General features: G+C 63.8%; 48 protein-coding genes (2 of these 48 running past the window's edge). 24 read left to right on the forward strand and 24 right to left on the reverse strand.

Translation table 11 applies throughout. From position 1 onward, the window contains the following. Positions 1 to 23, reverse strand: the 5' end (the start) of a protein-coding gene (locus ACODR8_RS10625; protein WP_119746334.1) for a YggT family protein. 268 nt of this gene lie to the left of the window's left edge; the window shows 23 of its 291 coding nt (coding positions 1-23); the start codon lies at positions 21 to 23; its stop codon lies off the left edge, out of view. A 100-nt stretch (positions 24 to 123) separates the two neighbouring features. On the opposite strand from ACODR8_RS10625, the gene ACODR8_RS10630 reads away from it, so the two are divergent. After that, complete coding sequence (locus ACODR8_RS10630; RefSeq protein ID WP_489007210.1) at positions 124 to 534, forward strand: hypothetical protein; 411 nt, start codon at positions 124 to 126, stop codon at positions 532 to 534. Here ACODR8_RS10630 and ACODR8_RS10635 read toward each other — a convergent pair. The 8 genes from ACODR8_RS10635 to ACODR8_RS10670 form a co-directional block, all read right to left on the reverse strand. Then, positions 501 to 1,064, reverse strand: coding sequence for a DUF1993 domain-containing protein (locus tag ACODR8_RS10635; protein WP_489007211.1), 564 nt, complete (start codon positions 1,062 to 1,064; stop codon positions 501 to 503). The two genes, ACODR8_RS10630 and ACODR8_RS10635, sit on opposite strands and share 34 nt — an antisense overlap. Before the next feature lie 78 nt (positions 1,065 to 1,142). Continuing rightward, the gene (locus ACODR8_RS10640; protein WP_489007212.1) at positions 1,143 to 1,484 is read right to left on the reverse strand and encodes a hypothetical protein; all 342 of its coding nucleotides are present in this window, start codon (positions 1,482 to 1,484) and stop codon (positions 1,143 to 1,145) included. Positions 1,485 to 1,491: 7 nt separating this feature from the next. Then, entirely contained in the window at positions 1,492 to 2,409 is a 918-nt protein-coding gene (gene argB, locus ACODR8_RS10645; protein ID WP_489007337.1) for an acetylglutamate kinase, read from the reverse strand. A gap of 197 nt (positions 2,410 to 2,606) precedes the next feature. Next, entirely contained in the window at positions 2,607 to 3,284 is a 678-nt protein-coding gene (locus ACODR8_RS10650; RefSeq protein WP_489007213.1) for a queuosine precursor transporter, read from the reverse strand. 160 nt (positions 3,285 to 3,444) lie between these two features. Beyond that, a complete protein-coding gene (locus ACODR8_RS10655; protein WP_489007214.1) occupies positions 3,445 to 4,968 on the reverse strand; it encodes a Ppx/GppA phosphatase family protein in 1,524 nt (507 codons plus the stop codon). A 5-nt stretch (positions 4,969 to 4,973) separates the two neighbouring features. Further along, entirely contained in the window at positions 4,974 to 7,112 is a 2,139-nt protein-coding gene (locus ACODR8_RS10660; RefSeq protein WP_294133313.1) for an RNA degradosome polyphosphate kinase, read from the reverse strand. 5 nt (positions 7,113 to 7,117) lie between these two features. Next, a complete protein-coding gene (locus ACODR8_RS10665) occupies positions 7,118 to 7,756 on the reverse strand; it encodes a P-loop NTPase family protein (protein ID WP_489007215.1) in 639 nt (212 codons plus the stop codon). Further along, positions 7,753 to 9,048 carry a heavy-metal-associated domain-containing protein gene (locus ACODR8_RS10670; RefSeq protein WP_489007216.1) on the reverse strand — a complete coding sequence of 432 codons (1,296 nt, stop codon included), beginning with the start codon at positions 9,046 to 9,048 and terminating at the stop codon, positions 7,753 to 7,755. Before ACODR8_RS10670 ends, ACODR8_RS10665 begins: the two co-directional genes overlap by 4 nt. A 123-nt stretch (positions 9,049 to 9,171) precedes the next feature. Between ACODR8_RS10670 and purM the strand changes: the two genes are divergently transcribed. The 4 genes from purM to nadB all read left to right on the forward strand — a co-directional run bounded on the left by purM (position 9,172) and on the right by nadB (position 14,093). Further along, a complete protein-coding gene (gene purM / locus ACODR8_RS10675) occupies positions 9,172 to 10,266 on the forward strand; it encodes a phosphoribosylformylglycinamidine cyclo-ligase (protein ID WP_489007217.1) in 1,095 nt (364 codons plus the stop codon). Between the two features lie 54 nt (positions 10,267 to 10,320). Next, positions 10,321 to 11,271: a phosphoribosylglycinamide formyltransferase gene (gene purN, locus ACODR8_RS10680; RefSeq protein ID WP_489007338.1), complete on the forward strand. Its 951-nt coding sequence runs from the start codon at positions 10,321 to 10,323 to the stop codon at positions 11,269 to 11,271. Between the two features lie 147 nt (positions 11,272 to 11,418). Continuing rightward, positions 11,419 to 12,348 carry an ABC transporter ATP-binding protein gene (locus tag ACODR8_RS10685; protein WP_489007218.1) on the forward strand — a complete coding sequence of 310 codons (930 nt, stop codon included), beginning with the start codon at positions 11,419 to 11,421 and terminating at the stop codon, positions 12,346 to 12,348. A gap of 140 nt (positions 12,349 to 12,488) precedes the next feature. After that, on the forward strand, positions 12,489 to 14,093 hold the full coding sequence (nadB, locus tag ACODR8_RS10690; RefSeq protein WP_489007219.1) for an L-aspartate oxidase: 1,605 nt from the start codon (positions 12,489 to 12,491) through the stop codon (positions 14,091 to 14,093). A gap of 117 nt (positions 14,094 to 14,210) precedes the next feature. On the opposite strand, the gene ACODR8_RS10695 is transcribed toward nadB, so the two are convergent. Then, the gene (locus ACODR8_RS10695; protein WP_489007220.1) at positions 14,211 to 15,056 is read right to left on the reverse strand and encodes an alpha/beta fold hydrolase; all 846 of its coding nucleotides are present in this window, start codon (positions 15,054 to 15,056) and stop codon (positions 14,211 to 14,213) included. A 169-nt stretch (positions 15,057 to 15,225) separates the two neighbouring features. Between ACODR8_RS10695 and ACODR8_RS10700 the strand changes: the two genes are divergently transcribed. The 4 genes from ACODR8_RS10700 to ACODR8_RS10715 all read left to right on the forward strand — a co-directional run bounded on the left by ACODR8_RS10700 (position 15,226) and on the right by ACODR8_RS10715 (position 20,621). After that, entirely contained in the window at positions 15,226 to 16,359 is a 1,134-nt protein-coding gene (locus tag ACODR8_RS10700) for a serine hydrolase (RefSeq protein ID WP_489007221.1), read from the forward strand. Positions 16,360 to 16,684: 325 nt separating this feature from the next. Further along, complete coding sequence (locus ACODR8_RS10705; protein ID WP_489007222.1) at positions 16,685 to 17,479, forward strand: LytTR family DNA-binding domain-containing protein; 795 nt, start codon at positions 16,685 to 16,687, stop codon at positions 17,477 to 17,479. A gap of 98 nt (positions 17,480 to 17,577) precedes the next feature. After that, positions 17,578 to 20,358, forward strand: coding sequence for a DNA polymerase I (gene polA, locus ACODR8_RS10710; protein ID WP_489007223.1), 2,781 nt, complete (start codon positions 17,578 to 17,580; stop codon positions 20,356 to 20,358). A gap of 17 nt (positions 20,359 to 20,375) precedes the next feature. Beyond that, the gene (locus tag ACODR8_RS10715; protein WP_489007224.1) at positions 20,376 to 20,621 is read left to right on the forward strand and encodes a hypothetical protein; all 246 of its coding nucleotides are present in this window, start codon (positions 20,376 to 20,378) and stop codon (positions 20,619 to 20,621) included. 131 nt (positions 20,622 to 20,752) lie between these two features. On the opposite strand, the gene ACODR8_RS10720 is transcribed toward ACODR8_RS10715, so the two are convergent. Together ACODR8_RS10720 and ACODR8_RS10725 are read right to left on the reverse strand one after the other, a co-directional pair. Beyond that, positions 20,753 to 21,046 carry a TFIIB-type zinc ribbon-containing protein gene (locus ACODR8_RS10720; protein ID WP_489007225.1) on the reverse strand — a complete coding sequence of 98 codons (294 nt, stop codon included), beginning with the start codon at positions 21,044 to 21,046 and terminating at the stop codon, positions 20,753 to 20,755. Positions 21,047 to 21,050: 4 nt separating this feature from the next. Continuing rightward, positions 21,051 to 21,761, reverse strand: a complete 711-nt coding sequence (locus ACODR8_RS10725) for a Bax inhibitor-1/YccA family protein (RefSeq protein ID WP_489007226.1) — start codon at positions 21,759 to 21,761, stop codon at positions 21,051 to 21,053. A gap of 293 nt (positions 21,762 to 22,054) precedes the next feature. Between ACODR8_RS10725 and ACODR8_RS10730 the strand changes: the two genes are divergently transcribed. Then, positions 22,055 to 23,572, forward strand: a complete 1,518-nt coding sequence (locus ACODR8_RS10730; RefSeq protein WP_489007227.1) for a cysteine--tRNA ligase — start codon at positions 22,055 to 22,057, stop codon at positions 23,570 to 23,572. 116 nt (positions 23,573 to 23,688) lie between these two features. Next, the gene (locus ACODR8_RS10735) at positions 23,689 to 26,580 is read left to right on the forward strand and encodes a CHAT domain-containing protein (protein WP_489007339.1); all 2,892 of its coding nucleotides are present in this window, start codon (positions 23,689 to 23,691) and stop codon (positions 26,578 to 26,580) included. On the opposite strand, the gene ACODR8_RS10740 is transcribed toward ACODR8_RS10735, so the two are convergent. The 4 genes from ACODR8_RS10740 to ACODR8_RS10755 all read right to left on the reverse strand — a co-directional run bounded on the left by ACODR8_RS10740 (position 26,581) and on the right by ACODR8_RS10755 (position 32,370). Further along, a complete protein-coding gene (locus ACODR8_RS10740) occupies positions 26,581 to 27,066 on the reverse strand; it encodes a MarR family winged helix-turn-helix transcriptional regulator (RefSeq protein WP_489007228.1) in 486 nt (161 codons plus the stop codon). Next, complete coding sequence (locus ACODR8_RS10745; RefSeq protein ID WP_489007229.1) at positions 27,059 to 28,447, reverse strand: S41 family peptidase; 1,389 nt, start codon at positions 28,445 to 28,447, stop codon at positions 27,059 to 27,061. Before ACODR8_RS10745 ends, ACODR8_RS10740 begins: the two co-directional genes overlap by 8 nt. A gap of 91 nt (positions 28,448 to 28,538) precedes the next feature. Next, the gene (locus tag ACODR8_RS10750) at positions 28,539 to 30,404 is read right to left on the reverse strand and encodes an ABC-F family ATP-binding cassette domain-containing protein (RefSeq protein WP_489007230.1); all 1,866 of its coding nucleotides are present in this window, start codon (positions 30,402 to 30,404) and stop codon (positions 28,539 to 28,541) included. Positions 30,405 to 30,456: 52 nt separating this feature from the next. Further along, positions 30,457 to 32,370, reverse strand: coding sequence for a potassium transporter Kup (locus tag ACODR8_RS10755; RefSeq protein WP_489007340.1), 1,914 nt, complete (start codon positions 32,368 to 32,370; stop codon positions 30,457 to 30,459). 236 nt (positions 32,371 to 32,606) lie between these two features. Here ACODR8_RS10755 and ACODR8_RS10760 point away from each other — a divergent pair, with 236 nt between their 5' ends. Then, the gene (locus tag ACODR8_RS10760) at positions 32,607 to 32,891 is read left to right on the forward strand and encodes a hypothetical protein (RefSeq protein ID WP_489007231.1); all 285 of its coding nucleotides are present in this window, start codon (positions 32,607 to 32,609) and stop codon (positions 32,889 to 32,891) included. A gap of 249 nt (positions 32,892 to 33,140) precedes the next feature. Here the strand turns inward: ACODR8_RS10760 and ACODR8_RS10765 are convergent, their stop codons facing one another. Together ACODR8_RS10765 and ACODR8_RS10770 are read right to left on the reverse strand one after the other, a co-directional pair. Then, positions 33,141 to 33,995 (reverse strand): SMP-30/gluconolactonase/LRE family protein, encoded by an 855-nt coding sequence (locus ACODR8_RS10765; RefSeq protein ID WP_489007232.1) that lies wholly within the window; start codon positions 33,993 to 33,995, stop codon positions 33,141 to 33,143. A 3-nt stretch (positions 33,996 to 33,998) separates the two neighbouring features. Further along, the gene (locus ACODR8_RS10770) at positions 33,999 to 35,147 is read right to left on the reverse strand and encodes an aldose epimerase family protein (RefSeq protein ID WP_489007233.1); all 1,149 of its coding nucleotides are present in this window, start codon (positions 35,145 to 35,147) and stop codon (positions 33,999 to 34,001) included. Positions 35,148 to 35,269: 122 nt separating this feature from the next. Between ACODR8_RS10770 and ACODR8_RS10775 the strand changes: the two genes are divergently transcribed. Then, positions 35,270 to 36,577, forward strand: coding sequence for a sugar MFS transporter (locus tag ACODR8_RS10775; protein ID WP_119746386.1), 1,308 nt, complete (start codon positions 35,270 to 35,272; stop codon positions 36,575 to 36,577). Between the two features lie 92 nt (positions 36,578 to 36,669). Here ACODR8_RS10775 and ACODR8_RS10780 read toward each other — a convergent pair whose 3' ends face one another. Beyond that, complete coding sequence (locus ACODR8_RS10780) at positions 36,670 to 37,434, reverse strand: FadR/GntR family transcriptional regulator (RefSeq protein WP_489007234.1); 765 nt, start codon at positions 37,432 to 37,434, stop codon at positions 36,670 to 36,672. A 205-nt stretch (positions 37,435 to 37,639) separates the two neighbouring features. Here ACODR8_RS10780 and araD1 point away from each other — a divergent pair, with 205 nt between their 5' ends. The 7 genes from araD1 to ACODR8_RS10815 all read left to right on the forward strand — a co-directional run bounded on the left by araD1 (position 37,640) and on the right by ACODR8_RS10815 (position 48,946). Then, on the forward strand, positions 37,640 to 38,632 hold the full coding sequence (araD1, locus tag ACODR8_RS10785; protein ID WP_489007235.1) for an AraD1 family protein: 993 nt from the start codon (positions 37,640 to 37,642) through the stop codon (positions 38,630 to 38,632). Between the two features lie 5 nt (positions 38,633 to 38,637). Next, positions 38,638 to 39,564 carry a Gfo/Idh/MocA family protein gene (locus tag ACODR8_RS10790; RefSeq protein ID WP_294138047.1) on the forward strand — a complete coding sequence of 309 codons (927 nt, stop codon included), beginning with the start codon at positions 38,638 to 38,640 and terminating at the stop codon, positions 39,562 to 39,564. A gap of 19 nt (positions 39,565 to 39,583) precedes the next feature. Continuing rightward, positions 39,584 to 41,146, forward strand: a complete 1,563-nt coding sequence (locus ACODR8_RS10795; RefSeq protein WP_489007236.1) for an alpha-N-arabinofuranosidase — start codon at positions 39,584 to 39,586, stop codon at positions 41,144 to 41,146. Between the two features lie 105 nt (positions 41,147 to 41,251). Then, entirely contained in the window at positions 41,252 to 42,283 is a 1,032-nt protein-coding gene (locus tag ACODR8_RS10800; protein ID WP_489007237.1) for an arabinan endo-1,5-alpha-L-arabinosidase, read from the forward strand. Positions 42,284 to 42,305: 22 nt separating this feature from the next. Then, positions 42,306 to 43,733 carry a family 43 glycosylhydrolase gene (locus ACODR8_RS10805; protein WP_489007238.1) on the forward strand — a complete coding sequence of 476 codons (1,428 nt, stop codon included), beginning with the start codon at positions 42,306 to 42,308 and terminating at the stop codon, positions 43,731 to 43,733. A gap of 257 nt (positions 43,734 to 43,990) precedes the next feature. Then, on the forward strand, positions 43,991 to 46,813 hold the full coding sequence (locus tag ACODR8_RS10810) for a TonB-dependent receptor (protein ID WP_489007239.1): 2,823 nt from the start codon (positions 43,991 to 43,993) through the stop codon (positions 46,811 to 46,813). 108 nt (positions 46,814 to 46,921) lie between these two features. Then, positions 46,922 to 48,946 (forward strand): MGH1-like glycoside hydrolase domain-containing protein, encoded by a 2,025-nt coding sequence (locus tag ACODR8_RS10815; protein ID WP_489007240.1) that lies wholly within the window; start codon positions 46,922 to 46,924, stop codon positions 48,944 to 48,946. Positions 48,947 to 48,949: 3 nt separating this feature from the next. Here the strand turns inward: ACODR8_RS10815 and maiA are convergent, their stop codons facing one another. Genes maiA through phhA form a run of 5 tightly spaced genes read right to left on the reverse strand, consistent with a single transcriptional unit; the run spans position 48,950 to position 54,095 of the window. Beyond that, positions 48,950 to 49,576, reverse strand: a complete 627-nt coding sequence (gene maiA / locus ACODR8_RS10820) for a maleylacetoacetate isomerase (protein WP_489007241.1) — start codon at positions 49,574 to 49,576, stop codon at positions 48,950 to 48,952. A gap of 9 nt (positions 49,577 to 49,585) precedes the next feature. After that, positions 49,586 to 50,887: a fumarylacetoacetase gene (gene fahA, locus ACODR8_RS10825; RefSeq protein WP_489007341.1), complete on the reverse strand. Its 1,302-nt coding sequence runs from the start codon at positions 50,885 to 50,887 to the stop codon at positions 49,586 to 49,588. Further along, positions 50,887 to 52,158 carry a homogentisate 1,2-dioxygenase gene (hmgA, locus tag ACODR8_RS10830; RefSeq protein ID WP_489007242.1) on the reverse strand — a complete coding sequence of 424 codons (1,272 nt, stop codon included), beginning with the start codon at positions 52,156 to 52,158 and terminating at the stop codon, positions 50,887 to 50,889. Before hmgA ends, fahA begins: the two co-directional genes overlap by 1 nt. A 27-nt stretch (positions 52,159 to 52,185) precedes the next feature. Beyond that, positions 52,186 to 53,226 (reverse strand): 4-hydroxyphenylpyruvate dioxygenase, encoded by a 1,041-nt coding sequence (gene hppD, locus ACODR8_RS10835; RefSeq protein ID WP_489007243.1) that lies wholly within the window; start codon positions 53,224 to 53,226, stop codon positions 52,186 to 52,188. Further along, positions 53,223 to 54,095, reverse strand: a complete 873-nt coding sequence (gene phhA, locus ACODR8_RS10840) for a phenylalanine 4-monooxygenase (protein WP_489007244.1) — start codon at positions 54,093 to 54,095, stop codon at positions 53,223 to 53,225. Before phhA ends, hppD begins: the two co-directional genes overlap by 4 nt. A 94-nt stretch (positions 54,096 to 54,189) precedes the next feature. Here phhA and ACODR8_RS10845 point away from each other — a divergent pair, with 94 nt between their 5' ends. From ACODR8_RS10845 to ACODR8_RS10860, 4 genes are all read left to right on the forward strand, one after another. After that, positions 54,190 to 54,666 carry an Lrp/AsnC family transcriptional regulator gene (locus ACODR8_RS10845; protein WP_489007245.1) on the forward strand — a complete coding sequence of 159 codons (477 nt, stop codon included), beginning with the start codon at positions 54,190 to 54,192 and terminating at the stop codon, positions 54,664 to 54,666. Between the two features lie 134 nt (positions 54,667 to 54,800). Further along, positions 54,801 to 55,589 carry an LPS export ABC transporter ATP-binding protein gene (lptB, locus tag ACODR8_RS10850; protein WP_119746411.1) on the forward strand — a complete coding sequence of 263 codons (789 nt, stop codon included), beginning with the start codon at positions 54,801 to 54,803 and terminating at the stop codon, positions 55,587 to 55,589. A 45-nt stretch (positions 55,590 to 55,634) separates the two neighbouring features. Continuing rightward, positions 55,635 to 57,161, forward strand: coding sequence for an RNA polymerase factor sigma-54 (gene rpoN, locus ACODR8_RS10855; RefSeq protein WP_489007342.1), 1,527 nt, complete (start codon positions 55,635 to 55,637; stop codon positions 57,159 to 57,161). 276 nt (positions 57,162 to 57,437) lie between these two features. Then, a protein-coding gene (locus ACODR8_RS10860) for a D-amino-acid transaminase (protein ID WP_489007246.1) crosses the window boundary here: on the forward strand, positions 57,438 to 57,671 show its 5' end (the start). 618 nt of this gene lie beyond the right edge of the window; the window shows 234 of its 852 coding nt (coding positions 1-234); the start codon lies at positions 57,438 to 57,440; its stop codon lies off the right edge, out of view.

Consider the following 57,671-nt stretch of genomic DNA (forward strand, 5'->3'; position numbering starts at 1 on the left):
ATCTGATAAAGCGCGTAGGCCATGAGGTCTCCGAAAAACGTTGCCTCTCTCTACCCCGTCCGATGGCCGGGGGACAAGCATCGCCGCAAGCTTTCGGAAAGCTTTTTCCTGCATAGCGTCTGGATGAGAGGCAGCTACACGATCGAGGCCGAACCGGCCCATGACCTGATCCGCATGACCCTGACGGGCTTTTTCGACACCGAAACGATCCGGGCGTTCGGCGCGGCGCGTTATCCGGTCATCGCCCGGCTTGGCTGCGCGCGCAACCAGCATATCACGCTATGCGACATTTCCGGTTGCAGCCTGCAATCGCAGGAAGCCGTCGCCGCCTTCCAGCAGGTGCTGGGCGAAGGCGACATCAGAAGCCGCAAGCTTGCCATGGTCACCGGCAGTTCCCTGGCCTGGATGCAGGCGCGACGCATCCTCAATCGCGACGAACTGGCCTGCTTCGATACGGAGCCGGAAGCCATGCAATGGCTGCTTGCCCCCGTGATTCCCGATCAGCCCGTCGGCATCGTCCCCGGCCGGATATAGGGGAACATATGCGCGACATAGTCCGCCTTGCCTAATTCCACCCCATTGGCCCGCAGGATCGCATAGGCGGTCATCAGGTGAAAATAAAATTGGGACAGGCTCCAGTCCCGCGCATATTGCTCCGCGGTCAGGTCCAAAATCATCCCGTTGGGCAGCGCATGGGCGATCATCGTGCCAGCAGCAGCATCCAGCGCATCGGGGGCAAGCGCTTCCAGCAACGCCGCGGTTTGCGCGATCCGTAGCTTGGCATCCGCGATCGAACCGGGATGCACCGCCCCATTGCGCCCTTCGTCGAGCAGTTCGCCAAGCGAGGCCGGAAAATCCTCACCCTTTAGCCGATAGACCGCTTCCTGCGCCTGCACGCAGGCAAAGCGGATCTGCGTCGACAAGGGAAACATATCGGGTGCCAACCGCGCAGACAGCAGCGCATCGGCGTCATCGCCCACAGCAACCTGCGCCTTCGCCAGCCAGGCGGACAAACCCTTGAGCATCTGCACGAAAGTCGGGACGAGAAGATGGGTCAGCGACATGGATCGGCTCTCCAAATGGGGGATCGTTGTGACATGTAACATGACGCCGTCAGCGTCAGGGGCGGACTAGACGAACGCTCAGCGCTGCTTCTTGGTCATGGTCGCGGTGAAATCGGGCGCCTTGTTCGCGACCCAGTCGACAAATTTGCGCACGGCCGGGTCGGCCAGCAACCCGTCCACGTCCATCCCGTGGCGCTGCAATTCGGAATTGGTGAAATTCTTGATCAGCATCTGCTGGCAGATGGGATGCATCGGCACGACATCGCGCCCGCCCCGGCTCTTTGGCACAGGATGATGCCAGATGATCGTCTCGCCCGTGGGTCGGCCGCACAGCCAGCAAGGCGGAATCACCGCCGGAGCCTCTTCCTCGTCCGGATGCACGTCATCATGGCGACCATGTTTGGAATGTTTGCGGGCCATATATGCTCTATTTGCGAATCAACGTGCCCGCACCGCGCTTGGTGAAGATTTCCAGCAGCATCGCGTGCGGCACCCGCCCGTCGAGGATAACGGCGGCGTCCACCCCGCCCTCGACCGCCTTCACGCAGGTTTCCAGCTTCGGGATCATGCCGCCGCTGATCGTGCCATCCTGTTGCAGCACCTCGATCGCGGCGGGATCAAGATCGGTCAGCAGATTCTTGTTCTTGTCCAGAACGCCCGCCACATCGGTCAGCAGGAAGAAGCGCGACGCACCCAGTTCCGCGGCGATCGCGCCTGCCATCGTGTCGGCATTGACGTTGTAGGTATGGCCGTCCGCGCCGATGCCCACCGGCGCGATCACGGGAATGATGCCGTCCTGCGTCAGCGTGTCGAGGATGCGCCGGTCGACCTTCACCGGATCGCCGACAAAGCCCAGATCGACATTGCGCTCGATCCCCGAATTGGGGTCCGCCTCGCGCTTGCCCAGCACCTTTTCGCAGATGATGAGGTTGCCATCCTTGCCCGAAATGCCCACCGCCCGGCCGCCAGCCCCGGCGATCCAGCCGACGATTTCCTTGTTGATGGAACCGGCCAGCACCATTTCGGCGATCTTGGCGGTTTCAGCGTCGGTGACGCGCAGCCCACCGATAAATTCCGACTCGACGCCCAGCTTCTTCAGCATCGCGCCGATCTGCGGCCCGCCGCCATGGACGACGACGACATTGATGCCGACCGCCTTCATCAGCACGACATCCTCGGCAAAATCGCGCGCCGCTTCCGGGTCGCCCATCGCATGGCCGCCATATTTCACCACGAACGTCTTGCCCGCATAGCGCTGCATATAGGGCAGCGCCTCGACGAGGGTTTCAGCCTTGGCGAGCAGCGCCGGGACGGGATCATGCGAACTGGTCATGCGCGGGCGCATAGGGGCAAAGCAGCCCTGGAGCAAGAATAGACGCGCCCCGGCCCACGCGAACAGCTCCGCCGCCCCGGCCAACCCCACCATATCCTCAAACACGCAACCGCGCCGCTCTGACGAAATCAATTAGTTTGCTAACTAATCAATATTTTGGAATCCTCTGCATATGTCTGGCTCACTGTCGGACTAGCCGATCCGGCCGCTCAGGACTGCCTGTCCAGCCACCGTCCCAGCCCGACCAGCAGGTAGATGACCGGCGGCACCAGCAGCGCGGACAGCACGACCTTGGCCAGCATCTGCCCCAGCAGCAATTCGCCGATCGGGAACTTCCCATAAAAAGCGATCGTCACGAACAGCAAGGTATCGACGATCTGCGATAGAATGCTCGCGACCGCCGCACGCAGCCATAGCAGGCGCGCGCCCTCGCGACCCCTCAGCATCGCAAACAGTGTCACGTTCAGCGTCTGCGACACGCCATAGGCAATGATCCCGCCCGCCCAGATGCGCGGCGTGCCGCCCATCATCATGGCGAAGGCTTCGGCCTTCTTGGGGTCCATGTCGCCTGCCGCCGGGACCGAGAGGACCAGAATGGACAACAGGATCGAGGCAATGAGCGGCAGCAAACCGATCTGCACCAGCCGATTGGCGACCGCGCGGCCATGGAGTTCGGCCACCGCGCTGGAAATCGTCACCAGCAGCAGGAAGGCGAAAATGCCCGCCTCCACCGCCAACGGACCAAGGCCGAGTGCAGGCCCGATGGCCGACACCGGTCCCAGCGTCACCTGCTTGTTGCCCAGCACGCCTGCGATGCAGACCATGCCACCATAAAAGATCGAAAAGCCAAAAAGCGAGCGGCTGAGCGGCGCGGGAGAAGATGTCATCGCCAGGACTTAGCCAAGATTACGCGGCAGGGGAAGGTGGGCGGTGCGAGCTTCTTGCTTGGTCCGTCATCCCGGCGAAAGCCGGGATCTCCCTTCTTCTGACAGCGCCTGAACCAATAGAGATGCCAGCATCCGCTGGCATGACGAACCTTTGAAGCCCCTACTCCTCACCCCGCACCAGCCGATATTTCACCCCCAGCGTCTGCGCCAGATGCCGCAGCCGCCGTTCGACCACTTCGCCGCCCAGCGCCACATCGTCGCTGTCGAGTTCCAGCAGGAGCAGCCCGTCTCGCAACGCCAGCCGCGTATGGGTCAGCGGCCGCTCGACCCCGCCCGACAGGCGCTGGGCGAGCCGGATCGCCAGCCCCCAGAGCATCGCCCGGCGCAGCGCCTCAGGACTGGCGAGCCGCTCCAGCCCCGGCGCAATCGCCGTGCCGCCGCCAAAATGGCTGAACAGCGCCTGCCCCAGCATCGCCCGCTCGGCCGCGGTGATGCCCACCCAATTGCTGTGCAGCGCAATTTCCATCCCGCGTTCGGCCCGGAAATCGGGATTGGCGCGCCAGCCGACATCGGCCAGCAGGCAGGCGGCGCGGCGGATGCGGCGGGCGGCGGCAGCATCATCGGCGAACAAAGGCGCGATCCAGCGCTCGATCCGGTCGCCATGGCCGCGAAAACGCGACTGCGCCTCCCCCTCCGCCTCGGCCGCGACCAGCAGCGGATCATGGGCGCGAATTTCCGGCGGCAATCCTTCGAACAGCAATCCTTCGCGCAGGCCATAGGCCGACACGACCAGGCGACTCGACCGCAACTGGCGCACCACCACCGACAGCAAGGCCGCCGCATCGGTCAGCGTCGGCACGCGCGATCCGCTCATGCCCGGAATATCTTTCAGCCGCGCCCGATCGACATGGGACACGATGCGGATCAGCTGTTCGGCGCGGGTGGCAGGCATGTCATATTGATGCACCACCGGCAGCGGAAACTGGGTCAGCTGCATGTCGAACCGCGCCAGCGCCCGCCACGACCCGCCGACCATGTAGAAGGGCAGGTCAGGCTCCTGCCGCCAGCCTGCCTTGACCAGCATCTTGGTCACCTGCCGCTCCAGCAGCCTTGGCCCCTTCGCGCGAATCTGTGGCAGGCGCAGCACGCCCAGCGGCAGGGATATGGTGTCATGCACCTGCCCGTCCCTGATCCGCGCCAGTTCCAGGCTGCCACCGCCCAGATCGCCGACAATGCCGTCGGCATGGGGGATGCCCGACAGCACGCCCATCGCCGCGCCCACCGCTTCCTGCCGACCCGACAGCAATTCCACGGTCAGCCCCATGGCGGCGGCACGGGCAATGAATTCCGGTCCGTTGGTCGCCTCCCGCACCGCAGCCGTCGCGACGCAGCGTATGTCGGCAACCTTCATCTGCCGGCACAAATGGGCAAAGCGCTCGGCGGCGCGCAGTCCCCGCTCCATCGCCTCCGGCTCGATCCGCCCGGTCCGCGCCAGCGCCGCGCCCAGCCCGGCCATCACCTTTTCATTGAACAGGATGAAGGGGATGCGGCGCGGCCCGTCATAAACCACCAGACGCACGCTGTTGGAACCGATGTCGATGATCGCGGTGCGACCGGTCGTCGGCTGGGGCGATGTCGCCATATTATGCGCAACATCGCGGACCCGGCTAAGCATCGAATTCATGGGGGTCAGGTCCGCCCGCGCAGGCGCAATGTCGGCACCGCTTCATTGTCCAGCGCCGCGCCGCGCCCCGACAGCGACGGGTTGGTCATGAAATAACGGTGCAGGTTGAACGGCTTGTCGCCCGGATCGAGCCTGGTGTAATGGCCCGTACTGTCCAGCGTCCAGCTTTGTTCGCTATCGATCAGATTGGCGACCATCACCTGGTCCAATATCTGGTCATGCACGGTCGGATTCTCGATCGGCGCCAGAAATTCGACCCGCCGGTCGAAGTTGCGCGGCATCCAGTCGGCCGAGCTGATATAGACTTTCGCGCCATTATTGGGCAGCGCCTTGCCATTGCCGAACACGGTGATGCGGCTATGTTCCAGAAAGCGGCCTACGACGGACTTGACCCGGATATTTTCCGACATGCCCGGTACGCCCGGCCGCAGGCAGCAGATACCCCGCACGATCAGGTCGATCTGCACCCCGGCATTGCTGGCGGCATAGAGTTTTTCGATCAGCGCCGGATCGACCAGGCTGTTCATCTTGGCCCAGATGGTGCCGGGGCGACCGGCGCGGACATGGTCGATTTCCTTGTCCACCATGGCGCACAGATGATCGCGCAGGCTGCGCGGCGACATGACAAGCTTTTCCAGCCCCTGCGGCTCCACATAGCCGGTAATGTAATTGAACAGCGCCGCCGCATCGCGGCTATAGGCCGGGTCCGCAGTGAAGAAGCTGAGGTCCGTATAAATGCGGGCGGTGACCGGGTGATAATTGCCGGTGCCAAAATGGCAGTAGCTGCGGAACTGGTCGCCCTCGCGCCGGATAACCATCGACACCTTCGCGTGGGTTTTCCAGTCGATGAAGCCATAGACGACCTGCACGCCTGCGCGTTCCAGCGCGTCGGCCCACATCAGATTCTGTTCTTCGTCAAACCGCGCCTTCAGCTCGACCACGGCGGTCACCGACTTGCCAGCCTCCGCCGCGTCGATCAGCGCACGGATGATCGCCGACTGCTTGCCCGCGCGATAGAGCGTCTGCTTGATCGCCACGACATCGGGATCGACCGCCGCCTGCTTCAGGAAGGCGACGACGACGTCGAACGCCTCATAGGGGTGATGGACGACAATATCCTTGGCCCGGATCGCGGCGAAACAATCGCCGCCATATTCGCGGATCCGTTCGGGAAAGCGCGGGACATAAGGCTCGAACTTCAGGTCAGGGCGGTCCTCGTCCACGATGCCGGACAGGTCGCCGATGCCGATGAACCCCTCCACCTCGACCACCACCGCTTCATGGCCCTGGAGCATGTCCTGCAACATCTCCTCGACCGGTTCGGGGATGCGCTCCTCTATCTCCATGCGGATGACGCGGCCCCGGCGGCGGCGCTTGATCGCGCTGCGATAGTGGCGGACCAGATCCTCGGCCTCTTCCTCAATCTCGATATCGCTGTCGCGGATGATGCGGAACACGCCGCTTTCGCGCACCTTGTAACCGGGGAAGAGATCGCCCGAAAAACGCCGGATCACCGCCTCCAGCGCCATATAGCGCGCCGGTTCGCCGGGAATACGGACAAAGCGGGCCAGCGAGGCGGGGATCATCACCAACTCGCGGATCGGCTGCTTGTCCGACAGGCGTTGCAGGTCGAACACGATCGACAGGCCTTCATTGGGGATGAAGGGGAAGGGATGCGCGGGATCGAGCGCCTGGGGCGTCAGGATCGGGAAAATCTGATTGAGGAAATGGTCGCGCAGCCAGGCTTCGCTCAGCGGGTCGATCGGGCTGGACGGGCCGACCACCTCGATCCCCACCTGCGCCAGCTCGCCATGGACGATGCCCCACACCTTCTGCTGCGCCAGCATCAGCCGGTCGGTTTCCGCCGCGATGGCGGTCAATTGCTGCCCGGCGGTCAGCCCGTCGGCAGAACACATGTCGACATCCTGCAACTGCTGGCCTTTGAGGCCCGCCACCCGGACGGAGAAGAATTCGTCCAGATTGGCCCCCGAAATCGACAGGAAACGCAGCCGCTCCAGCAAGGGGTGAGCGCGGTTCATCGCCTCTTCCAGCACGCGCTGGTTGAACGCCAGCCAGGACAGCTCGCGGTTGAAATAACGCCCCATGGGCAGGGTCAGGCTGGTCGCGGGATCGGCTTCGGCCACTGGGGTCACTCGCACGGATCGAGGGAAGGGTTGGACGCTATTATAGGCAGAAAGCCAGCGCCTTGCAGGCAGTCTTTTGCCATTGCGACGGAAATCTTACGGCCAGATGACAGCGCCGCCCGGTCGAGCAAGTGCGTCACCGCCGCGATTGCGCCATAGCTGCGCTCGATCCGGCGGAGAAGCCAGTCAGGCAAATCGGCGGCAAAGCGTGCCCCCGCCGCGCCCAGCTGGCGTTCGATCAGCGCGCGCGCCAGCGCCTCGTCCGGCTCTGCGATGGTGACATGCGGCACGGCGGCCAGCCGCGATCGCAGGTCAGGCAGCGCCACGGTCCAGCTGGCGGGCGGCGCATGGCCGATCATCAGCAGGGGTCGATGACTGGTCTGCGCCTCGTTCCAGGCATGGAACAGGCCATGTTCGTCCTGCCCTTGGGCATCGTCGATCACACTCCCGCCGCTCATCTGCGCGAAATGGCGGGCCAGCGTCGATCGGCCCGACAGCGGTGGTCCGGTCAGCACGCTCACCGACAGTGGCCAGTCGCGCCAGCGTTCCAGATGGGCAACGGCCTGGGCATTGGCGTCGCTGACCAGAAAATCCCCGCTACTGGCCGCGCCATGCCACTCGAAAGGCAGGCTGATCTGGCTCATTGCTGCGATGGGGGCGTGGGCTGCGGTGCCTGCCTGCGCGTGATGCGCAGGGTCGTGCCCGACACGGCGACACTATAGCCGCGCGCCTGTAGCCCGTTGCGCAGCATATCGACCGTGCCGTCAAAGCTGACCTGCATCACCGACGTGCCGCCCAGCGCCAGGCTGCTGGTCGAAGCCGACCGCACGCCGGGGATCGCCCGCACCGCCGATTCGCCGGCCCCGATCGATCCGACATCGGGCGTATCGAACTGGATCGCAAAGCTGGTGGTGCCGGTGGTGGCCGTCGCCGTCGGCAGATCGACCGTCTCTACCACCGCATCGGCTGCATTCTCGATCGCCAGCGCATCGGGATCGACCGGCTCCTCGATGATCAGCGACGGGTCGGGCCGCAGGCGGCCGTCATTGAGCGCGCGAATATACAGCTCATCGATCCGCCGCGCCCCCTCGTCCAGCATCTGCGCGATGCCGCTGGCGTTCGACGCGCGCAGCGTCACGCTGCCGATCAGGCTGTTGTCCGGGCCATAGCGCGCGGTGAAGGTGCCGGTCACCGGCCCGCCGGGATAGGCCCGGTCCAGCCGCGCGATCGGGATCACCACGTCCGCTGCGCCATATTGGTCGAGCAACACCCGCCACCACAAGCGCCCGCGCCGCCCGGTCTGTCCGGCGTTCAGCAATATGGGGTCAGCCACCGATCCTGCGACGCGCACATAGTCGATCGCGCTGTCCCCGGTGCGGTATCGCGCCCAGGCCTTCTGCCATTCATTGGTGCGTTCATAGGATACGGCCGATCCGCCATCCCACAACACCGGGATCACCAGCAAGGGCGGCGATCGCATGACATTGCCCGACACGCCCAGCAACTGCCCGGTGCGCGCCCGGTCGAACAATATGCCCAATGTCGCGACATAACGGGTCGGCCCCGCCTGCTCAAAATCAATCTCGATGCCCGACACCATCGCCTCGATCTGCGAATCGGACAGGGCAGGCGCGCCGCCGCCGCCATGAGTGCGCGTCCACAGCATCCGCCACGCCTGCCGCTGCGCCATCCGCCACCCGGCATAGCGCGCGCTGTCGGCATCCTTGGCCACGACGTCGACCTTGACCCCGCGCACCTCGAAATCCCCGCCACTGGCGATCGGCGGCACGCCCCGCTCCCCCTCCATCTGCGCAAACAGCGCGGCGGCAACCAGGCCGATCGCGATGGCGAGAAGGATCTGGACCGGGCGCGACACGGCGCGCAGGATGGCGCCGGACTGGAACGGCAGGCGGTTAAGGGTCTGGCTCAGGCTCACGCGCGCCCTTTTGGCGAGATTTGCCCAGGATGCCAAGCGCCAACGCATCACGGACACACTCCGTTCGCCCTGAGCGAAGTCGAAGGTTCCGTTTTGCGCACCTTTGCTCTAGGGCGCTCCCCCATGAGTGAGAACGAATCCTACAGCTACGCCAAGGCTGGCGTTGACATCGCCGCTGGCAACGCCCTTGTCCGCGCCATCGCGCCGCTTGCCAAGGCGACCCGTCGCCCCGGTGCCGACGCTGAACTGGGCGGCTTTGGCGGCTTTTTCGACCTCAAGGCCGCTGGCTATGACGATCCATTGCTGGTCGCGGCCAATGACGGCGTCGGCACCAAATTGAAGCTGGCGATCGACCATGATCGCCACGATGGCGTGGGCATCGACCTGGTCGCCATGTGCGCCAACGACCTGATCGTGCAGGGGGCCGAACCGCTCTTCTTCCTCGACTATTATGCCACCGGCAAGCTGGAGAGCGGCGTCGCCGAGCGCGTCATCGCCGGGATCGCGGAAGGCTGCCGCATCGCCGGTTGCGCGCTGATCGGTGGGGAAACTGCTGAAATGCCGGGCATGTACGGGCCGGGCGACTATGATCTGGCGGGCTTCTGCGTCGGCGCGGTCGAACGGCACAAGGCGCTGACCGGCAATCGCGTGAAGGTCGGCGACGTGCTGCTGGGCCTCGCTTCGTCCGGGGTCCACTCCAACGGCTTTTCACTGGTCCGCCGCCTCGCCGCCGACAAGGGCTGGAAGCTCGACCGCCCCGCCATCTTCGATCAGGATGTGCTGCTGATCGACGCGCTGATGGCGCCCACGAAAATCTATGTAAAAAGCCTGCTGCCGCTGGTGCGCGCAGGGATGGTCAATGCGCTGGCGCACATTACCGGCGGCGGCCTGCTGGAAAATATCCCCCGCGTCCTGCCCGACGGCTGCCATGCGATGGTCGATGCCGATGCGTGGGATCAGCCACGCCTGATGGCTTTCCTCCAGGCGCAAGGCCATATCGAACCGGGCGAAATGGCGCGCACCTTCAACTGCGGCATCGGCATGGTGCTTAGCGTTGATGAAGGCCATGTCGCTGGCGTCACCACCGCGCTGGAAGCCGCGGGCGAAACCGTCCACCGCATCGGCGAAGTCCAGGCGGGCGAAAAGGGCTGCACCGTGCGCGGCTCCACCGAGACATGGAGCGCCAAGGCCGACTGGCGCGCCACGCATCTGGGGTAAACAACCAAATCCCCCTCCCGCCTGCGGGAGGGGATAGGGGAGGGCATGTCGGATATGCAAAAGGCAAAAGTCGGTGTCCTGATCTCCGGTCGCGGCTCCAACATGGCGGCCCTGCTCTACGCAGCGAAGGCGAACGACTGCCCCTATGAGATCGTACTGGTCGCCGCCAACGATCCCGATGCTGCCGGCCTGACGTTGGCCGCTGCCGAGGGCATCGCGACCTTCGGCCAAAGCCATAAAGGCCATAAGCGCGCCGCATTCGACCAGATCATCGACGCGCAGATGCGCACGGCGGGCGCGCAATATGTCGCGCTGGCGGGCTATATGCGGCTCCTGTCGCCCGAATTCGTGTCCGGCTGGGAAGGCCGGATGCTCAACATCCACCCCAGCCTGCTGCCCAAATATAAGGGGCTGGACACCCACCAGCGCGCCATCGACGCAGGCGACAGCCATGCCGGTTGCTCGGTCCATATCGTAACGGCAGAACTGGACGACGGCCCGGTGCTGGGCCAGACGCCGGTCGCGATCCTGCCGGGCGACAGCGCGGACAGCCTCGCCGCCCGCATCCTGATCGCCGAGCATCAGCTTTATTCCCGTACCCTCGCCGATTTCGTCACCCGCGAACGCCAGCCCGACTGGCTGCTGAACAAGGTCCGCGAAAGCGCGCTGGCCCTGCCGCAAGCGGACGAAATCGTCTCGCACGGCATGCCGTGCTTCGGCATCGTCAAGGGCAAGAAGTTCGCCTACTTCACTCACGACCATCATGGCGACGGCATCATCGCGGTGTTGGTCAAAACCACTGCGCCCGAAGAACAGGCCAGCCTGATCGAAGCCGACCCCGACCGCTATTACCGCCCCGCCTATTTCGGCAATGACTGGGTCGGCATCCGCCTGGACCTTGGCGACACCGACTGGGACCATATCGCGCAACGGCTGCACGACAGCTGGCGGCAGGTCGCCCCACGCAAGCTGCTGGGCCTGATGGATATTGCCGACGAGTTTTAACGACTTATCCCTCTCCCTTGAGGGAGAGGGTTGCGCAGACTTGGCAGCTTGCTGCCTAGTCGGAGCTGGGGGAGGGTGTCGAAGCCTCACGGCATCAACGTTTCGCCCCCTTCCCTTCCCCGCCTGCGATCCCCATAGAGTGGAGCCATGACCGACACGCCCGCCCCCGCCATCGAGATCACCAACCTCACCAAAGTCTATAAGGGCGGCAAGCGCGCGCTCGACGGGATCAACCTGTCGATCCCGCGCGGCCAGATTTATGGGCTGCTCGGTCCCAATGGCGCGGGCAAATCCACCACGATCAATATCCTCGCGGGCATGGTCAACAAGACGTCGGGCACGGCCCGCATCTGGGGCTTCGACACGGACGTCAATCCGCGCAATGCGAAAAACTCGATCGGCATCGTGCCGCAGGAAATCGTGTTCGACCCCTTTTTTACCCCTTTTGAGACGCTGGAAAATCAGGCCGGCTATTATGGCGTGCCCAAGCACAAGCGCCGGTCGATGGAATTGCTGCGCGCCGTCCATCTGGAGGACAAGGCCCACGCCTATGCCCGCACGCTGTCGGGCGGCATGAAGCGCCGGCTGCTGGTGGCCAAGGCAATGGTGCATAGCCCGCCGATCCTGGTGCTGGACGAACCGACCGCAGGCGTCGATGTGCAATTGCGCCAGCAGCTCTGGGCCTATGTGCGTGAATTGAACGCGCTGGGCGTCACCATCGTGCTGACGACGCATTATCTCGAAGAAGCCGAGGAATTGTGCGACCGCATCGGCATCATCAACCATGGCCGCCTGATCGCCGACAAGCCGACCCGCGAACTGGTCGACATGGCGCTGGAAAAAGTGGTGCAGGTGACGGTGGACCGCGACATCGTGACCGCGCCTGACGCCCCCTGTTTCGAAAAAGTCGAACTATCGGGCGACCGCACGCTCACCATAACCTATCTCAAGGACCGCGCCAATGCTGGCCAGGTGCTGAGCGCCGTGCAGGCCAGCGGCCTGGCGATCGTGGACGTGATCACGCGCGACCCGGACCTTGAGGATGTGTTCCTCAATCTGACGGCGGCGGCGGAGTGAGGGTGGGCTGTTCCAGTCTCCGTTCGGGCTGAGCTTGTCGAAGCCCTCTCCTGAGCGTAGCGAAGGCAAAACCTCACTCCGTTCGGCCCGGCCCTTCGACTTTGCTCAGGGCGAACGGAAAAAGAGTATTTAGGACGACGATGCCCACCACCACCCACGACGTCATCATCATCGGGTCAGGCGCAGCGGGCCTGACCGCGGCCATCAACCTCGCGCAGGATCGCAAGGTGCTGGTGCTGGCCAAGGGCGCGCTGGATGGCGGGTCCACCAACTGGGCGCAGGGCGGCATTGCCGCCGTACTCGATGCCGGTGACAGTTTCGAGGCGCATGTCGAAGATACGATGGTCGCGGGCGCGGGCCTGAACGATCGCGCCACGGTCGAATTTGTCGTGTCCGAAGCCCCCGCCGCAATCGAGCGCCTCGCCAAACTCGGCGTCCCCTTCAACGCGGGCGAGGATTTTGGTGACCGCTGGCACCTGACGCGGGAGGGCGGGCATAGCCATCGCCGCATCGTCCATGTCGATGACGCCACCGGCCATGCCGTGCAGGTCGCGCTGCTGAAGGCTGCCCGCGCCAATCCCAACATCACCCTGGTCGAGGATCTGATCGCCATCGACCTCATCACCTCCCGCCATGGCGAGCGCTATTCGGGCGATGGCCATGTCTGGGGCGTCTATGCCTTCAACAAAAAGACCAAGCATGTCGATGCGCTGCTCGGCAAGGCGACGATCCTCTGCACCGGTGGCGCGGGGCGGACCTATCTTTTCTCCACCGCCCCGCGCGGCGCGACCGGGGACGGCATCGCCATGGCCTGGCGCGCGGGGTGCCGCGTGTCGAACATGGAAATGAACCAGTTTCACCCGACCTGCCTCTATAATCTGGAGGTCAAGAATTTCCTGATCACCGAAGCGGTGCGCGGCGAGGGCGGCCACCTGAAACTCCCTCCCGGCGTGCCGGGCGGTGGCGAGCGGTTCATGCCCCGCTTCGACCCGCGTGAGGAACTGGCTCCGCGCGACGTGGTGGCGCGCGCCATTGACCATGAAATCAAGCGGCTGGGGCTTGATTATGTCCATCTCGACATCAGCCACAAGCCGCCGGAATTTGTGAAGCATCACTTTCCGACCATCTATGCGCGGCTGCTGGACTTGGACATCGACATTACGAAGGAACCGATCCCGGTCGTCCCGGCGCAGCATTATACCTGCGGCGGGGTGGTGATCGACCTTGACGGTCGCACCGACCTGCCGGGCCTTTATGCGGCGGGCGAAGTGAGCGAAAGCGGCCTCCACGGCGCTAACCGGCTCGCATCCAACTCGCTGCTCGAATGTTTCGTTTTCGGCGAAGCGGCGGCCAGCCACATCCGCGCCCATTGGGACGAACTGCCCGCCCCGCCGCCGATCCGGCCATGGGACGAAAGCCGCGTCACCAACAGCGACGAAGAAGTCATCGTCCAGCACAACTGGAAGGAAATCCGCCGCTTCATGTGGGATTATGTCGGCATCGTCCGCACCACCAAGCGGCTGGAACGCGCCCAGCATCGCGTGGCCCTGCTGGCGCAAGAGGTCGATGATTATTACGGCAATTTCCGCGTCACCCCAGACCTGATCGAGCTGCGCAACCTGCTGGAAGTCGCCCGGCTGATCGTCCGGTCGGCCCTCCATCGCAAGGAAAGCCGGGGGCTGCACTATACGCTCGACTATCCCGAAACGCTGGAGGCTGCGGTGGATACGGTGCTGGCACCATAAAAAACGGCGCGGTCGCCGGGGGTCGGCGCCGCGCCTGAAGGTGGAGGAGGGAGGCGCTCAAAGCGCGTCCGGTTTCTCCGCTCTAGCCTGGCCCGCCTCAGCGCGCTTTGACGCGCGTCAAATATCCTTGAGGAAAGTGCCGAGCGCCGCATAAAAGCGCGCGGGCTGATCAGCCATGACCATATGGCCGCTGGGACCAATCGCCCGCAGCACCGTATCTTTCTTGGGGGCATAGGCGGTGCGGAACCGGCTGGCGATGATAGCGGCCTGCTCCCGATCCGCCCCGACCGCATAAACCACCTCCAGCGGGACGTTCAGCCGCGCCAGTTGCGGGCCAAGGTCGATATTGGCCAGATCGCGCAAGGCGCTGGCGATGACATCAGGATCGCTGCCCTTCGCTCCGGGCGCCTGCCCGACCATCTGCGCCAGATAGCGCCGTCCCGCTACCGTCCCGGTCAGATAGCCACCCAGCTGATCGGCCAGAAAGCCAAGGCCACTGGCCGTGCCGCCGACCATCGCTGCCCCGGCCGGCAGCATATCGACCACCATCACCCGGCCCGCTACGCCCTTCAGCCCCAGCATCATCGCCAGCGTGCCACCCATCGAATGGCCGACGATCGCCGGGCGCTTCAGGCCCGACGCTGTGATGTAGCGAGCGATCTCTTCAGCCAGCGGCTGGACCAGCGGGCCGCTGGCATTCCCCTCCGCCGCCAATCCGGCAAAGCCGCGGACCTGCACCAGATGGAAGCGATAGCCCGGCACCGCGCTCAGCACGCCGTTCCAGATGCCCGGACCGCTGGCAAGCCCCGGAATCAGCAACACATCACGCCCCGAACCCCGCACAGTCACGGCGATCCGGCGCGAGGCAAAGGGCGCGGCCTGCGCCGTTCCGCACCACATCAACCCGCCCGCTGCCAGCGCCCCGCCCAGCAGCGCGCGCCTGTCCATGCCTTGATCCATCATGCCGCTCTATTGCTGCTCCGCCGCTTAACCGCAACTGAGCGGACGTTGCTCTATCCGGTTCCCCGTTCAGCCTCCTTACATCGCATTTGTGGAATCATTCGTCGCATCAGCCTTGCCCGCTTATCGGGTGGCTGCCCCTAAATGGCGCTTGCAGAGTGCGGGGAATGGAATGAGATCGAATGATAACCGGGGCGGTTCCGCGCGCCTGGTCCTGTTGATGGTGGCACTGTCCGCCTGTGTCAGCGCCCCAGAACCGCGCCCGGCGCAAGCCGCCGCTGCCGCGCCGCAGCGGGTGCAGCCAACAACGAACACATGGCCGATCCGAGAGGTCGCCAATCCGCCGCTGCCCTATCGCGAGATTGACCAGACCGAAACGCCCTCTCCGGCGCTGGTCAGCGTCGTGCGCAATCTGGGCCAGAATTTCCGGGGCAAGGTCGGCATTGCGGTGCGGCGGGTCGGCGCAGACTGGACGGTGGCCTGGAACGGCAACGCTTTGTTCCCGCAACAAAGCGTGTCGAAACTCTGGGTCGCGATGACCTTCCTCGACGCGGTCGACCGGGGCAAGCTGCGCCTGACCGACACGACCACCATCACCCGCAACGACCTGACCCTGTTCCACCAGCCGACCGCCGCGATGGTGGGGACCAGCGGCTGGACCACCAGCTATTCCGACCTGATGCGCCGGGCGATGACCCAGAGCGACAATACCGCCAACGACACGCTGCTGCGCGCGGTTGGCGGGCCGGATGCGGTGCGCGGCTTTCTGGCGCGGCGGATGATCCGGGACATTCGCTTCGGACCGGGCGAACGGCTGCTGCAATCGGCGACGGCGGGTCTCGACTGGCGGCAGGATTATGCGATCGGGCGCAACTTCTACGCCGCCCGCGCCAAACTGCCGATGGCGGCGCGGGTGAAGGCGCTGGACAATTATCTCGCCAGCCCGCCCGACGGCGCAGCCCCCGCCTCGATCGTCCAGGCGCTGGCCAAACTGAAACAGGGCGAAATGCTGTCATCCGCCTCGTCCCGCCTGTTGCTGTCGATCATGTCGGAAGCCAAGACCGGGCCGCAACGGATCAAGGGCGGGGTGCCGCCGGGCTGGTCCTATCTGCACAAGACCGGGACCGGGCAGGATCTGCCGCCGCGCTCCACTGGCTTTAACGATATCGGCATCATGACCGCGCCCGATGGCACCAGTTACGCGGTGGCGGTAATGATCGGCAGCACTACTGTCGGCATCCCCGAACGCTGGGCGCTGATGCAGGCGGTGGCCAAGGCGGTCGCGGCCAATCACGAGCCGAAATGAGATGAGGGGCGTGCGCCGGATGACACCCGCCCCTTATCTGCCCTTTAGCATCAGTTGAGAACCAGCGCGAACATCGCGACCTGGCCAAGGAAGGCGACGCCAAGAGCGATCAGCATATTGGCGGGCTTGAGATACTGGGTCATGAAACCATCCTTCTGATAATGTGGGTAACCGGACCATCCGGCGACACCCTGTTGCCCGACGGCTCCTGCGCCCCGGCGATTTGCGCGCAAGCCCGATTGCGTCACGCAGCGATTCCCTTTCAAAATCCGCAGAAAAGCGCGACAGTGGCGGTTCGCGCTTCGCGAACGGGAGGGGACGATCCGTGAAACGGCTGCGGCGGACGATATTGGAACTATGGGCGATGCTGCCGCTCGCGGCGATCGCAGGCTTTCTGGGACCGTTCGGCACCTATCTGGCCGGCGACTTCGTCCATCGCACCGGGCGCTGGGGTCTGTTGCTGTTGGGGGCCTATATCGTCGTGCGGCCGACGATGATCTTCTGGAGCTGGCTGGCCCGTGCGACCGCGCTGCCGCATGGCACCATCGTCTTTTGCGGATTGATGCTGTCGAGCATTCCCATGGCGCTTTTGTGGGAATGGGCGGGGATGGAGGAAGTGCGCCAACTGGGCGGCTTTAGCGGCCTGCTGCCCTTCACCGCCCTGTGCGCGGCGCTGATCATGGTCGTCGCCGCCTGGGCCGATCGGGCGGACGCGCATCTGCTGCGCTTTTACGATGGCACCATGTCCCGGCGCATCATCCCGGCCGCGACGCCTCCGCAGGGCGGCGTCCCGGCTGCCAGCCGTCCACGCCTCTACGCCCGTCTCAGCCAGCGCTTTACCGGCGATATTGCCGCGCTGGAAAGCGAGGATCATTATGTCCGCGTCCACGGCCGGGGGCAGAGCGAATTGCTGCTGATCCGGCTGCGTGATGCCATTGCGGAAATGGACGCGACGCCGGGCGAGCAAACCCATCGCAGCTGGTGGGTGGCGCGCGATGCCGTGGCAGAAACGCTTGGCAGCGGGCGCAACCGGGAAATCCGGCTGGCGAACGGCCTGCGCGTGCCGGTGGCGCGCGATTCGGTCGATCGGCTCCAGCAGTCGGGCTTTCTGTCGGCCTGACGACTGGAGGGAGACGGCGTAACCGGCAATTTTAGGGTCGCATCGCTGATGCAGAAAAGCGGTTCCCACTTTTCTGCGCGATGCTCTATCCCTTCCCCATGACCCAGAATCACCTCTATCTCGTCGATGGCAGCGGCTATATTTTCCGCGCCTATCACCAGCTCCCGCCGCTCACCAACCAGCATGGCCAGCCGGTGGGCGCTGTCTATGGCTATACGACCATGCTGTGGAAGCTGGCAGAGGAGTTGGGCAAAGCAGAAGGCCCGACCCATATGGCGGTGATCCTGGACAAGGGATCGCATACCTTCCGCAACGACATGTACGACCAGTATAAGGCGAACCGCCCGCCCGCGCCCGAAGATCTGGTGCCGCAATTTCCCATGATCCGCGACGCGACCCGCGCCTTCTCCCTCCCCTGTATCGAGGAAGCGGGTTATGAGGCGGACGACCTGATCGCCAGCTACACCAAAGCCGCTGTTGCAGCGGGATGGCATGTCACGATCGTCAGCTCGGACAAGGATCTGATGCAGCTGATCCAGCCCGGCGTCGACATGTATGACACGATGAAGAATGAACGGCGCGGGGCGGAGTATGTCGTCGGCAAATTCGGGGTGGAGCCGCAACTGCTGGGCGACGTGCTGGCGCTGATGGGCGACAGCGTGGATAATGTGCCCGGCGTGCCGGGCATAGGTCCCAAGACGGCGGCCAAGCTGATCGTCGAATATGGCGGGCTGGAGGCGGCGCTCGACGCTGCGCCTGCGATGAAGAAGTCCAAGATGCAGGAAAATCTGATCGCCCATGCCGACATGGCGCGACTGTCGCGGCGACTGGTAGCGCTGCACGATAGCATGGAGCTACCCGAACCGCTGGAGGATCTGGCGCTCAAAGGCATTCCCAAGGAGCCGTTGCAGGATTTCCTGACCCATCATGGTTTCAAGACGCTGCTAAACCGACTGGGCGCGCCCGCCGCTGCCGTGGCGGTGGCTGCCGCATCGGCCAGTGTCGGCGAACCGGTCGCCACCCCGGTCGCGCCGCAGGAACCGCCGATCGACCGCAGCCTCTACGAAACGGTGGTGAGCGAAGAAGCGCTCGACCGCTGGATCGCGCTGGCGACGGCGGAGGGGATTGTCGCGGTCGACACCGAAACCGACATGCTCGATTGCGTGTCGTGCCAGCTGGTGGGCGTGAGCCTCGCCACCGGTCCCAACAAGGCCTGCTACATTCCGGTCGGCCATGGCGGGCGCGACATGTTTGCCGAAAAGCCGGCGCAATTGCCGCTAACGATGGTACTGGCGAAGCTCAAACCCCTGCTGGAGGATGATGCGGTCCTCAAGGTCGGGCAGAATCTGAAATATGACATGACGGTGCTGCGGCGGCACGACATCGCCATCACCCCCTTTGACGACACGATCGTCATGAGCTTCGACCTGGACGCGGGGCAGAGCCTGTCGGGTCATGGCATGGACGAAGCGGCGCGGACGCATCTTGGCCATGAATGCATCAGCTTCAAGGAGGTGGTCGGCACCGGCAAGAACCAGATCACATTCGGCGAAGTGCCGCTGGACAAGGCGACCGCCTATGCCGCCGAGGATGCCGACGTCACGCTGCGTCTGTGGAAATTGTTCAAGACACGGGTGGCCAATGAAGGCGCAAACCGCGTCTATGAACTGGTCGACCGGCCGCTGGTGCCAGTGATTGCGCGGATGGAGCATCGCGGGATCAAGGTGGACCGGGAGCATCTGGCGCGGCTGTCGGGCGAATTTACCGCTGGCATCGCGGCGTTGGAGACGGAGATCCACGAACTGGCCGGGCAACCCTTCGCAATCGGATCGACCCAGCAACTGGGCGCGATCCTGTTCGACAAGATGGGCTATAAGGGTGGCAAGAAGGGCAAGTCGGGTGCCTATTCCACCGACGTCACCATCCTTGAGCAACTGGCGGCGCAGGGTGCGCCGATTGCCAGCAAAATATTGGAATGGCGGCAGCTTTCCAAACTCAAGTCCACCTACACCGACGCGCTACAGGCGCAGATCAACAAGGATACGGGCCGCGTCCACACCAGTTACTCGCTGACCGGGGCGCAGACCGGGCGACTCTCCTCGACCGATCCCAACCTGCAAAATATCCCCATCCGCACCGAAGTCGGGCGGCAGATCCGCCATGCCTTTGTCGCGGAACCCGGCAATGTCATATTGGCGGCGGACTATAGCCAGATCGAGCTGCGGCTGGCCGCGCATATGGCCGATGTGCCTGCGCTGAAAGAGGCTTTCGCGGCAGGCGAGGATATTCACGCCGCGACCGCCAAGCAACTGTTCGGCGAGGTCAATCGCGACACGCGCGGCCGGGCCAAGACGATCAATTTCGCGATCCTCTACGGCATATCCCGCTGGGGGCTGGCCGGGCGGCTGGAGATCAGCGCGGATGAGGCGCAGGAGATGATCGCCAAATATTATGAACGCTTCCCCGGCATCAGCATCTACATCAACGAGACGATCGAGAAGGCGCGGGAACGCGGCTATACCGAGACATTGTTTGGGCGAAAGACCTGGTTCCCGCGTATCCGCGCATCGATCCAGCACGAACGGCAGGGCGCCGAACGCGCCGCGATCAACGCGCCGATCCAGGGGACCAGCGCCGACATCATCAAACGGGCGATGGCGCGCATGGAACCGGCGCTGGAGGCAGCGGGCCTGCCGGGCGTCAGGATGCTGTTGCAGGTGCATGACGAACTGGTGTTCGAGCTGCCGGAGGGCGATGTCGAGGCGGCCAGCGCGGTGATCCGCAGCGTGATGGAAAGCGCCGCCGAGCCGATCGTCAAGCTGAGCGTGCCGCTGGGCGTGGAGATCGGCACGGGGCCGAGTTGGGGGGCGGCGCATTGAGGGCAAAGGAAATGGCAATGTCGCAGTTTAAGTTCGTAACGATCCCGATTGGGAGCAGCGGATGGGTAAGTGGCCATGTGGCAATAAACATGGACGAGGTATATCGGTGGCCCGAAAGCGACCCAAACGACAATTATTGCCTCAACACCGACACGACGAGTTTTGACGAATTTTCGACGCAGATCGACCGCCTAATCGGTGAACTTGAAAAGGTGCGCAAAGCAGGTCGGCGGTACTTTGATCGCGTACAAGCGGCTACTTAAACTCCGTCATTCCCGCGAAAGCGGGAACCCATCTCCCGTCCCGCGACTGACGTGAGTTGGATCCCCGCCTGCGCGGGGATGACGGGTGGTGGGGGACGGAAAAGGCCAGCCCCACAGGACCGGCCTTCCTATCAATCGAACAGCTCTTCCAGAAAGCTCTTCTTGCGCTTCTTCGGATAGCCCCGCCCGTCGTCGCGATAGTCGCGGTCCGGGCGGTAGCTCTGCTGAGCGAACGGCGCTGGCCGGGCGGGTGGCGCTGTGTCGCCCGCCGCCCGCTCGATGATCTTGTCCAGTTCGCCCCGGTCCAGCCACACGCCCCGGCATTGCGGGCAATAGTCGATTTCTACCCCCTGCCGGTCCGTCATCGCCAATCCGACATGACAGACCGGGCAGAGCATGGCCGATACGGCCGCTTGATCCCGCATCCGCTTACTCCCGCTTGCCGGTCAGGCTGAGGAGCATCTGGAACAGGTTGACGAAGTTCAGGTATAGCGACAGCGCGCCCATCACCTGCATCTTCGCCGCCATTTCGTGGCCCGCATAAGCGAAATAGTCCGACTTGATCCGCTGCGTATCCCATGCGGTGAGGCCCGTGAAGATCACCACGCCCAGGATCGAGATGACCATCGCCATCGCCGACGATCCGATGAAGATGTTGATCAGGCTGGCGACGATGATGCCAATGAGGCCCATGATCAGGAAGCTGCCCATCTTCGTCAGGTCACGCTGCGTGGTATAGCCCCACAGCGCCATGCCGAGGAACATGACGGCAGCCGAGAAGAAGGCCTGCGCGATGCTGCCGCCGGTAAACACCAGGAAGATGCTGGCCAGCGACACGCCCATCACGGCGGAGAAGGCCCAGAAGGCCATGCGCGCGCCCGCGGTCGTCATCTTTTCGATGCGGAAGCTGAAGAAGAACACGAAGGCCAGCGGCGCGAAGATCGCCACCCATTTGAGCGGGGTGCCGAAGATGGCGGCGGCCAGCACCGGCGTATTGCCGATAAACGCCGCGACCAGCCCGGTGATCACCAGACCCAGGCCCATATTGCGGAAAACGCCCAGCATGTGCGCGCGCAGCCCGGCGTCGGTCTGCGCCGTGCGGCTCGCACCATAGCCCGGCAAAGGAACGCGATTATTCACTTGGGGTCACTCCATCCATCAAAATGTGGTTCGAGTGGCCCGGTGCGGTCTGCTGCGGCATTTAGGGGGAAATTGCCGCAAAACCTGCACCGGGCGCACCCGATGCGGTCCGACATGGCGGCTGGACAAGGGGGGAAGTCCAGCGCGTCAGAGGGGCCCGGCCCGCATCGATCATATTGGGGGAGGAACGCACAGGTGCAAGGGGCGGACCCCAACGCAACATTTTATTACAAATGGGTGGGTCGCACAGGGAGGATTGACCCCTGCGCCGCTTCGCGCCATCGCTTTGCGCCATGTCCGACGACCAGCATATCACAGCGCCGCTGCGCCTGTTCAACAGCCTGACCCGCACGATCGAGCCTTTCGCGCCGATCGAGGACGCTCATGCGCGCGTCTACAGCTGCGGGCCGACGGTTTATAATTATGCGCATCTGGGCAATTTGCGCGCCTATGTCTTTACCGACACGCTGCGGCGGACCTTGCTATGGAAGGGGCTGTCGGTGACCCATATCATCAACATCACCGATGTCGGCCACCTGACCAGCGACGCGGACGCTGGCGATGACAAGATGGAAGCGGCGGCGCGGGCCAGCGCCAGGAGCATCTGGGACATTGCCGCCCATTACACGCAAGCGTTCAAACAGAATATCGCCGACCTCAACATCATCGCGCCGAGCGAATGGACGGTCGCCACCGACTATGTGCCGCAGATGATCGCATTTGCGCAGAGGATCGCGCCGGCACATTGCTATGAACTGGACAGCGGCCTCTATTTCGACAGCGCGACCGTGCCTGATTATGGCGCGCTGGCTGGTGGGCGGGACGATGCTGCGCACGCCCGGATCGATCCGGTCGCAGGCAAGCGCAACCCGTCCGACTTTGCGATCTGGCGCAAGTCCCCGCCCGACGAACAGCGCCAGATGGAATGGGACAGCCCATGGGGCAAGGGCGCGCCGGGTTGGCATCTGGAATGTTCGGTGATGAGCCAGGCGGTGTTGGGCCATCCGTTCGATATCCATACCGGCGGCATCGACCATCGCGAAATCCATCATCCCAATGAGATTGCCCAAAATCAGGCCTTCCATGCCTGCTGCGGGCCAGATGTCGGCGCGGCGGAGGCGGGCTTCACCGGCGCGCGCTGGTGGATGCACAATAATTTCCTCGTTGATCGCAGCGGCAAGATGAGCAAGTCGAAGGGCGGTTTCACCACCCTCTTTTCGCTGATCGACGCAGGCGTACATCCGCTGGCCTATCGGCTGCTGTGCCTGGGCGCTCATTATCGCAGCGAACTGGAATTCAGCGCGGAGGGTGTCGGCGCTGCCCTGACGCGATTGAAGCGGCTGGTGATGGGCGTCGAGGGGCTGAAGGCCCGTGCCGAAGGTGTGACGTGGCAATCGCCCCGGCTCGACTATCTGCGCGCCAACATGCACCCCAAGCTGGCACCGCTGCTGGAACAGTTTGACGCAGCGATCAGCGACGACCTGATGACGCCGCGCGCGCTGCCGCTGCTGGAAGAGGCGATCGCTCTCAAGAAGGTGCCGGTGGATGAGAAACTCTGCCTGATCGCGGCCTTCGACGCGGCGCTGGGCCTCAACCTCATGACCCTCAGCCGCTCCGACCTGCGCGTGCAGCCCAAGGATGCGCTGATCTCGCCGGAGGAGATTGACGCGCAGCTAGAACGCCGCGCGGCGGCCCGTGCCGACAAGGATTTCGCCCTGTCGGACGAGATACGCGATGCCCTGATCGCGCGCGGGGTCGATGTGATGGATGGCGATCCGCTGCGCTGGGACTGGCGTCTGACCCTGGCGTGACATCCCGGCCCCAAACGCTTGTAACTTGACGCCAAAGCCTCCGCGCCCGCAAAGCATGTCGCAGGGGCAGAGTCGGGGGACGGGCGATGGGGCTTCGGGCAGGCAGAATAGCCATGATGCTGGCGCTGGCGGCGGTTCCCTCGCTACCTGTTGCCGCCGAGACGGTCGCGGGCTTCAGTGCCACCGATCCGCGCCACGCCCATTTGCGCGCGCTCGACCAAAAAGCGACAACCCTGTTCGAAAATGACGATTTCGCCCTGTCGATGTCGCAAAAGACGCGCGACGCCTGGGCCGCGCTGCGCGACGCGGGCATGAAGGTCAAGGTCGCGGGCCATCCGCACCCGATGGCGGGCGTCGGCCTGATCAAACTAGGGTCGATGGACCAGATTGAGGGCAAGAACCCCTCCGCCCTGGCCAATGTCGACAAGGGGCTGGCGCTGATCGCTCCGTTCCGCGACGCCTATCCCATCCCCTGGCTGGAGGGCATGTCGGTCAAAGGCTATGTCCAGTCGATGATCGGCGATGTCGCCGCCGGGGCGGAGACGTTGGCGCAGGCGAGCGCCTATGCCGACGGCTATTTCGCGCGCGTCGGTCCAAAGGCGCTCAGCGAAGCGGACTATATGCTCAAGTCCAACATCGCCTTTTCCCATGCGCAGGCGCTCTCGCGGCTGGGGCGCAATGGCGAGGCGGTCGATGCTCAGCGCGCCAGTCTGGAGGCGCGGACGACCAGCCTTGGTCCCAACCATCCCGACACGGTTGCCTCTACCTACACCTATGCGCAGATGCTCTATCGCGCGGCGCGACTGGTCGAGGCGGAAAAATATGCGCGGCTGGCGGTCAACACCGCGACCGACCATGTCGATCGCAAGCATCCCAGCTATCATCGGTCGCTGGAAATGCTGGGGCTGCTGCTGGCGCGGACCGGGCGACGGGCCGAGAGCCTCGACTATATGGAGCGCGCCATCGCCATCAAGCGCGAGACGATGGGGACCAAGAGCCTCTTCTATCATTTCGGCCTCTATAATATGGCCGGCGTGCTGCTGCCGATGGAACGCTATAGCGACGCCGAACCGCTGTTTCTGGAGGCGGAGCGCGGCTTTCGGGCGGTGGAGGGGGAGAATAGCCCGCAAAGCGCCCGCGCGCTGGCCTTCGCGGCACTCGCCAGTGCGGCTTCGGGACGGCCGGACGAAGCGATCGAGCGTGCGCGCACGGCCATGGCCCGTGTCCGCACCCCGACGGCCAGCGATCGCGACATGGGCCAGCGTGTCTATCCCCTGCTCGTCCCGGCGCTGATCGCCACCGGGCAGGATGACGCTGCGCGTGTCGCCGCCGCCGATTATCTGCGCGAAACCCGGCAGATCGACAATGCGCCTGCCTTCGCACTGGCCAATGCTGCGATGCTGGCGGCCTGGGCGCAGGGGGGCGATGCCGTTGCAGCGGCACGGCAAATGGCCGGACTGCTGCGCGAAAGCCAGTCGCTCGACGATGATGGCGACCTGAATGAAGATCAGCGCGCCGCGCTCGACACGATCCTGAAGATCGCGGTGCAGGCGCGTGACCCGGCGCTGGCGCTGGACGCGATGGCAATCCTGGCGGGGTCGCGCATTGCCCAGGCCAACCGGCTGGTCGCGGAACGTCTCGTTGCCGATCCCGCCCTCGCCGCGCGAGTCCGCACCTTGCAGGATAAGCTGAAGGCGCTGGCCAGCGCGGACAGCGCGTTGCTGAAGGCGCTGGCGACCGACAAGGATGTCGAGGCCGCGCGCGCCGCCCGCGCCACGGTCGAGACCATCGCCGAGGCCGAACGCGCCGCCATCGCCCGCGACTATCCCCGCTGGGTCGAGGCGCGCGGCGGCGTACGGCCCGACCTTGCGACGCTGCGCGCAGGATTGGCGCAGGATGAAGCGCTGCTGGCGGTGATGCCGGCCTTTGACGGTGTCTATCTGCTGGCGGTCAATGCCGATGGTGCGACCGTTGAGCGCACGGAGCTGGCGCGCGCCGCCATGGTCGCGCTGGTCGACCGGCTGCGCGGTGCGATGACCCCCAGCGGCTTCGACCGGACGGCAGCGCATGATCTCTATGCCCAGATTTTCACGCCCACGATCCTCACTCGGCTGGGCAAGGCAAAGGCGTTGCGGATCGTACCCACCGGCGCCTTCGCCTCGCTGCCCTTTGCGATGCTGCCGCAGCAACCCGTCGTGGCGGTGGGCCGGGACACGCCCTGGCTGATCCGCCGCTTCGCGATCGAGGTGCAGCCCGGCTTTGCGAGCGGTGGGGCGGCATCGCAGCGGATCGCGATGCGCAACCAAAGCTTTCTGGGCGTCGGCGCGCCTAACGCCTTTGCCGCCACGACCAAGCCCGCCGCGCCCGTCCTGCTCGCCGCCAACCATTATTTTCGCGGCGGCACGGCAGACGCGACCGCGCTGTCGCAACTGCCGCCGCTACCCGGATCGCTGGCCGAACTGCGCGCCGTGGCGGATCGCTTCGGCACCGACCGCGCCACCCTCCTGGTCGGCGCGCAGGCGAGCGAGGCCGCGCTGCGCGGGAAGGATCTGGCCCCCTATTCCGTCATCCTGTTTGCGACCCATGGGCTGGTCAGCGGCCAGATGGAGGGGGTGACCGAACCCGCGCTGGTCCTGTCCCCGCCCGCCCCCGGCACCGGCGACGATGGGCTGCTGACCGCTTCGGAGGTCGCGGCGATGCGGATCAGCGCGGACTGGGTGATCCTGTCGGCCTGCAACACGGCTGCGGGCGACAGCGCGCAGGCACCCGCCTATTCGGGGCTGGCGCAGGCGTTCCGCTATGCCGGGGCAGGATCGCTGCTGGTGTCGCACTGGCCGGTGCGCGACGATGCCAGCGCCTTCGTCACGCTGGAGACGGTGAAAGCCGCCAATGGGGGAACGCCCCGCGCGGTTGCCCTGCAAAAGGCGATGCTGAAACTGATGCGGTCAGACCGACCCGACGCGACACAACCCTATATCTGGGCGCCGTTCATTCTGGTCGGGCGCTGATCAGTCTCCGTGATGTAGGCGTGCGTCCAGCGGCGTTGCAGCAAGTGCATCGGTGGCCCGTTCAACCAGCGCCTTGACGTCGCCCACCTCGACAAACAGCCCCTCATAGGCCGCGCGAAGATGGACGCTGCATTGTCCGAACAGCGCAAGCTGCCTGATACCTTCATCCGTCAGGTAGAATATCCGTCGACGCGCATCATCCTCATCGTTCCGATGCTGGATCAGGCCAAGGCTCACCAGCTTGGGTATCTTTTGCATGACCAGCTGGTGCGAATGCCCGAGCTCTCTGGCCATATCCGACGCCGACGCGGTGCCGAGGCTGGCCAGAACGGTCATCAGTGAGCAGGAGCGAACCGGGATGACGATGCCCATCGCATCGAAAACCGCTTTGGACTGTTCGGCGATCAATACGCTCAGCCGCTCGACCGTGCGACCGAGAAACGCGATGTCATCAATCGCCGCCTGGTTGTTCCGCCGCTCAGTCAAGGCGTTTATAGGCCTGAATGCTGCCGTCTCTGTTCACACGCTCCAGTGCCGCCACTTTTCCGCCCTCGCTACGCAACCGGTATCGGAAATCCGAAACACCTTCGACCGCAAACAGGTTCGGAGCGATTGGCTCCAGCGCAACACGAAGACGATCCCGCCAGACGTAGAATAGCGTGCCATTTTCCAGAATGATTTTGCGGCCTTCATACGGCCCGACGGCGCTTTGCAGCAGATCTGGGGTGATAACGGGAGGCTGGATTTTGGCGGTCAGGGCCGGGAGCAGCCAAGCATAATCCTCCCGTTTCGTGCTGTCCGTCTTCGACAGATTTTCCAGCGCCAGCTTGTGCGCCAGGGCAAGCGCCCGAATGGAGGGACTTTCAATATCGGGCTGCACTCCGGTCCCTTCAAAATCACCATGATCGACCGGATCTCGTATCTGGCCAATCGGCACCTGCACGAAGAAATCATCATTGATCGGCTTACGAGCCACGGGATGCGCCCCGCCAGCGGTCCATTCCCCGATCAGGGTGGCCCGTCCCAACTTTTTCATCATGTAGGAAAACCATTCAGCAGAGGAAAAGGAGGTAGAGCCGGTCAGGATATAGACCGGCTTGTCTACCATGCGCTTGCCCGGCAGGCCGGGCAGCACCCATTGCCCGCGCTCGATCCGCTTGCCGTCCTCATTATAATAATAGTCGAAGAGCAGCTGATCCTTGTCACCGGGGAAGAAATAGCTGGCCAGAAATTGCGCCATTTCCAGATGCCCGCCATTATTATAGCGCAGATCGATGATGACGGCATCGGCATTGCCGAGGAAGCGCATGACGGACGCCGCCATATCATAGGCAAGCGCCGGATCGGCGAAGTAGCTGAACCGGATATAGCCGATATTGCCGTCCAGACGGCTGACCTCATCAAATCCGAAGTTGGTTTTCTCCAGCCTGGCCAATTCTTCCTGATCTATCACGGCTTTCCGCGCCGGATCGGCCTTTGCACGAAAGTCGGCCACCCATTGGGGATCAACGCCCACAAAGAAGTGCAGGTCGCCGCTGATTTTAATCAGATCCTCCGTTAGCTTGCTCGCAAACCCGTCCGGCGTCGCCACTGAGTCATAGTCGCCCTTTTTCAGATGGTCGCGCAGCAGAGGCGCGATTTTCCGGGCCATGTCGGGAAAGGCATAGTTGGCATTCAGACTGTTGTTGAGCGACGCTATGATCGATGCCTTTTCGGCCCGCGTTATGGCTGGAGTGTTGGCCCAAGCTCCCGTCACCCAAACCAGCGACAGGGCTGGCAGTATCGAAAGCATTGATAGTCGATCGCGCATTATATGAGTCCCCGTGCCAATGCGAATATATACAACATATTGCGCAATATATTGCAATAATGGTTGCAGTGGTTTTTAGCTGGACGCCCACGCAATCGGGCTGGGCACCATCATCTCCTGCAAAAAGGTTGGCGGCAGCCTGACCGGCTCAGCCCGCCTCCAGCGCCGCGCCCGCTTCCATCCACACTTCTTCGGCCGCTTCCAGCTTCTTTTCCACCGCCGCGCGCTTCACCATCAACTCGCTGGTGGTCATCTTCGCCTCCGCTCCGGTCGCCGCCTTGGGATCGAACAGCACAGCGTCGATCCGTTTGCGCTCGGCGATCAGCGTCGCCATTTCCTTTTCGGCGCGCGAGACGGCGTTTTTGAGCGCCTTCTGCTTTTCGCGCCATTCCGCCGCCGCCTTCTTGTCAGCCTTGCGATCCACCTTGGGCGCGTCGCTGCTGCTATTGCCGTCGGCCTTGCGCAGGACGATGTCGGTATAATCTTCCAGGCTGCCGTCGAACGGCTGGGCGGTGCCGCCATCGACCAGCACCAGCCGGTCGGCGACCAGTTCGATCATGTGCCGGTCATGGCTGACGATTACCACCGCGCCATTATAATCGTTGAGCGCCTGCACCAGCGCCTCGCGACTATCGACGTCCAGATGGTTGGTCGGTTCGTCGAGGATCAGCAGATGCGGTGCATCGCGGGTGATGAGCGCCAGCGCCAGTCGCGCCCGCTCGCCACCCGACATGGAGCCGACCTTCTGGATCGCCCGCTCACCCGAAAAGCCGAACCGCCCCAGCTGCGCCCGCACCGCGCCGGGGGTCGCGCCCTTCATGACGCGGGTCATATGTTCCAGCGGCGTGTCGGTAACGTCCAGTTCCTCCACCTGATATTGGGTGAAATAGCCGACCTGCATCTTGGACGAGCTTTGCATCTGCCCTTCCATCGGCGCGAGCTGCGCCGCGATCAGGCGGGCCAGCGTCGTCTTGCCATTGCCGTTGCGGCCGAGCAGCGCCAGCCGGTCGTCCGGGTCGATGCGCAGATTAACCCGGCGCAGGATCGGCGTTTCGCCATAGCCGACCGCCGCCATGTCCATGGTGATGAGCGGTGGACGCAGTTCGGGCGGGCTGGGGAAACTGAACGCCAGCGTGGGATCTTCGATCGCCGCAGCAATCGGCTGCATCCGCGCCAGTGCCTTGGCGCGCGACTGGGCCTGCTTGGCGGTCGATGCACGGGCGGAGTTGCGCGCGACATAGTCCTGCAATTTCTCGCGCTCGGCCTGTTGCTTGACTCGTGCCGATTCAAGCTGGGCCAAGCGCTCGGCCCGCTGCCGCTCGAACGCATCATAGCCGCCGGGATAGAGGGTCACCTTGCCGCCCTCCAGATGGAGGATGTAATCGACGACATTGTTGAGCAGGTCGCGCTCATGGCTGATGACGACCACGGTGCCGCGATAGGCTTTGAGGAAATTTTCCAGCCACATCGTCGCTTCAAGGTCGAGATGGTTCGAGGGTTCGTCGAGCAGCAACAGATCAGGGTTGGAGAAGAGCAGGGAGGCAAGCGCCACGCGCATCTTCCAGCCGCCCGAATAGCTGTCGAGCGGGCGACCCTGCATCTCCTCGTCAAAGCCAAGGCCCACCAATATGCGCGCGGCGCGGGCGGGCGCGGTATAGGCGTCGATGCTGGTCAGCCGCTCATAGATATGGCCCAGGCGATCGGGATCTTCGGTATGCTCCGCCTCCGCCATCAGCGCGGCGCGTTCCTTGTCCGCCTCCAGCACCGTTTCGAAGGGGGTCGCCGTGCCGCTGGGGGCTTCCTGCGCGATATAGCCCAGCCGCGTGTCGCGTGGCATGTCACAACTGCCATCGTCAGGATCGAGCTGGCCGATCATGACCTTCATCAGCGTGGACTTGCCCGCGCCGTTGCGCCCGATCAGGCCGACCCGGCTGCGCGGGGGAAGCGCCGCGCTGGCGCGGTCGAGGATGATGCGGCCACCAAGGCGCACGGTGATACCGTTAAGATTGAGCATGGGCGCGCTTTAGCAGGAAGCCGCGCGCAGGGAAGGGGGTTGCGCCCCTATCTCAAATCTCCACCTGCGAACCCAGTTCGACGATGCGGTTGGTGGGCAGCTTAAAGAAATCCATCGGGCTTTCCGCATTGCGGATCATCCAGGCGAACAGTTTTTCCCGCCAGATCGCCATACCGGGCCGTTGCGACGCGATCAGCGTCTGGCGGCTGAGGAAATAGCTGCTGTCCGCCACCCGGATCGGCCCGCCACAGTCGCCGACCGCCTTGAGCGAAGCAGGAATATCCACCTCCTCCATGAAACCATGGCGCAGGATCAGGCGATAAAAGCCGTCGCCATGATCCGCCACCTGCACTCGGCCATCGAGCGGCAGGTGCGGCACGCCAAGCGTCCGCACGGTCAGGATGATGTTGCGTTCATGCAGGATACGGTTGTGCTTCACATTGTGGAGCAGAGCCGGCGGCACGCCGTCGGGCGTGGACGACAGGAAGATCGCGGTACCCGGCACCCGCGGCAGCGAACTGCGCGTCGATCGGATGAACAGATCCAGTTCCATCGCCCCGTCACGCAGCCGTTCCCGCATGATCCGTCGCCCGGTGGCCCAGGTCGTCAGGATCACGAAAGCCACTGCCGCCACCAGCAGCGGGAACCAGCCGCCATCAGGGATTTTGGTCGCGTTGGAGGCGAAATAAAGGCCGTCGATAATCAGGAACAGGCCAGTGACCCCGCCCGCCAGCAGCGGATGCCAGCGCCAGACGCTGAACGTCAGCACGCCCATCATAGCGGTGGTGATGACCATCGTGCCGGTCACCGCAATACCATAGGCGGCGGCCAGATTGGTCGAGCTGCCAAAGCCCAGCACCAGCAGGATGACCAGGATCAGCAACACGCGGTTGACCAGCGGCAGGTAGATTTGCCCCGCAGCACTGGCGCTGGTGTGGAGAATGCGCAGGCGCGGCAGGAAACCCAGCTGCACCGCCTGTTGCGTGACCGAAAATGCCCCGGAAATCACCGCCTGACTGGCGATGATCGTCGCCAGCGTAGCGAGGATCACCAGCGGCAGTCGCGCCCAGTCCGGCGCCATCAGGAAGAAGGGGTTGGCTGCCGTCGCCGGATCATCCAGCATCAGCGCCCCCTGCCCCATATAGTTGAGCAGCAGGCACGGGAGCGCTGCATAGAGCCAGGCCAGGCTGATCGCCTTGCGCCCAAAATGGCCCATATCGGCATAGAGCGCTTCGGCCCCGGTTACCGCCAGCACCACCGATCCCAGCGCCAGAAAGGCCAGCTTCGGATCGAGCGCGAAAAAATGCACGGCATAGAGCGGATTGACGATCCCGATAATCTCCGGGTGCCGCCACAAATTGGTGATGCCCAGCACCGCCAGCACTACAAAATAGACGACCATCACTGGTCCGAACAGCGCGCCGACTTTGGCCGTGCCGTGGCGCTGGATCAGGAACAGGCCGATCAGGATCAGGATGGCGATGGGCAGCACCAGCGGCGTCAGGCTGGCCTGTACCACGGTCAGCCCCTCCACCGCCGACAGCACCGAAATGGCCGGGGTGATGATCGCGTCGCCATAGAAGAGCGCGGTCGCCAGCACGCCCAGCATCGCAATTGCCGGGGTCCAGCGCGTTTCGCCCATGCGCCGCCCGATCAGCGCGAGCAGCGCCATGCTGCCCCCCTCACCATGATTATCGGCGCGCATGACGATGAACACATATTTGACCGTGACGACCAGCATCATGGTCCAGAAGATCAGCGACAGGACACCATAAATATGCAGCGGATCGACGGCGAGCGGATGATGGCCGACGAAACTTTCCTTGAGCGCATAGAGCGGCGACGTGCCGATATCGCCGAACACCACGCCCAGCGCCCCCAGCGCCAGCGTGGGCAAGCCAGCCTGCGGTCCGCTATGTTCGGCCGATGCCGCCTCGGCCAATATCCCGTCCGCTTGCGATTGCATCGCCATATGTCCCTGTTCCACCCTTTACCGCCGACATGACATGGAAATGCATTCGATCTCCATGGCAGGAACGCCGCTTTGGCATAGTATCTGCGTATGATTTTGCGCCATAGCATGGCTATACGTACCAATTCCTACGCAATTTCAATGCTGGCTGCCCGTTCCCGCTCTCGTTTTGCTATGCCGTCATCGGTAAATGGGATGCCTCCTGTTCGACATTGCAGAGGCTGGTTTTCATGTCCCATTGGCATCCCCATCCCGCCGCGCGGATCGGCCTGCGCCTGCTTGGCCTTGGCCTGATTGCCAGCCTTGGTCCGCAGGGTCGGCTGCTGCACCAGCTGGTCGATCGATCGGTTGGCGTCACATTGGCGCAGTTGGCGGTCGCCGCCACCGCCTTTCTCAGCGCCAGCCTGGGTATGACGCTGCTGTTGTTGGGACCGGATCTATGGAAGCCGGTCCGCGTCGCCCCGCGCTGGACCCGTCGCGATGCACCGACCCGAACGCCGGGGAAGCGCGCCTGAGCAACGCCGGGACCGCTTCGGTTCGGGCGGGTCGCCAGGCGCTGGCGATGATAAACCGACAGTGAGCTGGACATATGTGAAAGGATAATCATCCCGGACAGCCTTTGGCGCGTGCAGTTCGCCGCATGGCTGTCCGGGATCACAGCGTTGTGTGCATTGGAGAGGGCATGACAACGCTGTCCAGACGCATTAAGCAGATTCCCGCGCCCAGTTCAACCGCCTTTTATCAGGTCATGCGTCGATCACGCCTCAGCCCGCAAACAGGTTGGTCGGCATGCCGCGAACGCCGCAATCAACCTCGAAGAAGCCGCCGTCGTAAGGCGTGGCGTCCAGGCCGATCGCCGCGGAGCTGACGAACATGCGGTCCAGATCGGGTCCGGCGAAGCTGATGTTGGTGAGCTGCCGCGCGGGCAAAGCGATGGCGCGATCGAGCGCACCGTCGGGGGTGAAGCGGCTGATTCGTCCGCCGCCCCAATGAGCAACCCAGATATGCCCGTCCGCATCCACGGTCATGCCGTCGGGATAACCGTCCGCATCGGTGAAACGGATGAAGGGCTGGCGATCGGCGATCCCGTCGGCCGTCCGGGCAAAGCGATACATGACCCGACGCGACGTATCGCTATGGTAGAGCCATTTGCCGCAGGGCGAGAAGGCCGGGCCGTTGGGAACGCGATAACCGCTGTCCATTTGCTGCCAGCGCAAATCAGGGGCGAGCCGATAGAGCGATCCGCTGTCGCGTTCCTCCTCCATATCCATCGTGCCGCACCAGATATGCCCGTCCGCATCGGCCTTGCCATCATTCATGCGGTTATAGGACAGGTCGGGTTCCGGGTCGCCGATGGGCGTGATGGTCAGCGGGTCGAGGCTGATCGCGACAAAACCGCTCTTGAACCCGCCGATAAAGCCGCCGCCTGCCCGCTCGGCCACCCAGCCCAGCGGTTCTGGCATCGCCCAGCGTTCGACCGTGCCGCCGTCAAGCGACAGACGGTTGAGCGCGGGGCTGAGGATATCGACCCAATAGACCGCATTGTCGCGCGCCGACCAGAGCGTCCCTTCGCCCAGCGTGTCAGCCACATCGCGTTCGATCATCCGCCATAATGTCATGGGTCAGCGCTTTACCGAAAGGCGATAGACCATCGCGTGATGATAGGGCTTGCCCGGATCAACCCGTGCCGACACGAAATTGGGCTTGTTGGGCGCGTCGGGGAATTTCTGCGGCTCCAGCGCGATGCCGTCGCCCATGCGGTAGAGATGCCCGCCCTTGCCGACCAGCGTGCCGTCCAGGAAATTGCCCGCGTAAAATTGCACCCCCGGCTCGGTCGTCAGCACCTCCAGCACCCGGCCCGATGCCGGATCTTCCAGCCGCGCGGCCAATTCCGGCGTCTTGGTCACGCCCTTGTCCAGCGCCCAATTATGGTCATAGCCGCGCCCGGCAACGATCTGCGGATCGCGCCCGTCGCGAATGCCGTCAGCGACGCGGCGGGGGGCGCGAAAATCAAACACGCCACCCTCCACCGGCTTCAACTCACCGGTCGGGATCAGCGCGGCATCGACCGGCGTATAGGCCCTGGCAGGAATGGTCAGCAAATGGCCGAGCGCACCATCGGGCGATCCTTCGCCTGCCAGGTTGAAGATCGCGTGGTTGGTCATGTTGACGATGGTGGGCTTGTCGGTTTTCGCGTCGAATGTGATGCCCAGATTGCCTGCTTCGTCCAGCGTGTAGGTGACGCTGCTGTCCAGCTTGCCCGGATAACCCGAATCGCCATCCGGGCTGGTCAGCGTCAGCACCAGCGTCGCGACCGGTCCGCTCTTCATTGACGCGACTTTCCAGACCTGCTTGTCGAACCCCTTGCCGCCGCCGTGCAGCGTGTTGGTCTTGTCGTTGAGCGGCAGTTGATAGGCTTTGCCGTCGAGCGAGAAGGCGCCGCCCGCGATACGATTGGCATAGCGGCCCACAGTCACGCCGAAATAATTGGGATGATCGACATAGTCTTTGATGTCATCATAGCCGAGCAGCACGTCCGCGATCCTGCCATCCTTGTCCGGCGCAGACAGCGACTGGAGCGTCGCACCATAGGTCAGGATCTTCGCCGATACGCCCTGCTTGTTGGTCAGGCTGATCACCTCCACCGCTGATCCGTCCGCCAGCGTGCCGGCTGGGGCGCGGCTGGCTTCGGTGGCGAAGGCGGACACGCTTGTCAGTGCCAACGCGAGTGCGTATGACAGCGTTGTTTTGATCGTAGCGACGTTGCGCATGGAGCTTCCTCTTGTGACCATGACCCATTGACGGGTGGTTTCGGGGAATATACTCAGACAAAATAAGCGGATGCAACCCCTCAAGCGGCTGTGCCGCACTGGAATTTTACGGAGACGGATGAATGGCAGGACCAGTTTCCTCGACCGCCGCGCCAACGGTGACGCATAATCCCGGCACGCGCTACGGCCCGGCGCTTGGCCTGCTGGCCAGCCTGTTTTTCATGTGGGGCTTCATCACGGTCATCAACAATACGCTGCTGCCGCATCTGCGCAGCGTGTTTGACCTGAGCTACACCCAGACGACGCTGATCGAATCGGTATGGTTCATCGCCTATTTCTTTGCCTCCATCCCGTCGGCCAAGCTGATCGAGCGGGTCGGCTACCAGAAGTCGATGGTGATCGGGCTGCTGATCATGGCGGCGGGCGCAGCGGGCATGACGCTGGCGGCATCCATCCCCTCCTATGGCGTGACATTGGTCATGCTGTTCGTCATCGCCAGTGGCATCACCCTGTTGCAGGTCGCAGCCAATCCCTATGTCGCGGTGGTCGGCAAGCCCGAAACCGCCTCTTCGCGCCTCAATCTGGTGCAGGCGATGAATTCGGCGGGCACGATGCTGGCGCCTTTGTTCGGCGCCTATCTGATCCTGGGCCGGTCGAAGGGCGGCACGGCGCAGGGCGATGTCGTCCTCACGCAAGCCGAACGTCTGGCCGACGCGCAGTCGGTGATCCTGCCCTATATCATCGTTGCCGTCATTTTGGTGGTGCTGGCTGTCATCATCGCCCGCTTCCCCCTGCCCGCCATGGGCAACGCGACGTCGCGCCACAGCAAGGAGGAGCGCAAGAAGCACTCGCTCTGGGCGCATCGCAATCTGGTGTTCGGCATCCCGGCGATCTTCATCTATCTGATCGCGGAAATCGGCGTCGCCAACCTGTTCGTCAATTTCGTCAGCCAGCCCGACATCGCCAATCTGACGCATGAGCAGGCGGGCAATTATCTCAGCCTCCTGTGGGGCGGGATGATGGTTGGCCGTTTTGCTGGCTCTGCGATCATGCAGAAATTCGATGCTGGCCATGTGCTGGCCGCCTTCTCGATCGGTGCGTTCATCGTCATGCTGGTGACGGTGTTCACCACCGGGCCGATGGCGATGTGGGCGCTGATCCTGGTCGGCCTGTTCCACTCGATCATGTTCCCCACCATCTTCACGCTGGGAATCAAGGGGCTAGGCCCGCTGACCGAGGAAGGATCCGGCCTGCTGATCATGGCGATCGCCGGTGGCGCGCTGGTGGTGGTGCAGGGCAAGCTGGCGGATGAATATGGCCTGCAATGGTCGTTCCTGCTGACCGCAGCGTGCGAACTCTACATCCTGTTCTACGCGCTATGGGGATCGAAAGTGACCCATGCGCTGCCCGACCAGCCGGTCGCGGAATAAGCGGAATAAAGCCGAGGGTCGCACTTCGGAAAAAAGGCCGGAGCGGGGTAACCTGCTCCGGCCTTTTTCATTTCTCCCCTTGCAGGGAAGGATCATCCCCCCATTGCGCTGGCCGTGTCCTCCAGCGCCAGATCGACCAGCACGCCCATCGCCTCTGCCGCAGCCGCTGCATCCCCCGCGACGATCGCGTCGAACACGCGGACATGGTCGGGGATCGGGTTGCGCGGCAGGGCGCGGGCGCGCTGCTTATATTGGGTGGTCCAGTTGACCGCCGCGCCGATGCTGGCGGACAGGACCTGGAGCGCGTCGTTGCGGGTCGCGTCGAGAATCGCATTGTGGAAATCGCGGTCCGCCGCCCGGCCCAGATCGGTCGCCAGCGTATGGCGGCGCATCGCGGCCAGCGCGTCCTTCATGATCTTGATGTCATTCCTGTCGCGGCGCTGCGCCGCCAGCCGGGCAGCGGCCGGTTCGACGATCGCGCGCAGTTCGAACAGGTCGCGCACGAACTGGATGTCGGGTTCCCCGGCAAACGCCCAAGCCAGCACTTCGGGGTCGAGCAGGTTCCAGCGATTGCGCGGCAGCACCCGTGTTCCGGCTTTGGGGCGGCTTTCCACCAGCCCCTTGGCGGTCAGCACCTGAATCGCCTCCCGATAGGCGCTACGCGACACGTCCAGTTCCTCGGCAAAGGCGACTTCGCCCGACAGGACATCGCCCGGCGCATATTGGCCAGACAAGATCGCCGTACCCAGCTTGTGCGCGATCGCCCCGTGCAATCGCCTGCCCGGCCCGCGCGCTACCTTGGCCGAACCGCCATTTTCCGGGGCTTGCGCATCTGCTGACGGCCTATCCTGTCCCATTCCGGCTCCTCCCACCTTACGCCTATCAGGCACGGATCGGTGTAGAATAGAAGCATTGCCATTACCATCATCCTGTAATATGTCGGAGTAATTAACGGAGTGATCGTGCGAGCGTCGCTGTTTTCAGCGGCCGCCCCAGCGCATGATCGCTCGTCATTCAGGATCAGCCAGCGCCGCGAATGGCGTGCGGGAGGAGAGTTTTTTCATGACATTGCGCCTGTTGCAGCACCGTACCCCCAGCGGCGTCCGCTCCGTTATCGCGGCGCAGGGCGATGCGGCCCATATCGTGCCGGGCTATGCCAGCATCCGCGCACTGGCGATCGACGCCATCGCCCGTGGCATCAGCCTGAGCGCTGCGGTCGAAGCGGCCGGCACGGGCGATGCGATCGACATTGCAGCCGCCTTCGCCGCGGGCGAATTGCTGGCGCCGATCGACCATGACGATGACGCGCATGTCCAGCTGACCGGCACGGGCCTGACCCATCTTGGCTCCGCCGAAGGGCGCGACAAGATGCACCGGGAGGCAGCGGCGGTCGAAAAGCAGACCGATTCGATGCGCATGTTTCTGGAAGGGCTGGAGGGCGGCAAGCCTGCGCCGGGCGCGGTCGGCCAGCAGCCCGAATGGTTTTACAAGGGCGACGGGTCGCAACTGGTCGGACCGGGCGAACCGCTGACCATGCCCGCCTTTGCCAAGGATGGCGGCGAGGAACCGGAGATCGCGGGCATCTACATCATCGGCGATGATGGCCAGCCCTATCGGCTTGGCCTGGCGCTCGCCAACGAGTTTAGCGACCATGTGACCGAGCGGCACAATTATCTGTGGCTCGCCCATTCCAAGCTGCGGCAGGCCGCGCTTGGCCCGGAATTGCTGGTCGGCACCCCGCCGGAGCATATCGAGGGAGCGAGCCGCATCCTGCGCGATGGCGCGACGATCTGGGAAAAGCCGTTCCTGTCGGGCGAAGGCAATATGTCGCACAGCTTCGCCAATCTGGAACATCATCATTTCAAATATGATCTGTTCCGCCGCCCCGGCGACGTGCATGTCCATTTCTTCGGTACGGCGACGCTCTCGTTCAGCGACGGCATCGCGACGCAGGAAGGCGATGTGTTCGAAATCTCCGCCGCGCCCTTCACCCTGCCGGTGCGCAATCCGTTGCAGCGGGCAGAACCAATCGAAGTGGTCGTTCAGGCGCTCTGATCCCCATGGACCCGATCCGTATCGCGATCGTGGGCATCGGCAAGATTGCGCGCGACCAGCATGTCCCGGCGATCCGGGGCAATAACGCCTTCAGCCTGGCCGCCACCGTCAGCCCGCATGATGCCGGGCTGGACGGGGTGCCGCATCTGGCCAGTCTGGACGCGCTGTTGCGGGATGGCCCGGCGGTCGATGCGATCGCGCTTTGCACCCCGCCGCAGGTCCGCTACGATCTGGCGGCGCAGGCGCTGGGGCGTGGCGTCCACCTGTTTCTGGAAAAACCGCCAGGCGCGACGCTGGCCGAAGTGGGCGCGTTGCAGGCGCAGGCGGACAAGGTCGGCGTTTCCCTGTTCGCTGCCTGGCACAGCCGCTTTGCCGCGGGCGTTGCCCCGGCGCGCGCCTGGCTGGCCGAGCGCAGAATCGAAAGCGTGTCGATCGTCTGGCGGGAAGATGTGCGCGTATGGCATCCGGGGCAGGCGTGGATCTGGCAACCCGGCGGGCTTGGCGTGTTCGATCCGGGCATCAATGCACTCTCGATCGTCACCCATATCCTGCCGCGCCCCTTCTTCCTGAAGGACGCGACGCTGACCCTGCCGGACAATCGCGCCGCGCCGATCGCGGCCGACCTTCATTTTCGCGATACCGGCGGCGCGCCGATCCACATGGATCTAGACTGGCGGCAGACCGGCCCGCAAAGCTGGGACATTGTCGTCGAAACCGACGCGGGGACGCTCAAATTGTCGCAGGGGGGCGCGGTGCTGCACCTGCCCAGCGGCACCGAACATGGCGAGGATGTCGAATATCCCGGCCTCTACAGCCGCTTCGCCGCGCTGATCCGGGGCGGACGATCGGACGTCGATACCGATCCGCTGCGGCTGGTCGCCGACGCCTTTCTGCGCGGACGGCGCGAGACGACTGACGCATTTCACGATTAAAATCACAGGAGAGGATGACATGATCAAAGCCCTGCGCCGCACAACGGCCACGCTGCTGCTCTGCGCCACCGCATTGACCAGCAGCGCCCACGCCGACACCGATGGCAAGCCCACGACCGCAACGATCAATGCCGCCACCCCCGGCCCCGTCTATGACAAGCGCATCTTCACCCAGTTCGCCGAGCATCTGGGCAATGGTATTTATGGTGGCCTCTGGGTCGGCAATGACAAGTCCATCCCCAACACCAACGGCTTTCGCAACGATGTGATTTCGGCGCTGCGCAACCTGTCCGTGCCGGTCGTGCGCTGGCCGGGCGGCTGCTTTGCCGATGAATATCATTGGCGTGAGGGCATTGGCGGCAAATCCAAGCGCCCGGTCAAGATCAACACCCATTGGGGCGGCGTGACCGAACCGAACACAGTCGGGACGCACGAGTTTTTCGAGCTGGTCCGCCAGATCGGTGCGGAGGCCTATGTCGCGGGCAATGTCGGCAATGGCACCCCGCAGGAAATGGCCGAGTGGGTCGAATATATGACCTCGCCCGCAGGCACCCTGGCCGACGAACGCGCCAAGAATGGCCATAAGGAGCCGTGGGCCGTCCCTTATTTCGGCGTGGGTAACGAACTGTGGGGCTGCGGTGGCAATATGCGCGCCGAATATGCCGCCGACCTCACCCGCCGCTACGCCACCTTCATCAAGGCGCCGCGCGGTACGAAGATCATGAAGATCGCTGCGGGCGCCAATGTCGATGATTATAACTGGACCGAGACGATGATGAAGGTGGCGAGCGGTCAGCTCGACGCGCTCTCGCTCCATTATTACACCATCCCCGGCTCCTGGCCGCCACGCGCCTCCTCGACAGTGTTCGATGAGGCAGGCTGGGCCAACGCCCTGGCCGAAGCGCTGCGCATGGACGAGCTGATCACCAAGCATAGCGCGATCATGGACAAATATGATCCGGCCAAGAAAGTCTGGCTGGCGGTGGATGAATGGGGCACCTGGTATGCCGACGATCCGGGTACGCATCCCGGCTTCCTGCGCCAGCAGAACACGCTGCGCGACGCGCTGGTCGCGTCGGTCCATCTCGACATTTTCGCGCGTCATGCCGACCGGGTGAAGATGACTGCGATTGCCCAGATGGTGAATGTGTTGCAGGCGATGATCCTGACCGACGGCAAGAAGATGGCGCTGACGCCGACCTATCATGTGTTCGAAATGTACAAGCCGTGGCAGGACGCGACCGTGCTGCCGATCAGCATCGACACGCCCTGGTATAACAAGGATAAATGGTCGATGCCTGCGGTCAGCGGATCGGCGGTCCGGGGCAAGGATGGCAAGGTCCATATCGGCCTGTCCAACCTGGACCCCAATCAACCCAACTCTGTGACGGTCAAGCTGGATGGCCTGAACGCTGCAAGCGTCACGGGCCGCATCCTGACCGCATCGGCGATCAACGCCCACAACACGTTCGACGCGCCCGACACCGTCAAACCGGTCGCCTTCACCGGCGCGCAGATCAGTGGCGGCACACTCAGCGTGACCTTGCCGCCCAAGTCGGTCGTGGTGCTGGAGTTGCAATAAGGGCTGGAGTGAAATCTGCTCCCGCGCAGGCGGGAGCCCAGTCCCGCCGTTTCAACTGGGCTCCCGCCTGCGCGGGAGCACATCGCTTTAATTGGAGAGGTGCGCATGAGGCGACCGACGTTCATGGCTTGGCTGGGCCTCGCCCTTCTCGCCGCCCCCGCCTGCGCGCAGACGCCGTCCCAGCCGCCGCGCGATACGCTGAACCGTCGCCTGACCGGCGAACTGACGCCCACCCATGATCCGGTCATCATCCGACAGGGCGACACCTATCATGTGTTCAGCACCGGCCATGGCAAGCGGCTGATCGAAACCCGCACCTCGCCCGACCTCATTCACTGGACCGCCGGTGCGCCGATTTTCACCGCGCTCCCTGACTGGGCCAAGCAGGCGATCCCCGGCAGTGATGGCATGTGGGCGCCCGACATCAGTTTCGTGAACGGCCGCTATCGCCTCTATTATTCGGTCTCGACCTTCGGATCGAACCGCTCGGCGATTGGTCTTGCCACCAGCCCGACGCTCGACCCCAAAGCCCCCGATTATCAGTGGCGGGACGAGGGGCTGGTCGTCATGTCGGACAAGAGCGACGACTATAACGCGATCGACCCCAATTTCATCATCGACCGCGAAGGCCGCCACTGGCTCTCGCTCGGCAGCTTCTGGACGGGCCTTAAACTGTTCGAACTGGACCCCAGGAGCGGCAAGCCCAAGGACCCCAAAGCCAAGCCCGTCGCCATCGCCCGCCGCCTAGCGCCCGCAGGCGGTCCCGCCCCGGTCGAAGCGCCCTTCATTATCGACCATGGCGGCTATTATTGGCTGATGGCCTCCTATGATTATTGCTGCAAGGGCGCGGCCAGCACCTATTATACCGTGATCGGCCGGTCGAAGGCGATCACCGGCCCCTATCTGGGCAAGGATGGCAGCCCGATGCTGGAGGGAGGCGGAAGCATCTTCCTGCGCGCCGACCTTCAGGAGCAGCAGCGCTTCCGTGGCCCCGGCCATGCGGGCTGGCTGCATGACAAGGACGGCAAGGATTATGTCGTCTATCACGCCTATGACAAGCAAGCGAACGGCTCACCCACCCTGCGGATCGCGCCGGTCCACTGGGGCGCGGATGGCTGGCCGCACGCCGATTATTGATGCACCGACCGGAGAGAATGACATGAATTTCACCCTGTCCCGCCGTGGCTTCATTGCCAGCAGCGCCGCCCTGTCCGCCGTGCCGATGATGGCGCGCGCCAAGGTCGCCGACGCGCCCGTCGCCGGCCCGCAAAACCCGCTCGTCAAACAGCGCGCCGATGCGCAGGTTTTCCGTCATGACGACGGCTATTACTATCTGACCGGCTCCGTCCCCGAATATGACCGGCTGGTGCTGCGCCGGTCCAGGACGATCGCGGGGCTGACGACCGCCACCGAAGCGGTGCTGTGGCGGCATGAAAAGACCGGCCCGCTGTCCGGCTTCATCTGGGCGCCCGAACTGCACCATATCAACGGCCAGTGGATCATGTATTTTGCCGCCGGTCCCAGCGGCGGGGGCGAGGATGTGTTCCGCATCCGCACCTATGCGGTCGTCTGCGACGGGCCGGACCCGATGACCGGCAAGTGGAACCTGCTCGGCCAGTTCCAGGCACCCTGGGACAGTTTCAACCTGGATTCGACCAGCTTCGTCCATAAGGGGCAGCGCTATTTCGCCTGGGCGCAGCGCGAACCGGGGATCGAGACGAACAGCAACCTGTACATAGCCAAGCTCGAATCACCGTTGAAGCTGGCGGGCAAGGCGACTCGCCTGACCGTGCCGACGCTCGACTGGGAAATTCGCGGCTATAAGGTCGCCGAAGCGCCCGCCATCCTGCACCGCAATGGCCGCCTGTTCATGACCTATTCGGCCAGCGCCACCGACGCGCGCTATTGCCTGGGGATGCTGACCGCGGACGAGAATGCCGACCTGCTCGACGCCAAGAGCTGGAAAAAATCGCCCCAGCCGGTGTTCGTAACCAATGCGGAGACCAGCGTCTATGGTCCCGGCCACAACAGCTTCACCGTGGATGAGCAGGGCCGCGACATACTCGTCTATCATGGCCGCGATTATGAGGCGATCCAGGGCGATCCTTTGTTCAACCCGGACCGCCATACCCGTGTGCAGCGGCTCTATTATACCGCCGATGGCACGCCCGATTTCGGCGTGCCGGTGGGCAATGGTCCGCTGCCCGAACGCTTTGCGTCGGCTGCTGATGCCAAGCTGTTGCTGGCGCATGACGGCACCCGCCTGATCGCGGGCAACCCCGCTTTGGCCCAGACACAGTTCCGCCAGACACCGGGCCGCGCGGGCCAGCAAAGCGTCATGCTCTCCCCCATCCTGATGCCTGGCCATTATCTGGTCGCGGGCAAGGACGGGTCGGTCACGCTGGAACCCGACAGCAAAAGCGCCGATTTCGCGCTGCGCAGCCAGTTTGTCCGTCTGACCGACGCGCGGCTTGGCACTGTCCGCTTCGCTGCCATCGCCGCACCGGGCAAGGCGATCGGCGTCGCCAATGGCCAGATTCGTCTGGTCCGCAGCCGTGACGCCGCGGCACGCTGGCGCGCCGACTGATACCGGTTCACCTGCTCTGACAAATAGATAGCTACAACGGCCGGTCATCGATTGATGACCGGCCCTTCACCTGTACAGCCTTCGCACGAGAACCGCCCGGAACGTCGCGCCCGCTAGCCTGCGGCAATAATGTCACGGCCTCATCGCCTTTGTAGGCCGCATCCACAAAATTTCGCTTGCACTCCATTTGTCGGAGCAATAATTAGTCTGAGTAATTGAGGTATGGCGAATGGGCCAGCCGCAGGGGAGGATTTGAAATGGCACGTCGGCCGATCGCACTATGTTCCGCATCCATGTTCGCGCTGATGCTGGGCGCCACCGCACAGGCGCAGACCAGCCCCGCACCCCAGATCGCCGCAGAGGATGACGCCGCCGACATCGTCGTCACCGGCGTGCGCGCATCGATCGTCGGGGCGCTCAACGTTCGCAAAAATTCTATCCAGATCGTCGATTCGATCGTGTCGGAAGATGTCGGCAAACTGCCCGACAATAATGTCGTCGAAGCGCTCCAGCGCGTCACCGGCATCCAGGTCACCGACCGCGCCGGTGGCGAAACCGCCGGCATCACGATTCGTGGCCTGACCGATCCGCTGACCACGCTCAACGGCCGCAACATCTTCACCGCCGCCGGCACATCCTTCGCGCTGCAGGACATTTCGGCGAACCTGGTCAGCCGGATCGACGTCTATAAGACCCGCTCGGCCGATCAGCTGGAAACCGGTCTTGCCGGCCAGATCGACGTCCAGACCCGTCGCCCGCTCGACTTTGACGGCTTTACCATTTCGGGCCTGGCGCGCGGCGTCTATTCGGAACTGGCGGACAAATATAATCCCAATGTCGCCCTGCTCGTCAGCGACCGCTGGGAAACCGGCATCGGCGACATCGGCTTGCTGGTGAACGCCAGCTATACCAAGGCGCAGTTTCGCAACCAGAATCTCCAGGCGGGCGCCATGGTGCCCTTCGCCACCGAAACCCCGCCTGCAGGTTCGGGCCTGACCCCGTTGCAGCGCATCTTCCCCGGCGCCACCAACGAAAACTGGACGCCCGGTCTGGACGCCGGTCTGCCGACCGCGCCGGGATCGACCCTGAACATCAATGGCGTTGCCACGCCCTATTATCTGTCGCGTGACGCCGTCATCGCGTCCGACGTATACGGCAAGCGCGAACGGCCTTCCATCAACGCCGCCCTCCAGTGGGCGCCCAATGACAGCTCGGTCTATACTGCCGAAATTTTCTATACCGGCTTCCGGGGTGAAACCTTCAACAGCCTGCATTTCAGCTTTGCCGACTGGTGGGGCAATCTGCCCACGGACGTCGCCAACAGCTTCGAACTCTATGACGGCACGAATATCATCAAGTCGCGCCGGATGGGCGCAGTCGCGGGTTTCAACAGCGGCGACATGGCGACCAATCGCACCGACAGCTATGTCTATGCGCTAAACGCCAAATGGGATGTCGGCAGCAACGGCAAGATCGTCGCCGACATCGCCTATCAGGACAGCAAGAACGAAACCTCCTTCTTCGCCATCCGCACCGATCGCGGGCCGCTCGACCTCGATATCGACTTCAATGCAGGCGGCGGTCTGCCTGCCTATAGCTTCGGCAATCAGGAAGTTCTGACCGATGCCAGCAAATGGACAGTCGGCAACCTGTTCGACAGCGGCACGAAGAATGAAGGCAGCGCGCTGACCATGATGCTGGACGGCGAATATAAGTGGGACGAAGGTTTCCTGCGTCGCATCAAAGCGGGCTGGCGCTATGACAACCGCAAGGCCGACAGCTATGTCCGCGACCAAGGGGCCGGTGGCCTTGGCATCACGCTCGATGCCCTTGGCGAAGGTACGCCCTTCACTAACAGCGGCTTCTTCGACGGTCGCGCCAACATTCCGACCAGCTGGGTGCTGGCCGATCCGCGCAGCATGAACAAGGATGCCGTGCGTCAGCTGTACCGCGCCGTCGCGCCCGGCCTGCTGCTGTCGGACCAACTGAGCTTCGGCCGCGTGTTCAGCATCAATGAAAGCAATCTGGCCGCCTATATCCTGGCCGATGGCGAGCTGGAAATCTTCGGTCGTCCGCTTCAGCTTCAGGGCGGCGTGCGCTTCGTCGCGATCGATACCGAATATGACTATTTCGATCGCGGTAATGGTTTCGCGCAGACCACCGTATCGACGGGTTCGGAGAAATTCCTGCCGTCTTTCACTGCGCGCTACAACATCACCGACAATCTGCGCATCCGTTTCAACTATGGCGAAACGCTGCGCCGTCCGGCATTTGGCGATCTCAATCCCAATCTGGCGCTCGGCGGCGATCTGTCGCGTGTCGGCTTTGGCACGGGTTCGTCGGGCAACCCCAATTTGCGGGCGACCCATTCGAAGAATATGGACCTGGCGATCGAATGGTATTTCGAACGCAACAGCGCCATTTATGCGACCGCGTTCCAGCGCAAGATCAACGGCCTGGTCGTGCCGCTGACCGTGCGGGAGTTCATTCCGAACAATTATCTGCCGCGCAACGAAACCTACACCGAATTTTTCAACATCACCCGTCCGGCCAATGCGTCGAATGGCACGCTCAAGGGGCTGGAACTGGGTCTGACCTACTTCCCCTCCTACCTGCCCACCTTCATGGATGGCCTGGGCTTCACCGGCAGCGCCACGATCCTGGATTCGGAGCAGACGATTCCCGTGGTCAACAATGCGGGTGAAATCACCGGCACCGCCAAGTCGGCCTTCTTCGGCGTGTCGAAACTGTCCTACAATGCCACGCTCGCCTATGACAAAGGTCCGGTCGGCGCGCGCCTGTCCTATATCTGGCGCAAGGGTTTCCTGAACAACAACGAAGCCCGCGCCTTTGCCAACCCGATCGGCATGTGGCGCGCGCCGGAAAAGAGCCTGGACTTCCAGCTCACGCTGAACGTGAACGAGGATATTGGCATCACCTTCGACGCTGTAAACATCACCAAGGCGAAGCAGCAAAATTATTACAAGTTCGGCGATGTCGGCAATCCTACAGAGTTCAACTCCAGCACGTTGCTGATTGACCGCACCTTCGCCCTGGGTGTCCGTTTCAAGTTCGATTAAGCGCCCCGTGGGACGCGGCGTTTCCTCGCCGCTTTCCATGTCTGGCGGTCGTTCCGGGGCTTTCTCCAACCCCGGAACGACCGCCATATTTATTTTGCGGAGGATGCGATGCGCGCGATGACGATGCTGTTGCTGGCCGGGGCTGCGGTGATCGGCATCGGGGCCGCACCCTCCCCGCCGGTGATGGACACAGCCGCCATCGCCACCCGGCACTTTGGCAATGACGCGCCCTGGTATCGCGATCGCATCCCCTATTTCGAGTCCGCCGACCCGAAGCTCGACGCGGTCTATTATTATCGCTGGCAACTTTATCGCGCGCATCAGCGTGATCTGGGCGCGGACGGCTATATCTCGACCGAGTTTCTCGACGATGTCGACTGGCAGCGCCATCCCTATGCCAGCCTGAACGACGCCACCGGCTTTCATCTGGGCGAGGGGCGCTGGCTCAATGACCGTCGCTTTGCCGATGATTATATCAACTTCATGTACGCCAGCGGCGGCAATGACCGGCATTTTACCGATCATATGGCCGACGCGGTCTGGGGCCGCTATCTGGTCGATGGCGACCGAGCCGGGGCGGTGCGGCACCTGTCCGTCATGAACCATATCTACCGGCTGTGGGACGACAAGTTCGACTTCGACAAGGGGCTGTATTTCGTCGAACCGCTGCTGGACGCGACCGAATATACGGTTTCCTCAATCGATGCGTCGGGCGGCAAGGATGGATTCCGGGGCGGCGACGCCTTCCGCCCCTCGATCAACAGCTATATGGTCGCCAATGCCCGCGCGATCGCAAAGATGGCGACGCTGACCGGCGACACTGCCATGGCCGCCGCCTACACCGCCCGCGCCGACGCCCTGCAACAGCGGATGCTGGCCGACCTGTGGAGCGACGGGCTCAGCCTTTTCATCGACCGGCACCAGTCGCGCAAGAATGAATTTGTCAGCTACTGGCAGCCGATCCGCAACCGCGAGCTGGTCGGCTATCTGCCCTGGATGTTCGACGTTGTGCCTGACGAGGCGAAATATGCCGCCGCCTGGGCGCATCTGATCGACCCGGCGTCGCTGGCGGGCAAGGCCGGGATGCGCACGGTCGAGGCCGGTTACGAATATTATATGCGGCAATATCGCTATCTGGGCAAAGACCCCGAATGTCAGTGGAACGGCCCCATCTGGCCCTATCAGACGACGCAGGTTCTGCACGCCATGGCCAATCTCCTCGACCATCGCACCCACACAGGTCCGGTCACGCGCAGCACCTATATGCGGCTGCTGCGCCAATATGCCGCGCTTCATTATCAGGGGGACAAGCTCGATCTGGAGGAGGATTATCACCCCGAAACCGGCCAGCCGATCGTCGGGCTGGACCGCAGCCACCATTATTTCCATTCCGGCTTCAACGACCTGATCCTGACCGGGCTGGTCGGCATCCGCCCGCGCGCCGACGATGTGCTGGAGGTCAATCCGCTGCTGCCCGACGCATCGGACCCACAGGCGCTTGACTGGTTCCGGGTGCAGGGCGTCCCCTATCATGGCCATAGGATCGCAGTGACATGGGACGCCGATGGTAGCCATTATCGGCGCGGCAAGGGGCTGGCGATCGAAGTGGATGGTCGGCAAGTCGTCCGGCGCGACACGTTGGGCCGTATCGAAATTCCCCTGCCCCGTGCCGCCGTCCCCGCCATCGTTCGCCCGATCAACCGCGCAGTGCAACTCGTCCGCAGTCAGTTTCCGATGGGGTCGGCGTCCAGCAACAGCGACGCCGAAAATGTCCATGATGCGATTGACGGGCGGACATGGTTCTTCCCCGAACTGGCCAATGGCTGGTCGTCCGCCCCTGCCCCGGCGCAGCAATATTATGCCATCGACCTTGGCCAGCCCACCGACCTCAGCCACGCCGAACTGGCCTTCTTCGCCGATGGCCAGCGTTTCGCGGTGCCGCGCGCCTTCCGGCTTCAGGCGTGGATGGACGATCGCTGGCAGGACATCGCCACGCCCAAGGGCAGCCCGATCGCCAATGGCGTCACCCCGCTGCGCTGGCCCGCAATCCGCACGAGCAAGGTCCGCCTGCTCCTGACCCAAGCGCCCGGCAAGGCGACCCGGCTGGTCGAATTCAAACTATTTGCCAACTGACGCCTATTCCGCGTCGGGCTGGTTTTCCGGCGCGGCGCGGGCGAAGGCGGGGAGCGCGCGGCAGGCCGCTTCGATCGCAGGGATGCGGCCATAGTCGAAGCGCGCGCCGAAGCGGCGGGCGTTGACCAGTTGCGGCACGAGGCAGATGTCGGCCAGCGTCACCTGATCGCCGAAGCAATAGGGACCGCTCCGCCCTGCGATCAGCGCCGCGCAAGCGGCCAGCCCATCCTCGATCGTCTCGCGCGCCCAGCCCGTCACCTGCGCCTCGTCCAGCCCCAGCGCACGCAATCGCTGCAATATCTTCAGATTCTGCACCGGATGAATGTCGCACGCGATGGCGAGGGCAAAGGCGCGCACCTGCGCCCGTGTGACCGGATCGGCGGGCAACAGTGGCGGTTCGGGATAGGCTTCATTGAGATAGTCGCAAATGGCAATGCTCTGGGTCAGCACCGCGCCATCCACCTCCAGCGCGGGGACCAGCCCCTGCGGATTGAGCGCCAGATAGTCCGGCGCGCGCTGTTCCTTTCGCAGCAAATGGTGGAAGGCGTCGGCATAAGCGAGGCCTTTGAGGTTCAGTGCAATCCGCACGCGGTAGGAAGCGGTGGAGCGATAATAGCCGTGCAGGATCATGCTGTCCTCCTATCCCCGCGCCGGTAATATCTGCGCCCGGCACTCGCCAAAGCCTATGGACACGAAGCCATCCGCCCGCGCGACCGCGCGCAACATGACTTCATCGCCATCAGCCAGAAAGGCGCGCGTCTCGCCGGTCGGCAGGGTCAGCGGTTCCTTGCCCCCCGCCGACAGTTCCATCAGGCTACCGAAGCCCTCCCGCAGCGGCGCGGAAATGGTGCCGGTGCCGAGCAGATCGCCCGGCTTCAGATTGCATCCATTGGAGGCATGGTGGGTCACGATCTGCTGCACCGTCCAATACATGTTGCTGGCCGGACCATGGCTGAGCCGCATCGGCGCCATGCCCTCCGCGCGCATCGTCGCGCTGGTCAGATAGACCGCCAGCGTCAGCCCCAGCGCGCCATGCGCCTGATCGTCGGCATCGGCGAGATAGGGCAAGGGTTCAGGATCGCCATCGGGTCGCGCAGGCTGGGCGATGCGGAACGGGGCCATGGCTTCGGCGGTGACGACCCAGGGCGAGATGGTAGAATGGAAATTCTTGGCCAGGAACGGCCCAAGCGGCTGATATTCCCATGCCTGAAAATCGCGCGCCGACCAGTCGTTGAGCAGGCAGAAGCCCGCAATATGGTCAGCCGCGTCGTGAATCGCTATCGGGCTGCCCAGATCATTGCCCGGACCGACCCACACACCCAACTCCAGCTCATAATCGAGCCGCGCGGTGGGACCATAGACGGGCGCGTCGGCATCGGGTGCCTTGCGCTGGCCGCAGGGTCGCACCAGCGCTTCACCCGACGGGCGGATCGAGGAGGCGCGGCCATGATAGCCGATCGGCACATATTTATAGTTGGGCAGCAGCGGATTGTCCGGGCGGAACTGGCGGCCGATATTGTTGGCGTGATGGATGCCGACATAGAAGTCGCTATAATCGCCGATCTGCGCGGGCAGATGCAGCGTGCAATCGCGCGCGACATGGAGATGTGGGGTGGCCGTCGCCCGCATCGCCGGGTCGGACAGCAAGGCGCTGATCGCCCGGCGCAGGCTGCGGCGCGTGTCGCCCGGCAGCGCCATCAGTGGGTTGAGCGTCGGATGAAGCAGCGTGTCGCCCCCCTCTCCGATCAATCCTTCTCCAGCGCAGGCCGCGAGATCGAGGATCATGTCGCCGATCGCGACCCCGATCCGCGGCTCAGCGCCGTTTGGCGAAAAGACGCCATAGGGCAGGTTCTGGATCGGAAAATCGCCATGGCCCTGCGCGCTGGCGACCCAGCTAGTGTGCGCCGGATCATGCGTCTCATCAGTGGTCCACCAGCGCATCATGGCAGGCGCGCCTTGGGGAAGCCCTGCCAGCAGGCGTCATAATCAGCCTGCAACAAGGCTGTTTCCATTGCCCAGCGGGTCGGGCGGAACGGCATACGGCTCTCGATCATGAACGCCATCGTTTCTTCTATCCTGTGGGGCGACAGGGCAGCTTCCACCGCCTTGCGCCAGCTATCGACGTCCGGGCCATGGCCCGACATGCTGTTGTGCAGACTGCCGCCGCCCGGTGCGAAACCGTCCGCCTTGGCATCATATTGGCCGTGGATCAGGCCCATATATTCGCTCATCACATTGCGGTGGAACCAGGGCGGGCGGAACGTATCCTCCGCCACCATCCAGCGCGGCGGGAAGATCACGAAATCGACATTGGCGGTGCCCGGCGTGTCGCTGGGGCTGGTCAGCACGGTGAAGATGGACGGATCGGGATGGTCATAACTGACCGTGCCGATCGTGTTGAAGCGGGTCAGGTCATAGCGGCAGGGCGTCAGATTGCCGTGCCAGGCGACGACATCAAACGGGCTGTGATCCTGTTCGATTGACCAGAGCGTGCCGCCATATTTCTGCACGATCTGGGTGGAGCGATCGACATCTTCATAGGCGGCAACCGGTGCCTCGAAATCGCGGGCGTTGGCCAGGCCATTGGAGCCGATCGGTCCCAATTCAGGCAGCCTGAACAGCGCGCCATGATTTTCGCAGACATAGCCGCGTGCTGCGCCGTCGGGCAGCTCCACCCGAAAGCGCACGCCACGCGGGATCAGCGCAACCTGCAAGGGTGCGACGTCCAGCACACCCATTTCGGTAACGATGCGCAGGCGCCCCTGTTGCGGCAGGATCAGCATTTCGCCATCGGCGCTGAAAAAGGCACGATCGACCATCGACGCGCTGGCGGCATAAAGATGCACAGCACAGCCCGTCCCTGCGACGATATCGCCATTGGACGCGACGGTGATCAGGCCATCGACGAAATCCACCCCTGCCCCGGCGGCTGGCAGCGGATTCCAGCGTAGCCGGTTGGGCGTATCGACCTGCCCCGATGCGATCAGCGTTTCGCGCGCATAGGGCCGGAAGGGCGGATGCCCGGCACTTGGCCGCATCCGGTAGAGCCAGCTGCGCCGATTGTCGTGACGCGGCGCGGTGAAGGCGGTGCCGGACAATTGCTCGGCATAGAGGCCGAACGGCACGCGCTGCGGCGAATTGCGCCCGACCGGCAACGCCCCGGCCACCGCCTCGCTTGCATGATGATTGCCCCAGCCGGGGAGATAATGCATGTCGATCCTCTCCTCGCGTCTCTTATGTCAGGCGTCGACGCTCACCACCCCGCGCCGTATCTGGTCCAGTTCGATACTCTCGAACAGGGCCTGGAAATTGCCGTTGCCAAAGCCTTCATTGCCCTTGCGCTGGATGATCTCGAAAAAGATCGGCCCGAACATCGGCTCGGTAAAAATTTGCAGCAACAGCCCTTCGCTTTCCACATCGCCGTCGATCAGGATGCGGTTCGCGCGCAGCCGTTCCAGATCCTCGCCATGGCCCGGCACGCGCTTGTCGACCAGTTCATAATAGGTCTCAATCGTGTCCTGCAACCGCACGCCGCGCGCGCGCAGCTTTTCGACCGTCGCGTAAATATCGTCAGTGGTCAGCGCCAGATGCTGGATGCCTTCGCCATGATAGTCGCGGATGAACTCCTCGATCTGGCTGTTGTCATCCTTGCTTTCGTTGAGCGGGATGCGGATCGCCTTGTCCGGGGCGATCATCGCCTGGCTGGTCAGGCCCGTCGCCTTGCCCTCGATATCAAAGAATTTCTGTTCCTCGAACCCGAACAGGGTGCGGTAAAATTCGCTCCACACCCGCATCTGCCCGCGCCGGACATTGTGGGTCAGATGGTCGAGCAGGTCGAGGCCGACATTGTTGCGCGCCTCCGCCTCATGCCAGCCGGGGAACTCCGCCCAATTGGCATAGGGGTCGCCCTGGTCCGGCATGAAATAGAGGTACGCGCCGCCAATGCCCATGATGACGGTGTCATCCTCCTCGGTCGGCTGCGCGCCATTGGCCAGCGCCCATTGCAGCGCGCCCTGCGGATTGGCGACGCGGAAGGCCATGGCGCTGGCCGAGGGGCCATGCACGCCGCGAAACGCCGCGACCCGGCCCGCATCGTCGCGGTTGAGCATCAGGTTGATCCGCCCCTGCTTGTAGCGGGTGATATTCTTGGTCGGGTGCCGGTGGGTCGCGGTAAAGCCCAGCGCCTCGAACTGCGCCGCCATCGCTTGCGGCTCTGGCGAGGTGAACTCGACAAATTCAAAGCCGTTAAGGCCCAGGGGATTGTCGGCGCTGGCAGTCATATCGGTTCCTCTTGCATCTTCTTATGGGCATAGGCCTGCGTCCCGCGGGTAAAGACGCGGTCGCCGGGCAGGATGGTGTCGGTGTCGAGATCGCTCTGCTGGTCCAGCCCGGCGTAGAGCGGCGCGAAATCGGTCTCGACCGTCTGGCGCAGCAGCTGGTCGAAACTGTCGATGACGAAATAGCTCTGCTGGAAATCGTCAATCTTGTAGCGGGTCCGCATCAGCCGCTGGAGATCGAAGCCCAGCCGGTTGGGCGAGGGATCTTCCAGCGCGAAATGCGATTCAGCGTTGGACGACACGATCCCCGCGCCATAGAGGCGCAGGCCTTCATCCGTCGCGATCAGCCCGAACTCGACCGTGTACCAGTAGAGCCGCGCCAGCTTCTCGATCGCGCCCAGCCCGTCGGCGCGCAGCCCGCCCTGGCCATAGGCCTGCATATAATCGGCAAACACCGGATTGGCGAGCAGGGGGACATGACCGAATATGTCGTGAAACACGTCCGGCTCCTCCAGATAATCTTCCTGTTCCGGCGTGCGGATGAAGCGACCGGCTGGGAAGCGGCGATTGGCGAGATGATCGAAAAACACCCGGTCGGGCACCAGCCCCGGCACCGCCACCACCTGCCACCCGGTGGCCTGCATCAGCCGATCCGACAGCGCGTCGAAGCGCGGGATGCCCGGCTCGTCCATCCGCAATATGTCCAGCCCGGCGATAAATTCCGGCACCACCCGCCCCGGCAGCATATGCGCCTGCCGGTCGAACAAGCGGTCCCACATCGCATGATCGGCCGCGCTGTAGCGGTCCCAGTCCTGCGGGACGGTCCAGTCCTCCGCGGCGTGCGCGGGACGATCGGGCGGGGTTTCGGCCATGGCGACAGCATCGCAAATCGGGCGCGAAATTGCTTTTCAAAATGGCCGGTTATTCGACTATAGCTGCAACCAAACTTCACGAAATGGCGATTATATGACGAAATTTGTCGAACTCGACGCCCTCGATCGCCGCATCGTTACAGAGTTGCAGCGCAACGCCGCGCTCAGCAACGCTGACCTCGCCGAACGGGTGGGCAGCACCGGCCCGTCCTGCTGGCGCAGGGTGAAGGCGCTGGAGGAGGCAGGTGTGCTGCGCGGCGCGGTGCGGCTGGCCGATCCGCAATTGCTGGGGCAGGATGTCACCATCTTCTGCCATGTGCGGATGAAGGATTTTTCCGGCGACTCGATCGCCGCGTTCGAGATGTTCGTGCGCGATCATGATCAGGTGATGGAATGCTATTCCATGTCGGGCGAATGGGATTATCTGATGCGCGTCGTCGCCTCCAACGTCGCGGATTATGAGCATTTCCTGATGCGCACGCTGCTCAAACATCCTTCGGTCGCGGGCGCATCGTCGCAATTTGCGCTGTCGGTCACCAAATATCAGACCGCGCTTCCCGTGCGCGGCTAGGCGCGTTGAAGCCCCCGCCCGGCATTTTCCCCCTTGCCCCGGCGGCATTCCCATGCACAAAGAATGCCAACTGCCCCTTGGGCGGGTCGATTTTTACCGGCGGTCAACTCCTTGGCTGCAAATATGGACGAGCCATGCACGACGTCACCACCCAGGACCGGCCCGCCGCCGACCACCGCCCGCTGGCCCCGCAGGAGTTGGGCGACGGCCTGTCGGTCATCTCGATCGCCAAAAGCTATGACAAGCGCGTCGTTCTGTCCGACGTGTCGCTGACCGTGGGCAAGGGCGAAGTGGTCGGCCTGCTCGGCCCCAATGGCGCGGGCAAGACGACCTGCTTCTATTCGGTCATGGGGCTGGTCCGGCCTGATCGCGGCCGCATCATATTGGACGGGCAGGATATTACCGGCCTGCCCATGTATCGCCGCGCCATATTGGGCCTGGGCTATCTGCCGCAGGAAACGTCGATCTTTCGCGGCCTGACTGTGGCGCAGAATATCAGCGCCGTTCTGGAACTGGCCGAGCCGGACCGCGCCGCGCGCGACGCCCGGCTGGAACAGTTGCTCGACGAATTTGGCCTCACTCGCCTGCGCGATTCGGCTGCCATGGCGCTGTCGGGCGGCGAACGGCGCCGCTGCGAAATCGCCCGCGCGCTGGCCGCCAACCCCTCGATCGTGCTGCTGGACGAACCGTTCGCGGGCATCGACCCGCTCTCCATCGCCGACATTCGCGATCTGGTGAAGGATCTCAAAAATCGCGGCATCGGCGTCCTCATCACCGACCATAATGTGCGCGAAACGCTCGAAATCGTCGACCGCGCCTGCATCATCTATGGCGGCCAGATGCTGTTTGCGGGCAGCCCGACCGAACTGGTCGCCAATGCCGACGTTCGCCGCCTCTATCTGGGCGAGAATTTCTCGCTCTGACATGATGGTGGCGCGCGCTCACTGTCCTGAATGGACCTTATTCTAATGGCGCTCGGTCCACGCCTCGACATCCGGCAGAGCCAGTCGCTGGTGATGACGCCGCAGCTCCAGCAGGCGATCAAGCTGCTGGCGCTCTCCAATCTGGAGATAGAGGCGTTCGTCGCGGGTGAGCTGGAGAAGAACCCGCTGCTCGACAGCGGCAGCGCGCCTGACGATATGCCCGCCTCCGACGGCATTGACCGCGATGTCGATCGCCCGACCCTTTCGGCGGAAACCGGGTCCAGCGACGATCTGATCGGTCAGGGGCTGGGCGGCAGCGATTCCCCGCTCGATGTCGATTATGGCGCGGAAACCTTCATCGACGATGGCCCCGGCGATCGCATGGCCAGCGCCCATGGCACGGGTAGCGGTTCTGGCAGCGGCATGGACGCGCTGACGGGCGGCAGCGGCGAGGCGCTCGATTTCGACAGTTTCGCCAATCCCGAACCCAGCCTTCAGGAACATCTGATGGACCAGGCCCGCGCCGCTTTGTCGGGCATGGACCTGATCGTCGCTGGCCAGCTGATCGGCCAGATCGACCCGGCGGGCTATCTGGAGGCCAATCTGCTCGAAACCGCCCATGCGCTCGGCCTGCCGCTCTGCGATGTCGAACGGGTGCTGGGCGTCATCCACACATTCGACCCCACTGGCGTCGGCGCGCGATCGCTGTCCGAATGTCTTGCCCTGCAAGCCAAGGAGGCCGACCGCCACGACCCCTGCATGGCCCGGCTACTCGCCAATCTCGATCTGCTGGCGCGCGGCGCGCTGCCGCAGCTGCGCCGCATCTGCGGCGTGGATGAGGAGGATATGGCCGACATGATCCGCGAGCTGCGCGGCTATGATCCAAAGCCTGGCCTGCGCTTTTCCAGCGACCGCGCCGCGCCGGTCACCCCCGACCTGTTCGTGCGGCCCACCGCCGACGGCTGGGCGATCGAGATCAACAGCGCCACCCTGCCCCGCGTCCTCATCAACCGCAGCTACTATGTCGAACTGGCGTCGGGCAAGCAGGACAAGAGCGCCAAGGCCTGGCTCGCCGACTGCCTCGCCAGCGCCAACTGGCTAGTGAAGGCGCTCGACCAGCGGCAGAAAACTATCATCAAGGTCGCCAGCGAAGTCGTCCGCCAGCAGGAGGATTTCTTCCGCAAGGGCGTCGCGCATTTGAAGCCGCTGACCCTGCGCACCGTCGCCGACGCCATCGCCATGCACGAATCGACCGTCAGCCGGGTGACGTCTAACAAATATCTCTCCTGCCCACGCGGCCAGTTCGAACTCAAATATTTCTTCACCAGCGGCGTGTCCAACGCAGAAGGCGACGGCGCGGTGTCCGCCGAAGCGGTCAAAAGCCACATCAAGACGCTGATCATGGCCGAAGAACCCCATGCCATCCTGTCCGACGACACCCTCGTCGACCTGCTCCGCGCCAAGGGCATGGACATCGCAAGGCGCACAGTGGCGAAATATCGCGAGGCGATGGGGATCGGGTCATCGGTGCAGCGACGGCGGCAGAAGGCGTTACAGGGGAAGGCGGCTTAGGCGAGAAGGCAAAAGCGGAGCATCGACCCTGTCCTACAGACCCTCACCCCTGCTATACCCGCCGCGGCTCCTTCCCATCGTCCACCCCTCCCCAACCCGCACCAGCGGACGACCGACTTTGCGCATATTCTTCATGCGCGATATGGGCGAAGTTCGCGAAGTTCCGCGCCCGCCATCGGCGCCGCGCCAAGGAAATATGCGACGCCAAGCCGCTTGACCCTGCCCGCCCGACCGGCAAAAGCATGGATATCCACCGCTCAGGGACCGTCCCGCTTCATGTCGATCGCCTATCTCAATGGTGCCTTTCTGCCGCTCGATCAGGCGCGGATCTCGCCGCTGGATCGCGGTTTCCTGTTTGCCGACGGCATTTATGAAGTCGCTGCGGTGATCGATGGCGGCTTGGTCGACAGCGCCAGCCATCTCGCCCGGCTGCAACGCTCTGCCGATGCGCTTGGCATCCGCCTGCCGCTCAGCCTTGCCGAGATTGAGGCCGTGCAGAAGCAGCTCGTC

The sequence above is a fragment of the Sphingobium sp. FG58 genome (assembly GCF_057809055.1).

What these genes read in the sequence shown, in the direction of transcription:
- ACODR8_RS10630 (WP_489007210.1), top strand. Translation starts at nt 124, where the DNA reads ATGAGAGGCAGCTACACGATCGAGGCCGAACCGGCCCATGACCTGATC.
- ACODR8_RS10635 (WP_489007211.1), bottom strand. Translation starts at nt 1,064, where the DNA reads ATGTCGCTGACCCATCTTCTCGTCCCGACTTTCGTGCAGATGCTCAAG.
- ACODR8_RS10640 (WP_489007212.1), bottom strand. Translation starts at nt 1,484, where the DNA reads ATGGCCCGCAAACATTCCAAACATGGTCGCCATGATGACGTGCATCCG.
- argB (WP_489007337.1), bottom strand. Translation starts at nt 2,409, where the DNA reads ATGCGCCCGCGCATGACCAGTTCGCATGATCCCGTCCCGGCGCTGCTC.
- ACODR8_RS10650 (WP_489007213.1), bottom strand. Translation starts at nt 3,284, where the DNA reads ATGACATCTTCTCCCGCGCCGCTCAGCCGCTCGCTTTTTGGCTTTTCG.
- ACODR8_RS10655 (WP_489007214.1), bottom strand. Translation starts at nt 4,968, where the DNA reads ATGAATTCGATGCTTAGCCGGGTCCGCGATGTTGCGCATAATATGGCG.
- ACODR8_RS10665 (WP_489007215.1), bottom strand. Translation starts at nt 7,756, where the DNA reads ATGAGCCAGATCAGCCTGCCTTTCGAGTGGCATGGCGCGGCCAGTAGC.
- purM (WP_489007217.1), top strand. Translation starts at nt 9,172, where the DNA reads ATGAGTGAGAACGAATCCTACAGCTACGCCAAGGCTGGCGTTGACATC.
- purN (WP_489007338.1), top strand. Translation starts at nt 10,321, where the DNA reads ATGCAAAAGGCAAAAGTCGGTGTCCTGATCTCCGGTCGCGGCTCCAAC.
- ACODR8_RS10685 (WP_489007218.1), top strand. Translation starts at nt 11,419, where the DNA reads ATGACCGACACGCCCGCCCCCGCCATCGAGATCACCAACCTCACCAAA.
- nadB (WP_489007219.1), top strand. Translation starts at nt 12,489, where the DNA reads ATGCCCACCACCACCCACGACGTCATCATCATCGGGTCAGGCGCAGCG.
- ACODR8_RS10695 (WP_489007220.1), bottom strand. Translation starts at nt 15,056, where the DNA reads ATGATGGATCAAGGCATGGACAGGCGCGCGCTGCTGGGCGGGGCGCTG.
- ACODR8_RS10700 (WP_489007221.1), top strand. Translation starts at nt 15,226, where the DNA reads ATGAGATCGAATGATAACCGGGGCGGTTCCGCGCGCCTGGTCCTGTTG.
- polA (WP_489007223.1), top strand. Translation starts at nt 17,578, where the DNA reads ATGACCCAGAATCACCTCTATCTCGTCGATGGCAGCGGCTATATTTTC.
- ACODR8_RS10715 (WP_489007224.1), top strand. Translation starts at nt 20,376, where the DNA reads ATGTCGCAGTTTAAGTTCGTAACGATCCCGATTGGGAGCAGCGGATGG.
- ACODR8_RS10720 (WP_489007225.1), bottom strand. Translation starts at nt 21,046, where the DNA reads ATGCGGGATCAAGCGGCCGTATCGGCCATGCTCTGCCCGGTCTGTCAT.
- ACODR8_RS10730 (WP_489007227.1), top strand. Translation starts at nt 22,055, where the DNA reads ATGTCCGACGACCAGCATATCACAGCGCCGCTGCGCCTGTTCAACAGC.
- ACODR8_RS10735 (WP_489007339.1), top strand. Translation starts at nt 23,689, where the DNA reads ATGCTGGCGCTGGCGGCGGTTCCCTCGCTACCTGTTGCCGCCGAGACG.
- ACODR8_RS10750 (WP_489007230.1), bottom strand. Translation starts at nt 30,404, where the DNA reads ATGCTCAATCTTAACGGTATCACCGTGCGCCTTGGTGGCCGCATCATC.
- ACODR8_RS10755 (WP_489007340.1), bottom strand. Translation starts at nt 32,370, where the DNA reads ATGCAATCGCAAGCGGACGGGATATTGGCCGAGGCGGCATCGGCCGAA.
- ACODR8_RS10760 (WP_489007231.1), top strand. Translation starts at nt 32,607, where the DNA reads ATGTCCCATTGGCATCCCCATCCCGCCGCGCGGATCGGCCTGCGCCTG.
- ACODR8_RS10765 (WP_489007232.1), bottom strand. Translation starts at nt 33,995, where the DNA reads ATGACATTATGGCGGATGATCGAACGCGATGTGGCTGACACGCTGGGC.
- ACODR8_RS10770 (WP_489007233.1), bottom strand. Translation starts at nt 35,147, where the DNA reads ATGCGCAACGTCGCTACGATCAAAACAACGCTGTCATACGCACTCGCG.
- ACODR8_RS10775 (WP_119746386.1), top strand. Translation starts at nt 35,270, where the DNA reads ATGGCAGGACCAGTTTCCTCGACCGCCGCGCCAACGGTGACGCATAAT.
- ACODR8_RS10780 (WP_489007234.1), bottom strand. Translation starts at nt 37,434, where the DNA reads ATGGGACAGGATAGGCCGTCAGCAGATGCGCAAGCCCCGGAAAATGGC.
- araD1 (WP_489007235.1), top strand. Translation starts at nt 37,640, where the DNA reads ATGACATTGCGCCTGTTGCAGCACCGTACCCCCAGCGGCGTCCGCTCC.
- ACODR8_RS10790 (WP_294138047.1), top strand. Translation starts at nt 38,638, where the DNA reads ATGGACCCGATCCGTATCGCGATCGTGGGCATCGGCAAGATTGCGCGC.
- ACODR8_RS10795 (WP_489007236.1), top strand. Translation starts at nt 39,584, where the DNA reads ATGATCAAAGCCCTGCGCCGCACAACGGCCACGCTGCTGCTCTGCGCC.
- ACODR8_RS10800 (WP_489007237.1), top strand. Translation starts at nt 41,252, where the DNA reads ATGAGGCGACCGACGTTCATGGCTTGGCTGGGCCTCGCCCTTCTCGCC.
- ACODR8_RS10805 (WP_489007238.1), top strand. Translation starts at nt 42,306, where the DNA reads ATGAATTTCACCCTGTCCCGCCGTGGCTTCATTGCCAGCAGCGCCGCC.
- ACODR8_RS10810 (WP_489007239.1), top strand. Translation starts at nt 43,991, where the DNA reads ATGGCACGTCGGCCGATCGCACTATGTTCCGCATCCATGTTCGCGCTG.
- ACODR8_RS10815 (WP_489007240.1), top strand. Translation starts at nt 46,922, where the DNA reads ATGCGCGCGATGACGATGCTGTTGCTGGCCGGGGCTGCGGTGATCGGC.
- maiA (WP_489007241.1), bottom strand. Translation starts at nt 49,576, where the DNA reads ATGATCCTGCACGGCTATTATCGCTCCACCGCTTCCTACCGCGTGCGG.
- fahA (WP_489007341.1), bottom strand. Translation starts at nt 50,887, where the DNA reads ATGCGCTGGTGGACCACTGATGAGACGCATGATCCGGCGCACACTAGC.
- hmgA (WP_489007242.1), bottom strand. Translation starts at nt 52,158, where the DNA reads ATGCATTATCTCCCCGGCTGGGGCAATCATCATGCAAGCGAGGCGGTG.
- hppD (WP_489007243.1), bottom strand. Translation starts at nt 53,226, where the DNA reads ATGACTGCCAGCGCCGACAATCCCCTGGGCCTTAACGGCTTTGAATTT.
- phhA (WP_489007244.1), bottom strand. Translation starts at nt 54,095, where the DNA reads ATGGCCGAAACCCCGCCCGATCGTCCCGCGCACGCCGCGGAGGACTGG.
- ACODR8_RS10845 (WP_489007245.1), top strand. Translation starts at nt 54,190, where the DNA reads ATGACGAAATTTGTCGAACTCGACGCCCTCGATCGCCGCATCGTTACA.
- lptB (WP_119746411.1), top strand. Translation starts at nt 54,801, where the DNA reads ATGCACGACGTCACCACCCAGGACCGGCCCGCCGCCGACCACCGCCCG.
- rpoN (WP_489007342.1), top strand. Translation starts at nt 55,635, where the DNA reads ATGGCGCTCGGTCCACGCCTCGACATCCGGCAGAGCCAGTCGCTGGTG.